This window comes from Methanoregula sp., from assembly GCA_026625165.1.
Taxonomy (GTDB): Archaea; Halobacteriota; Methanomicrobia; order Methanomicrobiales; family Methanospirillaceae; genus MVRE01.
On record CP112999.1, the window covers coordinates 2007266 to 2064041 of the forward strand.

The window sequence follows — 56776 nt, forward strand, 5'->3', positions numbered from 1 at the left end:
TTGTTCAGCTGGAGGTCGACAACCTGCTCGGGCGGCAGGGTGCGGAGCGGTTCCGGTGTCGCGGTCGTGACAACCGGGGCCGGGGCGGGGGTGGCGATCGCGGCGGTGGGGGCGGGTGTTGCAGGAGGAGTCTCCGGGGCATTTGTGCACCCGCTGCATGCCACCAGCAGCACAATCGCCAGCGCAATAGCGATCCTGACATGAAGTTTCATGTACGATGATCTCCTTTTTTGCTATAACATATTTTGTGTCCGGATCGCTCTGCGGCGCGGTTCTTTTTATAAACAAAGACTTTTTATTCATGACAACTAACAAAAAACCCCAAAAAAACGCATAAAATCCCCACCATAACAGTTAAATTAAAAAGGACATCGGTTTTAATGTTACTTATCAGGAGAGAGGGAATGTTCTGTCCGAAATGTGGGAAGGAGACTGATGCTTCCGGAAAATTCTGCCAGTGGTGTGGGACTGATATCGAGGCCATTGCACCAAAAGCCGTAATGAAGACCGAGCTCGAGGAGGACGATGAGGAAGAGTCCATAACCGGTAACTATGCCGGGCTGGGCAGGCGGTTCTTCGCGTTCATCATCGACGCGATCGTGCTCCTCATCCTTATGACTGTTGCTGCGACGTTCTTTGGCCTTGTGCAGGGAGTGAAATATTTCTACTACCTCACCGTCCAGCGGGCGCCGATCTCCGCCCTGACCGAAGCGGGCACCAGCGAAGCCGCGCTCACCCCGATCGTTGCGGCTCTGGGCGTGCTCCTCATCATCATCCCGTGGCTCTACTTTGCAGGGTTTGAGTGCTCGCGTGGCCAGGCGACACCGGGCAAGACGCTGCTGCGCATCGTAGTCACCGATATAGACGGCTCCCGGATCAGCTTTGCCCGTGCCACCCTCCGTCATTTCTTCAAATATATTTCCGCCCTGATCATATTCATCGGATTTATCATGATCGGGCTCACAAAAAAGCGCCAGGGCCTGCACGACCGGGTTGCCAGTTGCCTCGTGCTCCTTCCAGAATAAATATAAAATATTTTTTAGAATTATATCGTCTTTTTAGGATTTTCTGTTATGCCATCACGACGATGCTTTGCATGTCACAACAGCACGCGTAAAACCGGTACCGGTTTGGACATGATGCCCCAAGCCCGCTTGAGATCGGCCTGTTACCCCGGCATCAGGACAATTATCCAAAAGGGCCGGGTATTTTCCCGGAAATGCCGGGTTCCTTGTCATTATCGAAAAACCGGATCGGTTATTCATTTCCGGGAGGTAAGAGATCTTAATAAAAAGGGAGAGGATTAAAGACAGACACATACATCGCATATGCACTGACCATTACAGCATCGTTGTGCAGCACCGCACATATGCCCGCACGATCCGCAGTTGCTGCTGGAAGTCTGGGTATCCACGCATACTCCGCTGCACCACGACTTGCCTGACACTACACACAGCGTTGCCGGATTTAACGTAACAGGAGTGTGGATAACCAGGCTCGAAATACACTGGCCATTCTCACAATGCTGAAGAGAACCGCATGAATTTCCGCACGATCCGCAGTTGCTGCTGGAAGTCTGGGTATCCACACATGCTCCGCCACAGTTGGTCTGGCCGGAGCTGCATGCAACCGTGCAGGTACTACCGGAACAGACCTGTCCTGCCGGACAGGAATGGCTGCACGATCCGCAGTTCGAAGGATCAGACTGGGTAGATACACAGATGCCATTGCAGTTTGTCTGGCCGGATGCGCAGGAAGGAGTCCCTGCTGCGCACTGGCCGTTCTGGCAAAGCATTCCGGCGGCACAGGTGATACCGCAGGAACCGCAGTTGTTCGTGTCCATATACAGGTTCCTGCAATATCCGTTGCAGTACGTGAGGCCGCTAACACAACTTTGGGCACACTGCCCGTTCACGCATGACTGACCTGAGGGGCAGGTGACGCTGCAGGCCCCACAATTGGTCGTGTCCGTATACAGGTTCCTGCAATACCCGTTACAGTACGAAAGGCCGCCGACACAGCCCTGTGCGCACTGGCCGTTCTGGCAGACCTGACCGGATGGGCAGGATATCCCACACGACCCACAGTTGCTGCTGTCAGTGTAGAGATCCCTGCAGAACCCCCCGCAGCTGGTCTGGCCGCCCTTACAGGTGCACTGGCCGTTGATGCAGGACTGTCCGGACGGACAGGTGACACCGCACGTACCGCAGTTCCCGATATCGATTCCAAGGTCCCGGCAGAACCCCCCGCAATTTGTCAGGCCTGCGCGGCAGGACCCGCCCTGAGGGGTGGGAGTGTCCATGGATGGAGCCGTGACATAGGGGGTTGGCGTATCTGTTGTTACCTTTGATGACGATGACTGAGGGAGTTGCGGGAACATGCAACCCGATACAATGACACACGCCAGTACGATACCGGAAAAAACGGCAAATGAATTGCCCTGCAAAAATCTCATGAGGCGGTATAGAGTGTAAATAATATTTATTGTTTTTTAAATAGTTTGCCCCTGATCTTTGAACATCTCACAATGAGAAATTGAGAGATAGAGTCTCCTGGTACGACACTGCTGCCAATGAAAAATGAGGGGAAAATGTACCGGGTTATCTGTACCGGATCTTCATTGCCAGCAGGACGATGATCAGCGCGAACGTGATCACGTTTGCGGCAATGATGGGGAGTGAGTCGACCCAGATCCCATAAAGCGTCCAGAGTAAGATTCCAGCGGCAAAGAGCAGGAGCATTACAAGCGAGATGTCCCGCGTCTCTTTGAGCCGCCATGCCCGGAAAACCTGCGGGATAAACGAGACCGTTGTCAGTGTGCCTGCGATATATCCGATGATAATTGTTGTATCCATAGTTCGTCTCCTATTCTTGTCCCTGCCGGGCGATAAAATCGCGGCGGCCGGCATGGTGCTTCCAGGATTGGTACTTTTTAAAAAAAATTGCATATCTCCGCAGATAACTGCGGTATTGCGCGGGGAGTGAAAGTGGGAAAATTGAGAATTCAGAATTTCACATGCGGCGCTTCTGCTTCCCGCATGTTGTCCGCCATCGTCCAGAAGTATGCCTCGCCGTGGGCGACCCGGAACATCGCAACCTTCGCGTCCTTTGGGGCGGTTTTCAACAGGTCAGCAACCCAAGGCCGGTCCATTGAGAGCCGTTCTTCAAGCGCCTTATCGTCAAGGAACTCCACCTTCCCGGCAACCCGCATCATCATTCCTGCACCCTGTGCACCGGGCGCGTAAAAGCAGAGCTCAACCTTCGGGTTCTTTTTCAGCTGGCGGTACACGCTTTTAGGAGTGCCGGTATGGTAATAAAACCCGGTCTTGTCGGCAAACCACATGGCAAACGCCCGGACCCGGGGCTGGTCGCCATCCGCAGTCGCGATGTACGTTACAGGGTTTTTTCTGGCAAATTTGACGCATTCGGAAAAATCCATAACTCACCACTCAGGAAATCGGAAAACATCCGTAAAAAGGTTCGCGACAAGGTGTGCAGACAAAAGGTGCACTTTTTAAAAATCACGTTCTTCCTGTGGCTTTGAAAAAGGTATAACAGAACGTGCCGTCCGGCTCGCAGGTCCGGTACAGATCGGCAATTCCCCGGTTCCAGTCTGCTTCCGTCATCATTCCGTGAGACAACGCTGCGTCCCGCACGCCCTCAACCATCGCGGTGAACGTCAGTTTTGTGAACCCTTCCACAAGTGAGGGACGGGACGCGTCGACGTAGACCATGCGGGGCGAGACGCTCACATCCGAATAGCCGGCCCGGATCAGGAGCGGGTAAAGCTCCTGCCCGATCAGGGCATTTCCCCCCGCGTCCTTCTGGAGGGCAACGAGGCAGTCGATCGCTTTCCTCGCGTACTGGCTGTCGGGATGGAAGTACGCCGAGCCATGGTCACCTTCAATAACCGTGATGGTCCCGCCGGGTTTCAGAACCGTTTTCAGGCTCACAAGCGCGCCGGCCGGATCCTGCAGGTGTTCAAGGACAAAACATACGAAGACATGGTCGAAACTTTCGGGTGCGAAGGGGAGGTTGAAGATGTCGGCCTTCTGAAAGGTAACATTCCGGTGCCCGGCCTTCCTCACCCGCGCCTCTGCCTCCACAAGTGATAACTCCGAGCAGTCGATGCAGGTGAAATATGCATCCGGGCTCTGCTGTGCGAGCGTTACGGTCTGGGCGCCGACACCGCAGCCGGCCTCAAGCACCCGGCTCCCGGCAGGGTACCGGGTATCATGGTGGAGAAGATCGGTGAGCGTCTGTGCCTGGTCGAGAAGCCTTTCTGCCTCGCGGGGGGAGTACCCGTGGACATAGTCGTTTGCCTTTTTCATTGTGTATTTCCTGTATGCGTTAGTACAATGATTTTTTTACAGGCAAAAAAATTCCGTGGATGTCCAGGGTTATCCCCAGCCTTTCAGTTCATACGAATTGAACGGATCTACACCATCCTGGCAGGTATACGGAAATTCGTACCTGACGGGCACTGGAACTCCCGGTGCAATCCAGAAGGTAATCGGCGTACCGTCTTTGAAACTGCCCACACACTTCCGGGTATCCGGATAGGTGCCAGCCGGAACGGTCACGGGTTCAGTGCCCGAACAGGTAAGCGTGATATTCATTTCGCCAAATGGCATGATACCCAAAAAACCCCCCGGACGGTCTTCCCGGTTGTTCTGGTATGCCGGAATATCGATTGAGGGTTTTGCTGTCCCCTTTATCGTACTGGTCTCCGTTCCCCCAAGGAATCTGTCCGAGAACGGATCATAATATCTGTCATCGACGATAATCCACCCGTTCTTCGTTACCGTGACGATATCACCGGCCAGTTCTGGGTAATCCGTCATCATAATGGTTTTATAACGAACAGCCGGGGCCGCTTTATAAACCCCGATGGAGCGCTCCATCCTGATAGTATACACCCACGAGGACCGGGGATTTGGCGGCATGGTCACGGAATTATTTTCATGATATTCCACCCAGCGGTACTCCCCGTTAAAAACCCTGACGGGACGCTCTGTCATTTTAACATGTACGGTGGTATCCGGTTGCAGGGCAGCAGTTACTGTGACGGTTTCGGTTGTCGTTATTGCGGGTGCTGCGATTTGTTGGGTCGTAGATCCTGACGGTACGGAATCGGAACATCCGGCAAAGAATATCATAAGTAAAAGTGTTAGTATCGCAATACTGCCTATAGTCGAAAACTTCATTGTTCTTCACCCATCAGATGTAAAAAGAAGTATCCGTGTTTTGTGCTGTCACCGAGGTGCATGCCCGGGCGCATTCCGGCCGGTTCGTGCCTTTTCAATCGCCCGACAGAGAGATTCCGGTTCATCGGTTCCGATCCGGAACGCCTTTCCGGAAAGCAGCCGGACTTCCACCGCCCCGTACCCGGATACATTGTAGAGCGGGCCTGTCGGTGTCCAGCGGATGCCCCAGCCATAGTACCAGGGATTGGTGACCGCGATGGCCGAGGCGATATCTGCAACCGGCCAGTTCTTCCTGATAAGCCCGACCGGCCCGAACCGGATCCGGAGGGTGTCATCACAGACCGATACGTTGAGCGTGGAGCAGATCGCGAGCACGAAGACCATGATGATGATGACGAGCAGCGCGATCCAGACAAATCCGTACAGGAACATCATCGCGAGGATAAAGAGGATTGCAGAGCTCACCGAAGCGATGATGAGAACTCCCCGCTGGGTATGCTCGTACCACCAGTCCCAGGGCTTCCCGGACCGGTCGGCTCCCGATGGCCCGGGGCTTTTTGCCACCGGATTTGCAGCGCCGAAACTGAGCCCTGCGCTGTCGCCGCTCTTTGCTTTCATAACGCGCCCGTTCGGGCACCAGCCGAGATACTGCCGGATAACGTCGGCGATGAACATTAAGAAGCCTCCCTCGCTGCGGTAAATGAATCAGTCTCCTTGTCAAACATCACAGTGTAACCCGTCTTTTGCTCCCACAGCAGGATCAGCAGGAGAACGTACCAGGGGATAAACGCAAATCCTGTGGCGAATGCAGGGAATGCCGGCGCCCCTGCGAACGATATGGGGACGAGGATCGCCGAAAGGAGAAGAACGGCGCCCAGCGGGATAGCGCCGGCGATAAGGAACGTAAGGATGTACTCTTTTGGCCCGGTCTTTATTATCGCACCTTTTTGAAGCATCCCGAGACTCTTCCACAGCCACCGCCCGAAGAAGACAAAAATACCAAATCCGGAAATTGTCCCAAGGCACAACATCAGCCTCGTTAGATCTGCGGCCAGAAAAACCGCAATGAGCGGCAGGGAGACCATGGTGAAAAAAACAGCCCAGATAAAGACCTGGTTCCTGTACCGCTGCATCGATCCGGTTTGTGCCGGAATCCCTGCCCCCTGCGCCTTATAGCCATCTGCTACAGTATCATGAAGCACCGGAAGTTGTCTCACCGTAACCTGTGCCTGAGGGCACCAGCCCAGCCACCCGTGGATAATTTCAGTAAATCGTGACAGTGTCATACGCATTTCGTCTCCTGTTCTCCTTTGGGCATCCCGGGCATCCGGCCGGTTTTTCCATATGTGTAAAGATTCACAGTAGCGATGCCCGCCACTGTTGAGATGATAAACGCCAGACCACACAGTGCGAGCATGAACAGGACTGCTGCTGCGATCCATGCAGCACCCAGGTACCAGAAGAGCAGCATATCGGGTGAGATAATCTCATAGACAATCCGGAAGAGCAGGGCCGTGAGTGAAACCGCAAATAAAACTATGCAGAAAATGAGGAAGCAGGAAATCACTTCACACCAGACATTTTTCATAAGGGTTACCGATCCTGTAACTGCCTCAGGCAGGCGTTTGTTCTCCAGCACCACCAGCGGGACGACAAACAGGGTCAGGACGAACAGGAGACCGTTGATCCCAGATATGACGATTGCCGAGGTGACCGCTGACAGCATGGCATACGTGCCACCGATCGGGCCTGTGCTGTAGACTTCCGGAAGAAGGAGGAAGTTAAAGGGGAACAGGTCAAGAACCGTGTACAGGATAAACTGCATGTTCCCGTAATAATGGAAAGGGACAAAAAGTGCTGTCCCGCAGAGTGCCAGGGTCACCGCCCAGTCTGCAAGGGGCCGCAAATACCCCTTTACCCGTGATAACCTGTCACGGAAGGAAACGGGCCTGCCGGTCTCTTCCGGCAAGAGACTCAGAACGAGGCCGGCCAGCAGGACAATAAGGCAAAATACCGTAAACAGCTCGACAGCAAACGTAAGGACAACCCAGCGCGGAAAGTCAATCGAATTGTACGGATAGGTCCCAAGAAGATGGAGTCCGTACCTGGCAATGAATATGAAAGCCATCACAAGACCGGTCAGGAGCGAGAACCAGAGCAGTTGGTTATTCCTGATAAGAGTTTTTATACTTCCTGTCGCCAGTGTGATCCCCCGGCCGATCCGTCCTGAATCGCCAGCCCCGCCATCCGGTTCCAGAGGATGTACGGTAACCGGCGGAGTTGAGAGAACCATCGATGCGGTGCGCAAGGCCGGCACATTCGGGCACCAGCCCAGATGTCGTTTAATGGTTTTAACGACGTACATGATCAGGACTCCTTTACTAATGAGAGCATCAGACCATCTGATTGCAGATGGCATTTTGTCTGTGATTCCCAGAGCCAGATAATGAGAAGAAGCCACCAGAACAGAATGAATATTAACCCCCCGGTAATCGAGTTTAACATCGTCATATCGGTACCGGGAATTGCCCCCATAAAGACGAACATCGGGACCATGGCCATCAAGAGGGTAATTGCAATGGTGGTTTTATCATACAGTGTCACGAGAAACACCGCCCCGTTCTGACGCACTTCATTCATAGTCTTCCAGAACCGGATCGCATGAAATACTGACAGTAACGATCCTGCTACAATACCGATGAAGAACATCGAAACGTCAATACCGCCTATGAACACAGATAACAGGACTCCCACTACTGAAAAGTAAAGCGCCAACAAAATGATCTGGTTCCGGAACAGGCCGAGCCAGTGAATTGCACGGTCTTTGAAAGATCCGCTTTTTGATGGGACGACTGCTTCATCATCCAGCCGGACTTCTGCGTTCTGTACCCGTTCATGTGCATCCGGACACCAGCCCATCCATTCATGAATAACTTCAGAAATGCGTATCGTCATACCATCGCCTTTACTTTCGCAAACAGTTCTTCAGCCATTTTTGTCGGGTCTGCAGTCTTCTCGATCCTGATGCCGAGCTCGGTTGCATAGTCCCAGAGCAGCTCGATGCATTCTGTATACCGCTGGCATGTGCCGCAGTCGCCGTCATGCTCGTACCAGACCTGCATCCCGTGTTTTTCAGATACGAAAATGATTGCAGGCGTTGCAAACGGGATAGAGCGCCCGAGCAGGATCCCCCTCTCCGCGTTGATCGTATCGACAGCGATCTGGTTTGCCTGCGCCATCTCACGGAGCGCCGATCCGATCTTCTCGTCCATGACAAGAAGGGCTTTTGACACCGCCTGCCGGGAAATCCCGAGCCGGTTTGCGATGGTAATATTGGGCACTCCGCTCCTGCGCATTGCCCAGAACCCGAACTGTTTGTCGTTTTTTGGCAGGAACATGTGTCAACATTAGAATGTTGACAATATAAATAGTTTCCGTGGAATTAAAAAAATCATTCCGGTCCTGCCGTAAAATCGGGAGCAGAACAGATGTCCGCAGGCGAATTACCAGCATGAGACTGCAGGTATAGGCCGGTGCTGCCCCTGTCAGGTTTATCAGGACAGATGGCAACAATTCAGGTGATCAACTATGCCGGGAACATCGATCCGTCCGGTAACCCAGGCGGACCGGGATGCTGCTATTGGGATCTTCAACCATTATGTTACTACCGGTTTTGCTGCATACCCGGACCGGCCCGTATCGCCGGGATTCTTTGACGTGCTCCGTGAGGGCGCTTATTCGTTCCTCGTTATCGAACGCGACGGGGAGATTATCGGGATCGGGCTCGTAAAGCCGTTCCTGCCGTTTTTTACCTTCTCCCGTACCGCAACCGTCTCCACCTTCATTGCCCCTGCGTACCGGCACATGGGATACGGGACAATCCTGCTTGCCGCGATGACTCGTGCAGCGAGAAAGAAGGGGATCGTAATGCTGCTTGCAAACATATCATCCCGGAACCCCGAGAGCCTTGCATTTCACAAAAAGCACGGCTTTACCGAATGCGGGCGTCTCCACAATGTCGGCATCAAGTTCAATGAAAGGTTTGACGTGGTGTGGATGGAAAAGGATCTTGAGCGGGCTCCGGCAGCATCCCGCTGATGATGCCCCCGACAGAGCGGCCGATCTTTTGCATCATTACGGGCACGACAGGTCTGCAGTCTATCCTCTTTTTCGGCTATTTCTGTGTCTGATTATTTGGCACACTGATCCGGATTGTACGAAAATTATCCATCTGACATCCGGTAGACGAAACAACGGAAGCTATCTACGAAGTACCTTCGACAGGAATTACAACCCGTTTGAATTTCGGAGGATAATAGATGTATCCTTTCTCGCGGAACCACTGCGGCGCCCCCGAGACTATGTGTAATTCCGCCGTGCGTGAACAAATAGAGATCCGGAGATCTGTCAGATATAAATGAAAAAAGGATATCCACGTCAAGAATCACTGCACCAAGGACAGCGAACGGGATCAGCGCGGGCAGCCCGAGTGCAGACAATATGATGACAGCGATCAGGGCGTGGGAGAGCGCGTCCACACCGGACTGTTGTGTGGTAATTCCCTTAAAGGTTGACGGCAGGGGATCGCGGTGTTCCCCTGCGATGATTTATGCCGGATGTCACGCAGGCCGGATGAGGGTCGGAAATGAAATTGTGAGAACAGCCGGACTCAGAGAGGTTTCCGGCAGGAGACCCAATAGAAAATAATGAATTTATTCCTGTCGTTATCATTATAATATTACAGTCCAATAGCAGTCTACCAGCGGGTGCAGCGGTGCCGGCACCCTGATCCAGTATAGGATTGGCTTTCAATGAAAACAGCAGAATATCTCTTTATTCTGGCATTTTTAATCCTCCTTGCCAGTGTACCTCCAGCGGCAGCAGATGACTCTACTGTTGTCATCACCGGTTACAAAGTGACACCGGCCGTGATGATGCCGGGTGATACCGGCACCATTGAAATAACCATTATGAATACGGCTTCGGGTGCAAGCATTACCGAGAAGACCGGGGTTAGTGAGGATAATCCGGTCCTGACCAAAACAACAGACATCAATGTCTACGTTGAAACAATCCGTCTCGAAGGCAGGGGTGTTGATGTTCTCAGCGATACCTTCAATCGGGTGGGGGATCTCGGGCCTGGCCAGTCCTTCCCGATTACGTTCCTGATCCGGGCCCCGGCGCAGGCTGGTATCTATTTCCCGGAAGTCCGGATCGATACCAAAGGGGGGCGTAGCACCCGGTACCCGGTACCGGTCAATGTGAATACCCAGATCGCCGTAGCCAAACTCGCCGTTCTCGGCACGGCCATGACAATACCCGATGCGGTGAGGCCCGGAGAGCAGGCAGCAGTCCGGCTCGATCTTGTCAACAGCGGGGAAAGCGCTGCCGAGCGCATCATCGCTCGTATAGGGAATGCCAGTACATCCGTCACACCGAAGGATGCCGGGATGTACTATATCAGCAGCATCGCAGCAGGCCGGAGCGAGCCTATTGATATTACACTGATAACGGACCGTAAGGCAGCAACCGGCATTGCCACAGTACCGGTTACTATCCAGTACTATACCATCGACGGCATCCGGCACACAGAATATGCCACCATCAACCTCCTGATTCAGGGGCAGGCAGAGATCGGTATCGCTTCGATCGAGACCAGCCCGGAACGGATCGTATCCGGTCAACCGTTCAACCTGATCATCCGTGTCGAGAACGCCGGCACGGGCGATGCAAAATCAGTGAACGCCCGCATCGATCTCCCCTTCTCCGGCACGCGGGAGGCATTTCTGGGAAAAATCAAACCGGGCAATGACGCACCCGCCCTGTTCCGGCTCAGCGGTGCTCCGTCAGGCGACCACCCGTACTCCGTGACCATTGCGTACAACGACGAGTGGGGGGACCACACGATGACGCACCCGCTGTCGCTCCCGGTTGCCCCATCTGATTATACCGGTCTTGTGATCGGGCTTGTTATCCTCGCGCTCCTTGCGGGCGGGGCATGGTTGCTGTTCTTTAGGAAAAAACCGGGCAGAAGCCATGAATGAGACGCTCACCCGGCTGCAGCTCTCCTTTTTCTTAGGCCTGCGCTCGCTCCAGCGCGGCAACATCGGCAGCCTCGTGATGACCGTCGTTATCATCGGGATGGTCTTCACCAACATGATCTTCCTGCCCTCGGTCATCACCGGCGCGATCAAGAACTTTGAACAGCAGACCATCCAGTACCAGTCCGGCAATATCATCATCGAGCCCAAGAAAGACACAGAGTATATCGATGACCTTGAGAACCTCCTTGCCCGGGTGAACCGGGTGCCGGGTGTAATGCGGGCAGCGCCCCATTACGATATCGGGGGAGTCATGAAGTTCAAAGGCAACCGCCTGCCCGGCAGCATCATCGCCATCCGCCCGCATGATGAGAGCATGGTGACCGGGGTATCCAAAAAGATGGCAGAGGGCCAGTACCTTGGTGAGGGGGATACCGGCGTCATCGTCATCGGCAAGATGGTTGCAGGGCACGAGGATGAGTCCGAGGACCTCATGCCCTCGCTCGGGGGGGTTACCGCGGGGGATTCAATCGACGTTGAATATACAAACGGCGTGACCCGCACGTACCGGGTAAAAGGGATATTTGAGACCAAGTCGTTCACGGTCGACCCGCTTGTGTACATCACCTGGGAGGAGCTGGAGAGCGTCAGGGGGCAGCCCATCGACCGGGCAACGGCCGTCCTGATCCGGACTATCCCGGGGGAGGACGAGCGCGAGGTGAAGTTCTCCTTAATCGGTATGGGCATACAGGAGAAGGTCAAGACCTGGCAGGACCTGCTGGGCAAGGCATTTGCGCAGGTTGTCCAGAGCTACGCGGTCATCAACAACATCTCAACGGCCGTCAGCCTCGTCATAGCCATCGTGGTCATCTTCATCGTCATCATGATCAAAACCATAAACAACCGGCGCCAGATCGGGATCTTAAAAGCGCTAGGGATCCACAGGACCACAATCACGTTCAGCTATGTCTTCCAGGTCATCATCCTCGCTATCATGGGCATCATTTTTGGCCTCATCATCCTCTTCGCCCTCGACCAGTATTTTGCCGTGTACCCCATGGTATTTCCCGAAGGGGACATCCGCCCCGCGTTCACCATTGCCGATATCGCGTCCAACGCGGTGCTCCTGTTTGTGGCATCAGCAATCGCCGGCTTCATCCCGGCATGGCGGATAGCCCGTGAGGACATCCTCACCGCGATGAGGGCTTAACATGATCAAAATTTCTGACCTGCAGAAGATCTACCGCCTCGGGGTTGTCGAGGTGCCGGCGCTGCGGGGCGTCAGCTTCGAGATCCACCGCGGCGACTTCCTCGGACTTATGGGGCCGAGCGGGAGCGGCAAGTCAACAATGCTCCACCTGCTCGGGCTCCTCGACTATCCTACAGCCGGCACAATCGAGATCGATGGTGTCGATGTTTCAGAGCTCGATGATGACGAGCGGACGGATTACCGGCTCCGGAAGATGGGGTATATTTTCCAGGACTATGCACTGGTGGCCGAGCTGACCGTGCTCGAGAACGTGATGCTCACCGCAATGGCGCAGGGAAAGACGGAAAGGGAGTGCCGTGATGCGACCGGGAGCGTTCTCTCAGTAGTTGGCCTCTCCCACCGCCTCGACCACCTGCCAAAAGAGCTCTCGGGCGGCGAGCAGCAGCGGGTGGCGATTGCACGGAGCATGGTAAACCGCCCCATCATCCTCTTTGCCGACGAGCCCTGTGCAAACCTTGACACGGAAAACTCGCGGGCGGTGCTGGACCAGTTCCATACAATCAATGAAGAGCTCGGCCAGACCATCGTCATGGTCTCGCACGAAGAGTGGCACAAGCAGTACTTCCACCGGATCGTGTATTTAAAAGACGGACGGATCGAGCGTGAAGAAGAGCGCAGGGAGCACGGGACCGCTGGAAACATGCAATACGTATAAAATAAAGGCCAGGGCCGAGATTCGAACCCGGGTCGGGGGATCCACAGTCCCCTAGGATAACCAACTACCCCACCCTGGCAGATTTCCCTTTTACATTGGAAGTTGTCATTCTTTAAGGTATCCTAAAAAGTTCCTGCTCCCATACGACGCAGGATTTGCCGGATCCGGAGTATTGTTCCCATGATGCGACGACATGAATATCCGGTGATTATTAATAGTCTCTTGACTCCATTACCTATCAGGTTGACATGGACGGTTTGTCCGTAATATCATAACATCCCAGGACTGCACCTTTTCTTGTGCGGCGATCCGTAAATTTTGCGCCGGCGATGCGTGTCCCTGTGATGGACCGGTGGTGAATGTGGCGCATAATCCAAAAATCCGTACACCCATCGTCTGCGTGATGGGGCACGTCGATCACGGGAAGACATCGCTCCTGGACCGGATCCGCGGCTCGTCTGTAGTCTCCTCCGAGGCGGGTGCAATCACCCAGCATATTGGCGCAACCGTCGTCCCCATCGATGCAATCCGTACCATGAGCGGCACGATGGGCAGGGCGCCGATCAACATACCCGGCCTTTTGTTCATCGACACTCCGGGCCACCACGCGTTCACCACACTGCGGGCTCGGGGCGGCGCGCTTGCCGACATGGCAATCCTGGTCGTCGATATCACACAGGGGTTCCAGCCCCAGACGGTAGAAGCGCTCCAGATCCTGCGCAACTGCAAGACACCATTTGTGATCGCAGCGACCAAGATCGACCGGGTCCACGGGTGGCGAGTAAACGAGAACGATACGTTCGTTTCATCGTTTGCACAGCAGAACGACAGGGTCAAAGGCGATATCGAGAACAAGACCTACGAGATCGTGGGAAAACTCGCGGAGCTCGGGTTCTCCGCCGACAGGTTCGACCGGGTCGCCGACTTCCAGCGGAACCTCGCGATTGTCCCGGTGAGCGCCCATACCGGCGAGGGCATTCCTGACCTCCTCCTTGTCATGATCGGGCTCGCCCAGAGGTACATGGGGCAGGAACTCGCTCTCACGGTCGAAGGCCCCGGCGCCGGCACAGTACTTGAGGTAAAAGAGGAGCGGGGGCTCGGGATGACGCTTGACGTGATCCTCTATGACGGCACGCTTTCAATAGGGGATGAGATTGCTGTCGCAGGAAAGGACGAGGTCGTTGTCACGAAGATCCGGTCGCTCCTGCAGCCCCGCCCGATGAAGGAGATCCTCATAGAGGACAGGTTTGAGCGGGTCAGATCGGTCGCAGCGGCATCGGGAGTTAAAGTGACCGCCCCCAACCTCGAACGGGTCATTGCAGGCTCGCCGCTCTTTGTGATCCGGGGCAACCGGGATGAGATCGAAGACCGGATCAAAAAGGAGATGAGCGAGATCCATGTGAACCTCTCCGAAGAGGGGCTCGTGATCAAGGCGGACACGATTGGGGCGCTCGAAGCGCTCTGCAAGGAGCTTGAGGCAAAGGAGATCGGCGTGATGCGGGCGGAGATCGGGGGGGTAAGCCGGCATGACCTGATCGAGACCGAGACGATAAAAAATCCGTACTACCGCGCCCTGCTCTGCTTCAATACCCCGATCCTTCCCGATGCGCAGGACATGATCAAGGACCCGCTCTACACGCAGGTCAGGGTCTTTGACGGCAAGGTGATTTACCAGCTCATCGACCAGTACATCGCATGGCGGGACGAGCAGAAACGGCTGCACGAGCAGAAACGTTTCGAGCACGTCATCATGCCGGCAAAGATCCGGTTGCTCCCCGACTGCGTTTTCCGGCAGAGCAACCCTGCGGTGGTCGGAGTCCGGGTGCTCGGCGGAAAACTGCGCGGCGATGTCGATCTGGTAAAACTGGACGGCAAAAAAGTAGGTCACCTTAAGACCATGCAGATGAGGAGCGAGACCATCCGCGAAGCCGATGCCGGGCAGGAAGTCGCAATCTCGATCGATGGGGCAACGGTGGGAAGGCAGGTAAGTGTCGGAGATGATCTGTTTGTAGACATTCCCGAGCGTCACGTAAAAGTGCTCGAGCGTGAGATTGCAAAAACGCTCAACCCTGCTGCACAGGAAGTGCTTGCCGAGTTCGCGGCAATGAGGCGCAGGGCAGAACCTTTCTGGGGTAAATAAAGCATTTTTTTGGCTCTGTGGAAATCATCTTCATAACATTCTTGGGGGTGTTTGCCGTTCCCTGCAGGGAAGGGCAAACTGAAGATGATGTCCCGATGGACATCTTCGAGTTACATTGCCCCCGCCACTGCGGCACTTAAAAAAAGGTCTGACGACCATTTTTACGAGTCCGCCATCCTTTAAGGATAGCAGACATCCCCCCTTGCGATATCCACCTAAAACCGGTTCGTCATGGATCTCTGGTAATGAGTAGCGATCAGGGATTTCTACAGATCCTCTTCCTGCCGACGCGAGGATTTAATAGAGTGTCCAGCGTATAAAGTGGGTACTTCTCATGAGTAAGCGGCAGCGCCGGTAACGAAGAGATGAAAAAACCCAATAAATCAGGATATCGATTTACAGGAGTCAGCATATGGTGGAATTCAAGGTCGTTGTTGCAGACCCAAAAACAGGACGCGCCTATAATGTCGACGCAGGCAGCGGCGTGGCGGGCGCGCTCGTTGGCAAAAAGATCGGGGACGAAGTGGACGCAGGTCCGCTCGGGCTCTCCGGCTACAAGGTAAAGATAACCGGCGGATCAGACCGGACCGGAACTCCGGCGAACAAGAGCCTTCCCGGGGCAGGGAGAAAGAGGCTCCTTGTCGCTGATGGTACCACAGGTTACCACCCCAAGATGGAGGGGCAGCGCAGGAGGAAAATGCTGCGCGCAAAGGAGATCACCCCGGACTTTGTCCAGGTGAACACCCTTGTCACTTCGTACGGTGACAAGACGCTTGAGGAGATGTTTCCGGCAAAACCCGCCGGCGAAAAAACCGCGGATGCCGCCAAAGCTCCAGCAAGAAAACCGGCCTCAAAGAAATCCAAATAAAAAAATTCACCGATTCTTTTTTACGCTACTTTTAATGCTTTAAGTTTGCCCTCAATAGGAATATTGTGCTGTTTTGCGATAACCGCGAGCTTAGCTCTTAACATCAGGTCGTTGTCAAAATCTCTTGCTGATGAGCCGATTTTCTTTAACGAATATCTCGGTTTTCTGCCAATTATAATTCCTTGAGATAACTCAAGGAGGGTATGAATATTACACTTCCGGGGGGGACAGATATTTTAATATCATCACGCATCTATGCACAGCGTACAGAATCTGGTTATCTTTGATACATACGGGGATGGATGATATGTTAAATCATGAAATGTGCCGGATATCAAAGCTGTTCCGCAATGTTCCATTTCTGCTGCTGATGTGTGTTTTTATTGCTTTCCTGCTGCCCTGCGTCTCTGCTGCAATGCAGCTTTCAGAGGGGGAGAACGACCTCGGGCTGATTGCCTATACCGAAGCACCAAAGACGTGGACGATATCTCTAGATAACTTCCAGAAAGTCGAGGTGGGAGTATACAATTCAGCACGGGCGGAACCAAGCAGGTACGGCGGGTGGATGGGATATCTCAAGGTTAACGGGGAGAAGGTCTGGGAGCATACCGGGGACAGCAATATCAAAGACTACCTCATGGGAACCACGGTCAAGGAATCGGCATACCGGAACCAGTACTACGACCTGACTTCAAAGTTTCACAAGGGCCAGAACACGATCACCTACTATCACTATACAGGTGACGGAAAACACGGGCTGAAAGTCAGGCTGACAAAGGGGACTGCTGCCACACCAGTACAGACACTGACTACCTTATCGACGCCAACGAAGACACCGACACCTGCACCAACTACAGAAAAGCCCTACTGTACGGGTAGCACATGCGGAGTGATCAAATCCGTCCAGTTCAACGGGGTTGAGATCAAAGGACCCCTGACCGACCAGCAGAAGGATATTGTTGACAGGGTCAACCACTGGCTCAGTGAAGTCGATCCGGTATATGGTTCAAGACGTGTGGATGAGATATTTACTCTCAACATCGTATCCGACAATAAGCCACCATTATGGAGCGAATCAAGAGATGAGATGCAGATCCCACTAGATGCAACAGATTTTGATATCGCCCACGAGGTCGGACACTATGTGACCTACGGGATAATGATGGCAAACAATGGAGATCCTAAATATGTGCCTCTCTGGTTCAGGGACGGGCTCGCAGAGCAGATTGCCTTGCAGGTTGGAGCATCCGGCTGGCCTCGGCGGGACTGGTTTTTTACTGAGCTTGAGAGAAAAACAACCAAAGATGAGATAAGAGCTTCTGCAATAAAAGCATTTGAAGACGCACGGGAAGCGACAGATTCCCTTGATCCGGCTATGGGATATGGCTCGACTGAAACGTTCGTTGAATTTCTTTACAACCGGTACGGCAAGGATGACATTATTATCGCCATGGTGGACTCATCGAACAATGATTACCGGAAACGCGAAGATCTGGATGTAGTCCTCGAACGCAGGACCGGAAAAAGATTTTCTGAACTTGAAGAAGACTGGCTTTCATACCTTGACCAGAAATATAAAATCTACCCCGCTGTCACACCCGCTCCAGTGAACATCCCCTCTGCCGGAGATCCTATAAGCAATTTCTTCAGAGGACTTTTCCGGTGGCTCGGTGGAGGATAACGGGACTTTAGAGATTTCAATCCCAGCCGGACGGTAAAACAGGACGTACTTATCCAAAGCTCACTTTTTTTTCAGGCTCTGCTGAAGCGCTTCAAGCTTGTCCTCAAAGGGGACATTGTGCCTTTTTGCGATGATCGCCAGCGCCGCTTCAGGCAGCAGGTTGCCGTCAAACCCGTCTTTGATGAGCAGGTTCATCTCCGCGACAACTTCGGTCTCCTCTTTTTTTGTTGCCTGTGCAATGCGCCGGATCAGGTCCTGCGACGGGTCTTTTTTTTCAAAAATGACCGAGGTCGGTTTGAACCCGACCGGGATCGTAACGGCGGATATGTCAAAGCCGGGGGAAAAGACGCCTTTGTCCTGCACCAGCAACCCCTCTTCCTCGGCATTTTTTAACAAAAGGTTTGCCTGCTCGGTACTCATCCATTTGCGATCAAGCGCAAAGTAGTAGACCAGCTCGTTCTTTCGCATCGCCGTCTTCCGCGTGTGCCGGAATGGCGCTGCAATAGTAGTTTTAAGGGGCACGGCTATTTACCAAGAAGCAGGTTTTTCATATCCAGCGCATCGAGCCCGCCGGGTGCTCCTTCCTTGGCAATATCGATATCGGTATGCCTGACCCGGTCGGTGAGCCTGACAAAGAACACATCGTTTGCGATCGGCACCTTGCCGCCGCCCCGCAGTGCAAGCGCAAGCACCGAGATGCGCATGTCCTGCGATTCGGTGACGGTCCCCGGTCGTACGATATCCGGAGTGATATCGCCAAATGTTGCACGATCGACTGCCACTTCGACTTTAATCTTGACCTTGACGAGCTCTTTTGCCGGGGATGTCTTTGTGGTTTCCGAGCCGTCAAGGGATACGATATGCCTGATCGCCTCTAAAAAAGGGATGCCCATCGTAAACGAGAGGTCGATTTTCTGGGGGAACCGGTAATAGATCCTTCGCATAGCTATTCTGTATGAAATACAAGAGAAAAAAGGTACTGGTTGATGGAGATATCAACAGGATTTATTCCATCAGTATCGCGTTGATGACGCCGTCCTGACCGGGCCGGCTGACAATGCGGGCTCGCCCGATCTCGGTCTGGATGATTGCGCCTTTGGTGAGGAGGTTGCGCCGTACGTAGTTCGGGTTTGCGCTGTTCTTCTCAACATTCGTGATCTTTGCCTTTTTAGTATCGCCATTTGCCGCATTCGTCACGTTGGCGTACTGTGCACGCAGGGCACGCACCTTCTCGTTTGCGCCGGTTGTGCGTTCGATCTTCCTCTTGTCCTCACCGATATGGGTGTCCGTGGGAGCGAGGCCGATCTCGGTCCTCCGCTTCCCCTTCGCCGGACGTATACGGCCGCCGGTCACCTTCCGGATTGATTCTCCTTGCCATTGCATGAATAAACCCCGTTATATCATTGTATCTTTTAAAAACCCTTCTTATTGCCAAGGGCAGAAGAGTGGGTTTTTTTAAAGAGCGTGCTCTATATATTCCCTTTCCAGTTATTTAACAGCTGCGTTCATGAGGAGAGAATCTCGTCCAGCAGTCCGACGATGCCGTCCCCGGTCTTCAGGTTCGTGCGGAACACCTTCATGGACGGGTTGTACCGGTGGATATCCGCCTCCATGCGGTCAAGGTTTGCGCCCACGGCCTCTGCGAGGTCGACTTTGTTGATGACTCCGATCGTGCAGTCCCGAAACATCATCGGGTGCTTGTTCACGACATCGTCGCCTTCCGTCGAACTGACAATGACAATCCGTTTTTCCGCGCCCAGTTTGAAATCGGTGGGGCAGACCATGTTGCCCACGTTTTCGATGAAGAGCACATCGATCTCATCGAGCGGGAGGTGGTCGATGGCGTGTTCGACCAGATGTGCGTCAAGGTGGCATTCCTTGCCGGTGTTTGCATTATAGGCAGGGATGCCAAGCAATTTGATCCGCCTGAAATCGTCGTCCCCGTACACGTCACCGGCTATCGCCCCTGCCCGCTTCCCTTTCCTGACAAGCAGCGGGACGAGCCGTTCGATGAGTGCAGTCTTGCCCGAACCGATCGCGCCCAGAAGGTCAAACGCCCGCACCCCATGAGCCATGAGGTGCTCCGCGTTGTGGACCGCGATCCGGTTGTTGACGTCGTAGACATCCTTCTCGATCCTGACGTCAATATGGTGCATGCACTAAAGGTTGGAGCGTGCAGTGTTTATACCTTAACACACAAACCATCCTGCAATGGCAGATGAGTGTGTCCTGTACCCCTGTTATTTCAACGGCGCGCTGAAACGGAGCGAGGGGCGGAGGGTGCCCCTCAAGGCAGGGGTAAAAGCACCATCGCTTGCCGAGCTTGAGCGGGTATTGAAACGCTCGGGCCTCAGGTTCCGTGCCGAGGACAACCACCACCCGGCCCACTGGGAGCGCCATGAGGGGCGCCTTGTCGTTGAATGGAATAAGGGGAAGGGAGCGCTTATTAAAAAAGTGGCGCAGCAGATGGGAGGAAAACGATGAAAAAAATGTTCGACCTGCACACGCACACGATCCACTCAGACGGGGAGATGCTTCCGATCGAACTCATACGGCGTATGGCGGTGCTAGGGTACACCACCGTAGCCATCGCCGACCATGTCGACACCTCAAATGTCACTACTATTCTTGGGTCACTGGCGCTGGTGAAAGACTCGGCGCAGCTGTTCGGAGTGAACCTCCTGTGCGGGGTCGAGATCACCCATGTACCCCCGGAACAGATTGCCGGCCTTGCAAAACAGGCAAAAGACGCGGGAGGGGACATCGTGATTGTGCACGGCGAGACTCCTGTAGAACCAGTTGCTCCCGGCACAAACCGTGCTGCATGCACCTGCAGGTATGTCGACGTCCTCGCCCACCCGGGTATGATTAACATTGAGGATGCCATCCATGCTGCCAAAAATAATATCGCACTCGAGGTCACTTCGAGGAGTGGGCACAACCGGACCAACGGGTATGTCGTTCAGGTAGCCCGCGAAACCGGGTGTCAGGTTGTTGTGGATTCAGATGCCCACGGCCCGCACGACCTGCTGGACGAACGCGCGAGATTCCTTGTTGCGAAGGGTGCCGGGCTGACCGAAGCGGAATGCCGAGACGTATTATCTTTAAATATCGAGCAGTTCCTCTCTTCCTGAAATTATTATTTATACTTTCACAAAACTTTTAAATACTGAACAGGCATTGATATATAGATTGCTAATTTAATCTGGCACATCTGTATCTTTCAGAGGTTGTTGTGTGAAAGTTGTTGGTCGAGCGATGAGCACCCCCGGCAGCCGGATGCTCGTTATCCAGTGTGAACCCGCCCAACTCCCCGGACTGTACAGCGAAGTTATTGACCGGAAGATGCAGCCGGTCGGTAAAATCGTTGATATCTTCGGCAACATAAAAAAGCCCTACGCAACCGTCATCTGCCGCGGGCGGTGCGACATCAAACCTGAAGAGAAAGTGTTCGCAAAGGCAGCAACCGATCCAAAAGGGTACCGTCCTGTGTTAAGGAAGCGATAACAGCGTGGTGAATGTAAATGCAGGAAATTGAAAAACTCAAAGTTCTCCAGAATGAGCGGGAAGCCCTCAAGTCCCGCACGAAAATAAAAGAGCAGGAGAAGAAGGCAGAGAACCATACCGAGACCGTCTGCCCCGAGTGCGGGGGCCGGCAGCTTGTCCATGACTATGAGCGTGCAGAACTGGTCTGCCAGGGCTGCGGGCTTGTGATCGACGACGACTTCATTGACCGCGGCCCCGAATGGCGTGCGTTTGACCATGACCAGCGCATGAAGAGATCAAGGGTCGGCGCACCGATGACCTTTACGATCCATGACAAGGGGCTCTCGACCATGATCGACTGGCGCAACCGTGACAGTTACGGCAGGGCAATCTCAAGCAAGAACCGTGCCCAGCTCTACCGCCTGCGCAAGTGGCAGCGCCGTATCCGGGTCAGCAACGCGACCGAGCGCAACCTCGCGTTCGCACTCTCGGAACTCGACCGGATGGCATCGGCTCTCGGCCTCCCCCGCAATGTCCGCGAGACCGCAGCTGTCGTCTACCGTGATGCAGTGGACAAGAACCTGATCCGGGGAAGGAGTATTGAGGGAGTCGCCGCTGCAGCACTCTACGCAGCGTGCCGGCAGTGCAGCGTCCCCCGGACTCTTGATGAGATCGCGGAAGTGTCGCGTGTCTCAAGGAAAGAGATTGGACGGACATACCGGTTCATCTCCCGCGAACTGGGTTTAAAACTCCTCCCGACCTCGCCAATCGACTATGTGCCCCGGTTCTGCTCCGGGCTCACACTCAAAGGAGAGGTGCAGTCCCGCGCGGTGGAGATCCTGCGTCAGGCAGGCGAGCGCGAGCTCACCAGCGGCAGGGGGCCAACCGGTGTCGCGGCTGCGGCAATCTACATCTCATCGATCCTTGGCGGGGAACGCCGCACCCAGCGTGAAGTCGCCGAAGTCGCCGGTGTGACCGAGGTCACCATCAGGAACAGGTACAAGGAACTGGCAGAAAAGCTGGATATCGAGATCATCCTCTGATCTTTTTTTCCCATAAATTTTTGCGGCAGGCTGTGGTATCACAACAACTATATTTCATCCGCAGCAACTTTGTATGCCAGACCGTCCGGGCTCGTAGATCAGGGGTAGATCGTTACGTTCGCAACGTAAAGGCCGCGGGTTCAAATCCCGCCGGGTCCATCTTTTTTATAAGCGAGATAGATCTTACTTTTTACCTGTTCATGGTTACCAATGGAACTATACCTTCCTCTCACCAGCCCTTTAACCGGTAAATGAACTGCGCGGGCAATCAGGTATCGATGGTATTAAAACAATCATGTACACAAATTTTACTCCCTGCAACCGGTGACACATGAAAACACAGGTAGAGCGTGCAAGAGGGGGAACGATCACATCCCTGTGCAGATCCGTGGCAAATGCCGAGGGGTTACATCCCGAACTCATCGCCTCCCGCATCTCCACCGGAAGCATCGTGATCATGAGCCGGGGTAAATGCTGTGTCGGCATTGGCGAGGGGCTACGCACCAAGGTGAACGTCAACATCGGCACATCGTCCCAGAGGCACGACCCCATGGAAGAAGCGATGAAAGCGGAGATTGCCCAAAGGTATGGGGCGGATACCGTCAGTGATCTCTCGATGGGCCCGGAAATCCGGAGTACCAGGAACCTCATTTTTAACCACACGTCTCTCCCGATCACAACGGTCCCGATCTACCAGACCGCTTCTGAAACCGGCATCAGGGACATGACAGGGGAAGACATCATCCGGACCATCCATGAACAGGCAAAGGAGGGGGTCAGCTCGTTTGTCCTCCACTGCGTCAGCAGACCTGTGCTCAATGCATATAAAAAAAATAAAAGGATCCTCGGGATAGTCTCAAAAGGCGGCTCGATCACCAGCGCCTATATGCTGCTCAACCGCTGCGAGAACCCGTTTATTGAACATTTCAGGACCGTCCTTTCCATCCTGAAAAAGTATGATATTGTCCTCTCCCTGGGCAATACCATGCGGAGCGGCGGCATCCACGATGCACGGGATAAAGCCCAGCTTGCAGAGATCCGCGAAAATATCAGGCTTGCCCGTCTTGCACACGATGCAGGCGTCCAGGTGATCATCGAGGGGGTAGGCGGACACGTACGAACGGATAAGATCGCGCAATATGTGAAATACCATAAACGGCTGGCAAACTTCCCGCTCTTTGTTGCCGGCCCGCTGCCGACGGACGTGGCGATGGGGTATGACCATATTGCCGGATGTGCCGGTGCAAGCATTGCAAGCGGTGCGGGGGCGGACTACCTCTGTTATATCACACCCGCCGAACACCTCAGCCTCCCAACGCCGGAGCAGGTGCGGGAGGGGCTGATCGCGTTCAGGATTGCCGCACATATCGGGGACAGCGTAAAATACGGGCTTTCCCCTGCTGATGCATCGGTTTCAAAGAACCGTGCAGACATGGACTGGGAGGGGCAGTTCTGCAATGCGCTCGATCCGGACAAGGCGCGGTTGATGGCGCCCCGCTCCGGCCCGTGCTCGATGTGCGGTGATTTTTGTGCCATCAAAATCATGCGGGAACTGGCACTGTGAGATATACCTGGTTGAATGAGAAAGTGATCAGGAACACCGTTTTTACTTCTTCTGCTGCATTGACGCGACTTCGCTCTCAAGCGTCGACTTCAGCCTGTCCACAGCTTCGTTGAGGTCGCTGGTTGTAGTAATCATGAACGAGTTATCGCTCTTTGGGTCGTGGTAGTTGACGATATACTCGATCTGCCCGTCCTTTCCTTTCTTGGGTTCGATGATCAGCTTTGCCATAATGATGCACAAAAGGTTCTGTCTTTATCCCTCATGTTTCTTTTTAAACAAGACGCCGATCAGCAACAACTATATGGAATCCGCAGAAAAATAGTATGCCACATCTGTTGGGGCTCGTAGATCAGGGGTAGATCGTCACGTTTGCAACGTGAAGGCCACGGGTTCGAATCCCGTCGAGTCCATCTTTTGTTTTCCCTTTTTTTAGATTGGAATTTAAAAAAATGATTATTTAGGTCTGGCCACTTCAACTGCATCAATGGTGATGAGCGGCATCTGCGCTCCGCTCTGAGGCAATACAACTGCAGTATTGGAATTTTTCGCTGGAGATACTACTAATGTGTGGACACCATCCGGCAGTCCGGCAGCAATCGGGACAGTTTTTATCGCTGCATTGTTAGAATACATGTCGATCGACGGAAGTGTTTTCCCATCGAGAGTGACTTCAGCAGTTCCTCCAAACGGAGCTGCGAGATATACAAGAGCAATACCTGTCCCATTAAAAGTCAGGGTCATTTTAATGTTGTTGTATCCATAGGAACCGTAACCGGTCAATGTCCATGTGCCCCCGCTGGCCTGATTATTTTGTTCATTTTTCCAGCCGGGACTGTATACGATCATTGGGTCGGATTCTTCAACACGGATGGTTTCTATCTGGGATACCGGGCTTGTTGTTGTTACCTGAACAAGAGGCGATCCACCGCTGGACTGAGGATTTGATGCAGTGTTTGAACACCCGCACAGAAAAACTCCGCATACCACTATAGCAATTGCACATATTGACAGCGGGATGATGGCAATTCGTTTCATAGATAATAATAAAATTAATGAATAGTAATAATGATTTTGTTTTGAAAGACAGGGAAAATTATTTTCTCTTCTTTTGCATCATTGCACCGAAGTAAACGAGCGCAACAGATACGACACTAATTATGTATACCGGCTCAATTCCCGATTTCTGGGTAGTGGTGACGACAGGAACGGTTGCTTCCGATTTTACATCATCGATTAAAACAACGTAATCCCCTGTTCCGATATCCTGCTGAGATGAGTATGAGTAGTCATCCTCAATACCGATACTCATCCACATCAGTTTGTCAAGATCCATTTTGCCGTTGAGGTCTTGTTTTTCCCATGTCATTGGTTGGAACTTTGAAAACGGGATATTGGAATATTCCCATCCGGCCTTATCCAGTTCGCGGGCAACCGCCCAATAGCCGATGCTGGGTTCGAGTGATTCGAAGAGGTATACTCTCAGATGGCCGGTTTTTACCATCGGGTTATATGACCAGAATCCGATGCCATTCTGATTCGTGAGATCGAATTGTTTCAGATCTCGCCCGATTCCACCCCAGTCCGGTCTTTCAATATTGTTGAACTGGCAGGTTATTTTGATAGAGCTGGAACCGGATTTCACGTTTATGGTATCGAGAGCATTTGTACAGACATCTCCCGGCCCGGCAAATGGGAGCCACGCAGTTGTATCTTCCATGGGATCGGACAGGGGCTTGGAAGATTTTTGAGTCGGAGTTGGCGGGGGTGAGGTAAATTTCAGTGTATTAAGACTGCTTTCGAAAATTGACTGATATTTATCATAACTGGCTGTGGGAGTTGTCAATGTAAAAACATACCAATGATCTTGATCTATTAAAAAAGAGATTTTTTGACGAACTTTTACACTTTTGAATACTGTGTCATAAACAAGAACTCGTGCATCCCGATCTCCTACTTTTGTCCTTTCTTCAGATACCAATTGAAAATTATATTCCGATCCTAGCCTCGTGAGCTCTAATTTTGTTGCTGATACCACATCATCTATTCCAAAACCCATTGTATTATTGACATTAACATTTATGGAACTTGCAGAATTTGTGTCTTTGAATGCGATTATTACTCCTTTTTGACTGTTATCTACAATCCATCCCGCCGGGGGATCAAATGAGAAGCCATATTGAGAATTTGTGTAAGCACTTGTCACAGTGACAAGCAGCACTAAGGCAATTGATAATCCAATACAATACATCACTGTGTTCCGGGAATATCCCGAATGCGATTGCGTTCTGAAAACAACCACCATATCCAGGTCACATACCTTTATTGAAGGGGAATTGCTCGTAAAATATTTAAAGAATGTTTTTTAATCAAAACAATTCTATCAATTATAATATGTCCCGCACCTCCGAATTCCTTCGGACTCTATGTTATATCGATGGCGGAATTCTCCTGTTCACAACAGTATTACGATTAAACCAAGGGGACATTAACGCGTTATTTATTCTTATCCCCGCGCTTCTCTCATTCGCTGCAGGCAGATATTATACTACACATAAGGATTATGTTTCATTCTGGTCCCTCCTCATATCGGGAGGCTTGGGTTATGTAATGCTCATTAATCAGAATCCTTACTATCCTGACCCAGTCGGGACAGTATTAATGAAATTCCTCCTGCTCGCGTTCCCGCAAACAGTGATCCTGATCCTTACAATAAAAATCAAGGGTTTTGTCCTGTATCCAAAGGATGAGCCTGCTATACAAAACAAAGCTACCTTTTCCCCAGATAAAGGTGTAAAACCGTTATCCTCAACCGGCCATCACGACGTCTTCATCAGCCATGCACAGGCAGACAAACCTGTAGCAGATGCCGTATGTGCCCGGCTTGAAGCTGCCAACATCCGCTGCTGGATTGCACCCCGTGACGTTCCACCCGGCAAGGATTTCCCGGAAGCCATCATTGAGGGCATAGAAGGGAGCCGGGTGATGGTTCTCATCTTCTCGTCCCATTCCAATAACTCAAAACATGTCATCCGCGAACTTACGAGTGCAGTCAACAAGGGGCTCGTCATCGTCCCGTTCCGGATTGAGGATATCATTCCTTCAAAGTCCATGGAGTACCTCATCAACATTCCTCACTGGCTTGACGCACTGACTCCCCCGCTGGAACAACATCTCGAAACTCTTACGGATCGGATTGTACACATTTTACAGGATATTCCATTGCCTGAGAAATAGAGAAGATCATTTTTTCTGATGCAGAATCGGGAGCCTCTGCATAGCCACAAATTTTTTTATCTATATTCAGACTTAAAATTAAATACGGCATAACCAGAAAATATTATTTAAATTGTGATGGTACTGATCGTATGAAAGCGAAGTCATTTGTGATATTCGTATTAATAATCCTGACAATTACGGCTCTGTAGAAAACCTGATCTAAAACAGAGTTGTACCGACGACCGAAAGAGCTAAGGTACGGTGTCTCCTTACCTTGTTATGCAATCAACCTGTAAGGAGACGATATAGTGTCAGCAAACCGGTATATCAGGTTTGTTGAAATATCATCCGGATTGATCAAAGATTCAAGAATTCCTCTTTTCTCTTCCAAGTTCTCAAGAAAAACCTATACCCAACACCAGTTACTCATTCTCCTTCTCCTGAAAGAATATCTGTCTGAAGATTACCGGGACACGATCGAACTAACTGAGATCATGGATTCTCTCAGAGAGAAGATTCACCTCGATGAAGTACCTCATTTCACGACTATCCAGAAGTTCTGTCAACGGATCCGATCATTCACTTTCACCCGGTTACTTAACCGGCTCATGAAAATGTTCTACGACTGGGGCGAGAGGATCCCTTGTACTGCTATCGATTCATCCGGGTTCACCAGCTCCTATGCCAGCCATTATTATTCGTGGAGAACCGGTAAGACCAGAAAACGGTTCCTGAAAACCTCGATCTCCGTTGATACTGATCGTCAGATTATCACCGGTCTGAAGATCTCCCAGCACCCGGTCCATGATATCCCTCACGCTGAAAAACTCCTGAAACAAACTCACAGAACCAGACAATCCGACCTCTATGTCATGGACAAAGGATACGACTCTGAAGAGATCCATGAATTGATCCGGGACTCCCTCAACTCCTGTTCCCTTATCCCGGTCAGAAACAGAAAACGGAAACGAATCTCCGGGTATTACCGAAGACGAATCGCTCAGTCATTCGATGAAGATAAGTATCATCAGAGAAATAAGGTCGAAACGGTATTCTCCGTCCTGAAAAGAAAGTTCGGAGAAGCCCTCAAGGCTCGAAAATACAGACTCCAGATCAAGGAGATCAAAATTAAAGTGATCCTCTATAACCTCTCAAGAATGATGTTAACAATTTCAGTTCTTATTCGTATTGAGGAATTCTACAGAGCCACAATTACAACAATCGGTTGCGTGCAGAACACTTCAAATCCTGCCAAGGTAACAACCGGTATTCAGGCATCCCCGACAGCAGTTTCTTCTGCCGGCACCCCGGAAATATCGCCCGCTCCCGGAACGACCGCCGCTGGTACAAAAACCAGTATTGTCACACCTCCCGTACTCACCAAGGTCATTAAAGACAGTGACCTGCTATTCTCATTAAAAGTACCTGAAAATTATTATGGGGCGACGAGAAGGTTATCGAACAGGGAGGGTTACTCGGGAATGATCTTTGCATCCGATATCGTAGATAAGAGTAACAGGAATCCGCAGTCAATTGAGAACTCTACCGACGATGGGTTGTATATACTAACCTATGGTATCGCGAGGAACCAGGACCAGGATCTACGCAACTGGATCCGCGAACACTGGGTAAAGCCTGTCGAAACATCAGTTGTGATAAACGGGATCAAGTACACCAGGTTTGAGACAGGTTCGGGCATTAAGAGCGTTGCATACATTGGTTCAAAAACCAGTGCCAATGAAAAAGCATACGCGGTTGCCATTATCTATAATGTTGATCCGTCAGCAACCAAGCTCGGGATCGAAGGTCATGACGCAATGGTGAATTCGTTCCGATGGCTCACGATTAAAGAGGCCGGAACCACAACAGGTGAAGAGACGCAAAAAATATAAGCGCGGTTTAGCCCTTTCATCCTCGCTCGACGCCCTCACTCCCCCGCTGGAGCAGCACCTGGACAGCCTTACGGTCCGGATCACCCACATCCTCTCGGGTACCCCAGTGATGAAGTGATAAAGAGTGTCACACGTCATGCCGGCACAATCCACCCCACGATGAGTTCTTCTCATCCTCGCGATTTGAGGGATTATAAATCCCACCGGGTCCATCCTTGTTTTTATCATAATTCCTGAGAACGAGCCTCCATGCAGTTGATCCCTGCATACGGTATTTAATGAAAAACGTGAATATTATCGTTTAACAGAAACCAGATTGGACAGAAGGTGTGGAGATGCTTTTACAGAACGATGACAAACTGGCACAGGTCCTGAACTCGCTGCCGGTACTGATATTTTTTACAGATCCTGACGGTGTATTTCTCTGGAAAAATAAGATATTTTATAAATTTTTCACGGGCTTGAAAATATCCGGAGGAGTAAATTCCATTGGTGATCTTTTTCCGGAAGATAAAGAGGAGTTCTCCCGCGATATTCACAAAGTCGCCTCAACCGGTGAGCCGAAGTACGGGATCATCCGCCGGATCGACACCGCAAAAGCCGGTGCAAAAACCCTGAAGTTCAGTATCCTCCCCTTCAATGGCAGCGGAAAGAGAAAATTTGAAATCCTTGTATTTGGGACAGACATCACCGAACAGGCCGAGATGGAACAATTGAAAAAGGATGCTTATGACCAGATCGAGAGAAATATCGAACAGTTCGCAATATTGGGAGACCACCTTCGCAACCCTGTCACTGGAATTGTCGGGTTCTGCGATCTGCTTGACGACAAAACCATCGCCCAGAAGATCATTGGACAGGCTAAAGAGATCGACCGCATCATCACGCAGATAGATCAGGGCTGGATCGAATCGGAAAAAGTCAGGACTGTTATTAAAAAATACTATGATGTCGGCGTAAGCGGGACGCATGAACTCGTTGCCCGTGCGATTCATGAAGAATATATCTCTCAGCAGAAGAAGTTGGGGATGACCCCGGAAACAAACCCCTCGATGCGCCCCTGGAACGAGCTGTCCCGCCACCTGCAGGATGCAAACCTCAAGCAGGCTGACGATGCGTGGAAGAAGCTGCAGATGATCCAATGTGCTATCGGTTTTGCCATAAAACCGGACGAGCCGTTGTTCAGGTTCCTCCCCCAGGAGATCGAGATGCTGGCTGAACATGAACACCAGCGCTGGATGGATGAAAAGGTAAAAATGGGGTGGAAATACGGGCCCGAGACCAATGATAAGGCAAGAATTCATAATTGTATAGTGCCGTGGGAGGTTCTGCCGGACCATGAGAGGGAAAAAGACCGGGATGCGGTCCAGGCCCTGCCGCAAATCCTTGCGAAGGTACGGTTGAAAATTATCCGGTTCGAAGAAAAAGAACCGCAAGACTATATGTGATTTTTGTCATTCGTGGACAGGTAAATCCTTGAATCGTATGTTCGGATTATAGGGAAAGGCTAATAATACAAAGACCACCAGAAAACAATGGATAGATAATTCGGAATAAAATATTGGGATGCTCAGGATATGCCACCTCCAGATGAATTTTCCCGGCCCAATGTAAACCATCACGATGTCTTCATCAGCTATGCCCAGCTTGATAAACCGATCGCCGATGCCGTATGTGCAAAACTGGAATCCCGCCATATCCGGTGCTGGATTGCACCACGGGATGTGCCTCCGGGGAAAAATTTCCCGGAAGCAATCATCGATGCGATTGAAGAGAGTAAAGTTGTCACGCTGATCTTTTCATCGCACGCCAACAATTCTCCTCATGTACTCAGGGAAGTCACCAAAGCCGTGAACAAAGGCTGCATCATCGTCCCGTTCCGGGTTGAAGATGTCGTGCCGTCCAAATCGATGGAATACCTGATCAGTGTCCCGCACTGGCTGGATGCAATTACACCTCCACTCGAGAAGCATATTGATGAACTGGCTGGTAACGTTGAACGAATTCTTTTGTCGTCAAAGGAACCTGCAGTCTGCGCGTCCTGTAAAACACCCCTCTCGTCCAATGCCCTTTTCTGCGAGAACTGCGGGAAACCTGTAACTGCAATTGTGCCCCAGGCTGCAACGCCGCCACCGCCACCAGTTGCAGAGCCATTGCCTGAAAAACCCGTGGATAAGCCGGCCAAGGTAGCGGAGGGGGAGGCACCCCCATTACCGGTTTCACCTAAGGCACATCCGGGGCGCAACCGGAAGCTGCTCATCGGTGCCGGCATCATTGTTGCCGTGCTTGTTGCCCTGGTCTTTGCGTTTATCATAAATCCTGCTACACTGCTCCAACCTATCGGAATTTCGATCAACGGGGGTGCAGCTTCACCCGTTACTGCAACGCCGACTCCCGTGAACTACCGGAGCGGGAACGCACCGATCAATACCGTGATTCTGACAACGGTACCGACACAGGTGCTTCCCGAAGGAAACTCGCTGACCATTGTCGCAGAAAAAAACCCCGTTGATGCAGAAGTGGTTGTCAAGTTCGAAGGGGGTCGCGGGCAGGGGCTTGTGCTGGACAACCAGGTGATCCTGACGAGATCCGATGGGACCGTCACACAAGGGAAACTGGACTTTAGCCGGAAACCGTCAGAAGTCACCCTGCAGGGAACCCGCGGGACGGACCGCTTGCAGGTGATCGTGACCATGCGTTCCGGTGCAACCTATGCAATCGTAGACCAGTTGCTGCCATACCGGGTAAGGGGATAAAAAAGGAATTTTTTAAAATTTTATTTTTCATTGGGTTCCGGCCATCAGTTGATCCAGTCAAGTATCTGGTTTGCCGGCTCATGCACCCTTTTTTGGCCAATTTTCTCCTTGACACGTTTTACCGCCTCAATTGCGGGTGATGGCCTGGGTTGCTCATACCGCCCGTAATCCATATAGTCATTTGCCATGGAATCATCGACAGCAATCTCCTGCATAAGCAGGGTGACCGGATCTTCCTGCGGGACTGGATCCGGTGTGTCCGGGATTCGGATCAGGTTGTGTATCTTTACCGGTTCCGGCGTCATTGACGGTTCCTGGAGAGTTATTGACGGGGGAGCGATGTTGATGAGGGGGGGCGGTGCTGCAGAAGGGACCTCCGGAGCCGGTGAAGATGTGCCTGAACGCTGGATTAAAAAGTTCACGAAGTCTTCGACCTCGCGCCGTTGTTCGGGTGAAAGCCGGTCCAGTTTGCTCTCGAGCGATTCCATATGTCCTTTTTGTCCTCCTTGTAGTGATCAATATCTCGTTTTTGGTATTAAGGAAAACCGGTCGGGAGCAGGAGCATCAGGCCCATGTGTGCTGGTACCCCCGCTTCTCCAGCACCTGCCCGTCGCAGAGCACGCGGCAGTCTGAGGTCACCTCGCCGATAACAGTATACCCGACCCCGGCAACAGGGTGCTTTCCTCTGGGGCAGGTGAATATCAGTTCGTAGTCGCCGCCACCATGGAGCGCGAGCTCCCGTGCCTGTGCTTCCGGTATTCCGGCAGGGAGCGGCAACTCTGCCGATTCGATCCGAAATCCGCAGTTGTTGGCATCGGCAAGGTCGTACAACGAGAGCGCAATCCCATCGCTCACATCCATCATCGCTGACACACCCGCACACCCGAGTGCCTGCCCTTCGGCGACACGGGGCTGCGGTTCAAACAGGGCTTTCCTGTGTTGCGGGTACCCCTCAAGAAATGCCTGCGCCTGCCCGCAGGTGCCGGTAACACATACGAGGTCTCCGGTTTTAGCACCAGTGCGCCGTACAAGGTGTTCGTTTCCGACAAAGCCCAGCCCCGTGCTGACAATGGTGAGTTCGCAGTGCCGGTCGATGTCTCCGCCGATGATCTCAGCCCCGTATTTTGTACAGCAGTCCTGCGCACCCTGCATGACGCCGGCAAGCTGCTCCCACCGGTCAAGCCCGACAGCAAGAAGCACGTAGCGGGGGGCTGCCCCCATGCCCGCGATATCCGACAGGGTGACAGCGGCGCTCATCCACCCGATCTGCCAGTCGGTCATTCCGCCAACAAAATCGGTCGTGGCATGGAGCATGTCTGTTGTCACCACCATCACCTGGTCGCCAAACGGCAGTATCGCACAATCGTCGAGGCAGCGGTCCCGCCCTACAATCCCCATCACGGTTTTCAACAGCGTCCGGTCATCCACCCTTGCGCACCTCCTTACCCCGTTCGCTCTTGTACTCCTTGAAGATGTGCTCGACCATTGCTGATTTCTTCGCCCGTTCACGCAGCTCCTGTTCCTCACGCCACCGGTCGAGCGCGGCATCGAGTGCCTCTTTTGGCACGCGGCCGATCTTTCCTTTCACCTGTGCGTGGGTCTCCGTACCGGAGAGGAGCGGGACTCCGGACTCCCTGAATGAGGGGAGCATCTGCGGGTCGCATGCCGCAAGAGAGGGGGCGGATACAATGACTGCAGTAACCCCGGCATCAGCAAGGTCCTTGACCACGCTCCTGCCCCACCCGTCGGTGCGGGTGACATAGATCACATCCCCTTCTTCAATCCCTGCCTCCCCGGCGAGCTGGAAGAGCCCGTCTTTTGTCAGCGCATCCAGCACCTTGACAGGGACGGCTTCTCCTTCCAGGGTAATTTCCTCTGACTCTTTTTTTCGCCCGAGCCTTTTTTTAAGGGATCTGTTGTGCCGTTCCTCTTTCCTGAGGCGTTTTTTGAGGCTCTGGATAATTGTATCCCGCTGGACAATACCGGTATCCCTTGCAAGCTCTGTGTCCCGGGCGGTGTGGACACGGCGCAACCTTGACTGGAGGCGCTGGATCTCGTAATTGCGTTCCTTGATCTCTTCCTGCAGCTCGGCAACATAAGTGCGAAGTCGTTTTACCATCCCGTCAAGCACCCGCACCCTTTCGTCATGTTTCCCATCGACTGTAACCACGGGTCCGGTAGCAGATACGGGCGCTTCCACTTTGACCTTGAGGTCCCCGAGCACCTGCTCCAGCGCCTGCCCGCGGATCACCCGCGCCCGCACCTCGTCAAGGTCATGACCGGGCGGCACCCGCTTTGCAAGGTTCTGGAACTTGTTTCGGTACTGCCGGTACGCGTCGAGCGCAGCCGAGAGCGCGTCACGCTCATGGTCGTTTGCGTACTGGAATGCAGAGGTCAGGTCTATCTTTGATTCCACGCTCATATCCTGCCGGGGGGAATGCGCGATTGCGGAGAACGCCCGCCGGATCTTTTCCACCGAAAACGGCATCTCCTGTACATCCGAGGCAATGATCAACGGTTTTCCAACCTTGTATAGCGATTCAACCACATCGGACATGTTCATCTGCCGGGAGCTGGCAAGATGGAGCAGGTTGCCGTCAAGGTCAATTGCAGCAACAGCGGTGGTCGTACCAGGGTCAATCCCCACGATAAGGTACCGGGGCTTCCCGGTGAGCGGGCGGAACCTTATCCTGTCTAGCCGTTTGCCGCTGATCCGAACCTGAACATCGGCGCCGCGGTACGTGGACACGGGGATCTGGTCCCGCACGGAAAATACCCGGAATGCGACACGGCTGCACCCGCCGAACGCCCGGGTCTCCTTCTTCTCGTACCTCAAGCCGGATGCGATCAGGATCTGTTCGATCTCCCGGCCTTTGCGCTGCACTCCGCCATGGATCTTCCTAACATACCGGTTCTGGCTCCATCCGCCCTTGCCCGGGGAGCGGTGCCGGCTTACCACGACCTCGGTCTCGTTCTCAAATGCTATAACCTCGGCACCGGCTCCAAGGGATGCGACCTGGGCCGAGGTCCGTGCCTCCGCGAAGGGATCAAACCGGTCGAAGCTGATGTTGTAACGGGCTGCAACTTTTCCGAGCGTCTCCTTGCGTTCGCCGCCTGTTACCTGAACAAGGCGTGTCTGCGGGGGGAGGTGCTGGAGAAAAAAGAAGAGTTCGTGCTGGTCAGCTGCAATCTCCTGCAGGCTGTCCACAGCAAGGATATCGGGCTGTTCAGCCGAGAGCAGGCGGAAGAGCCGGAACATCGAGACTTCGCTTTCGCTCGCTATCAGCTGCCCCTCCATGCGGACAAGGGCGTACATGGGGCGGCGGGACTTTGACCGTACTGAGCCTTTGATGATGTCGATTCCAAAGACCTTCAACCGGTCACGCATTCTAACGTGTCCTCCGGGCTGGATGCGACCTTGTATTTTCTTTTGAAATATGCCAGGATGTTCCCGATATCCCTCTGCAACACCTGCTGCGCATTCGGGTGGCCGGATTCCACCCACTGGGGCCAGTCGATGATGATGCACCGCCCATCCTCGACCATGATATTGAACTCTGAGAGGTCTGCATGGATGATCCCCGCCCTGTAGGCCGAGCGGACGTTAGTTAAGATCTCGTCAAGCATCTTTTTGGGGTCATCGAGCCGGCACCGGTTCAGGTTGGGCCCGGCAACAAGCGACATAACCACCGCATGCCTGTTCCTGTCCACAGGCACGGGCACGCTCACTTTCGGGTGCAGGGCACAAAGGGCCGCATACTCCCGTTCAGCAGACCGGCTGGACGCGAAGATCCACGGGAAGTGCCCGCCGTCCGGCATGTACTCGCGGTTGGTCCGGGCTGACGCAAACGACCGCTGCCCGACCCGGTGGAACTTGATTGCAACCGGGCAGAGCCCGATCGCCTCGTGCACAACCGACTCCTTCCCCTCGCCGATCAGGGAACCGAGCGCCGAGATCGTCCCTTTCTTGGTGAGCGCGTGCAGGGCAAGCGTGTCATATCCCCCGGATACGAGCGCGTACCCGTCATACGGTACCGGGTTGAAACGTACCATCCCCCAGCCGATAAGCCGCCGGAGCCGGTAGTCCGTCTCCGATTCCGACAGACCGATCGAGGTTTTGATCTGCTCCAGAGGCACCCACGAGTACCGCTTCATCCAGCGTTCGATGATGGAAAGGATGCGAAGTTCGTACTTGTGCAGGGAGCGGATATGCTCGGCGGAAACGGGCATGTCAACACATTGGTTATGTGGCGGACTATAAAATGCTCTTTGAGGTTTGCATTTGTACCGTTGAACACAAATTTAAACATCTTTAATCATCCAGTTTTTATCGGACAAACGATGCGGTGCGACAAATGCAGGCGCGGGGCGATCATACTACAGCGGTATTCGGGGTTGCACCTCTGTGAAGACCATTTTATCGCCGACTTTGAGGCAAAGGCAAAACGCGCCATCCGCACCCACCACTGGATGAAGAGCGGCGACCATATCGCGGTGGCGCTCTCCGGGGGAAAAGACAGCAGCTCCCTGCTCTATTTTTTAAAAAAACTGACCGCACAGCGCCGTGATATCACCCTGTCGGCGATCACGGTTGATGAAGGCATCGGGGGATACCGTGACCCTTCCCGGGCAGTACACATCGCCGGATCGCTGGGAACCGACTGCATGACCGCGACATTCCGGGACGAGTACGGTGTCACGGTCGACGAGATCGTGGCAAAAAAGGGTGACGCCTGCTCCTGCTCGTACTGCGGAGTGCTCAGGCGCTCGCTGATTAACCGGATCGCACGGGAGCAAGGCGTGACAAAACTCGCGCTGGGGTTCAACCTCGATGATGAGGCACAGTCGGTGCTCATGAACGTGCTGCGGGGGGACATCGGCCGGCTGCTCCGCCCGCAGCGGGAAGTCGCGGGCATGGTGCCGCGGATCCGCCCGTTCATATACATTCCGGAACGCGAGGTCGCGCTCTACGCCCACCTGCACGTGAAGGGATTTGAACGGGGGCGCTGCCCCTATGCCCACAACGCCCTGCGTGCGGATGTGCGGGCGATGCTCAACGACTATGCGTTCCGGCACCCGTCCACGAAATATTCACTGGTGAACGGCGGCGAACGCCTTGCTGAAGCCAGGGTAGCGGTGAGCGAAGAGATCCGGACCTGTGAACAGTGCGGAGAGCCCTGCGGCATCACGTGCCGGAGCTGCCAGATCATAAGGGAGGTACTCGGTAGTGCCACATAAACGGGGCGCACTCTGGAGACTGCTCCGCGGCTCGCCCGGAGCCCAGATCGGCCTCTATTTCCTCGCGTTCGCGATGCTGATCGGGTTGTACACATCCATATTCCATTCCCTGTACCCGGTGCTTGAGAACAAACCGATCAACTGGATAACAGCCCTGCTCTTTGTTGTGGAATCCATGACAACTGTCGGGTACGGGGATCTGTTGCCATTCACCAACGACCTCACTGCCCTGCTTGCCATCCAGATTATGATCTCGGGAGTCATCATGATCTTCATCGTCGTCCCGCTCCTCCTTGCCCCGTTCCTCACAACGTTACTGGCACCTACCCCGCCCCGCAGGACACCCCATGCCCTCAAAGGGCACATCGTGGTCATCGGGTATGATGAACTCACCCGCTCGCTCATTGAGAGCCTGACAATTTCGGATCATGACATCGTCATCATTGAGCAGGACAAGACAGAAGCACTCGGGATCGCTGCCCAGTTCCGCAGACGGGCCTTCGTCATCTGGGGCGATTACACGGATATGGCGACATGGTCGGCGGCGCATATCGCCAATGCAGCGTTTATTGTCATCTGCAAGGATGAACGGGATACGGCAAACATCGTCCTTGGCATACGCGAGATGGCCCGCGGGAAGATTGTTGCCGTCGTCGACAAGCTCTCATTTGACCGGTACCTCCGGTACGCGGGTGCGGAGTATGTGCTCTCCCCCAAACACGCAACCGGCAGGATACTTGCCCGGCATGCCGTTCTCAACCCAAGCGGCGACACCGCACCCGAGATCCCCGGACTCGAACGGTTGAGTATCAACCTTGCCGACCACCGGGAGCGCGAACTCCTGCTGATCAACATACCAGTAGTCACCGGGTGCAGGGCGGCAGGAAAGACCATCGCGGAACTGGAACTTTTTGAACGCTTTGGCGTCCTCGTCCTCTTTCTCTGGAAAAGCGGGACATTCAAACCTTTACCGGATGGTTCGGACATCATTGACAACACCACCTCGCTCTTCCTTTTCGGCAGGGCAGACGGGATCGCTGCAGCGATCATGGGGGAATTTGACAGCGACTGGCGCACGGAGGCACTCGCTGTCATCGCGGGTTTTGGCGATGTGGGGGCTGCCGCATACCAGGAACTCAGGTCTGCCGGGATCTCGTGCATGGTTGTCGACGCCAAAGGGCATGGCGTCGACCAGGTTCTCGGGAATGCCGAAGATGAAGAGGTGCTAAAACAGGCAAAGATTGCGGAAGCACAGTTCTGTATTGTTGCTGTCAACGATGATGATGTGAACATCTTTACCACCCTCATGGCACGCAACCTGAACCCGACGATACGAATTCTTGCAAGGGCCAACGAGCAGGTATCGGTCGATAAACTGTACCGTGCCGGTGCAGATTATGTTGCCATTCTGCCAACCATCGGGGGGCAGATCATCGGGCGTATACTTCTCTCTGATACCGTGACCATCCTGCTCGACCTGCCCAACGGTGAAAAAGTAGTGATGAAGCACGTGATGACTCCCTCACTGCCAACCGTGGGATGGGTGAAACACAAAAGCGGGGTCAGGATTATCGGGATCGAATCGGCAGACCGCTCGGTTGTCGCACCACAGGACGGCGAACCGCTCCGTGAAGGTGATGCGGTGATCGCGATCGGAGAGACTGAACAGCTGAAGCGGCTGATACACTTTGTGAAAGGAGAGTGAATGATGGGAGAAGATCTTGGATGCAAAATGGGGCAGGTCGAACAGATGATCAGGTACGCGTACTGGACGAGCGGGTGCACCGGAATCGTCGTCGGGGTGAGCGGCGGAGTGGACTCTGCAGTCGCTGCTGCGTTCTGCTGCCGCGCGATCGGTCCCGAACGCGTGCTGGGGCTCTCCCTGCCCGCATCCGTGAGTGCCCCGCAGGATGTAAAGGACGCTTTGGAACTATGTGCACAGCTTGGCATGAAGCATCGCACCATCAGTATCGAACCAATGCTCGGTTCGTTCCGGGCGATGCCGGGGTTTGTGCAATCCCCGTATCTCCTTGGCAACCTGATGGCACGCATACGGATGACTGTGCTCTACTACCATGCGAACGCTGACCACCGGCTCGTCTGTGGCACTTCCAACCGGAGCGAGTACATGCTCGGGTACTGCACCAAGTTCGGAGACAATGCAGCAGACATCCAGCCCCTCCTCCACCTCTATAAAACCGACGTGTACGTGATCGCACGGGAACTGGGGATTCCGGAGAGGATAATAAAAAAGGTGCCTTCGGCGGGACTCTGGGCGGGGCAGAGCGATGAAGGCGAGATCGGGCTCTCGTATCCCGAGATCGATACAGCACTGAAAAATCTTGAACAGAACAATGGGGCGGCATCAAACCCTGCCGAAGAAAAAGTGCTTGCGCTGGTGAAGAAAAGCGGGCACAAACGCCTCGGGGCACTTAGCCTTTCAGCAACACCGACAGGATCCCGACAAACTTTTCCGGATGGTTGAGGAACGCGAGCGCGTCCTCGTTGCCAATCAGGCTGTAAATGGGCCCTTTGCAGAACCGGTGCTTTCCGCGCCCGCTTGCGGCATCCAGTTCCCGGATCGGCGGGACTTTTTGGTAATGCGGGTTCTTTATGAGTTCCCCGGTGGTCATTTCGTAATACGCAGCACCATGCAGTGTCTCGTACTCCCCGTAATCGCTCTCAAACGCTGTTGAGACAATATTTGCCATAGAGAGCGTACTATCGGGTGACGGGTTGATCGAGACATGTCCATAACCCGGCGGGACAATAACAATATCGCCGGCTTCTGCGGCAATGCGTACGACGTCATCGAGAGTGCGGGACTGGACAAGGTAGTGCACTGTTCCTTCCAGCACCTCGTAGATCTCTGGGTACCCGACACCATGGGCATTGGAGGGATGGTAATGACCTTTAGTCTTCACGCACTCACCGCAGAGGTCATGCGGGGGGATGACGGTGAGGTCATATCGCAAGTGGTGGGCGTGCAGCCATTGCCAGTCCGCATCGGACCGGGCAAGGTCGCGGTACATAAAATAGAGGGGCAGCTCGCACGCACATTCAGGTTCGGCAAGGACGGAGCGCATTTCCCTGATCGTCCGCACCGATGGTTCAGGAAGCTCCCCTTCCCACCCCAGCATCACTTTTTCTTTCGCATTACAAGTACATAATACCCAGCGCCTATGATCCCTGCAATGATGATGAGCAGGATCAATGGATTTGAGAGCGGGCTGGCTGTGCCGGAACCTGCGATGACTTCTACTTTGACCTTGAGCGTGTCCGAGACTTGGCTGTTGGAGAGCGTGTCGCGGTACCTCACCTCGCTGTCCAGCGAATATTCCTTTGGTATCGCCGCATCGTTCACGCTGATGCCATACCGGGCTGTCGCGGCCTCACCGGGTTCCAGGTTCCCGAGGTATGCGGTGTCATCGTTGCTTGAGAAGGGGTCAACGGCCGTGATCCGTGCCTGTGCATTATAGACCGTGGTATCACCGGCGTTCCGGTAGTCCACGAGGATCACTCCCTTTGAACCGGCAGTCACCTGCGGCGGTGCCGACGCCACGAGGAACTTTGTCTTGGCGCCGACGGGAATCCCGAGGGTATACGGGAATGATGTGATTACCGCTCCCTCCTTGTTTTCATAGGTTACTGCCACGTCAACCGGGTAGGTCTGCTTCTCCGCATTGCCGGAGACCGCGACCTTGTACCGGCAGGTGATGACCTCTCCTTTCGGGAAATCGCCGATAAAAACACTGGTATCTGTAGGGATGATCGGGCTTGCCCCGTTGCGGGTAATCTTCACCGTTGCCTTTTTCCCGTCCTCTGAACCGGTATTTTTTATCCTGATGTTCAGGTACCCTTCCATCCCTACGTTCAGGTTCTCGGGCGTTGCTTCCAGTACATCGATATCCACGCGTGGTTTGATCTTTACAACAAGCGGGATGGTCTTGGTCACCGATTTGTACATGAACAGGATGTTCTCGCTTGCTTCCTGCTCGGACGATGCGAGGTATTTATACTGGATGGTGAGCGGAAGCTCGTACTGGCCTTCTGTTGCATTATTCAGAATTTTTGCGTTGACCTTCACGGTAACCGTACCGGTACCGTTGATGTCGCCCACCCTCTGCGGATCGGTTTTGATGATGATGGGGGCGTTTCCTGATGAAAGACCGATGGTCACGAGTTTTGCGGTATTGGGCAGGTCGTCGCGCTCAATGGTACCGGAATTTACGAATTTGAAGGTGTTGAGGCCGTTGTTCTGCACGATGATGCTGATAGTCGCATCCTGCCCGGGTGAGAACTCGTTGGTGCCGGTGATTGCCGCCGACAGGTCCGGGCTTGAGCCGATATACTTTGTTGCGGCGATGACTGGGTCGGTGCAACATACGAGCAGTAACATGAGGGCAATTGCAGGGCGGGCGTACATGAATGAACTCTTTGATATTGTCGTTTGACTTTGTTACTTGTTGTTGTTGTTATAACAACATTTAATATTGCAGGATATAAAGGAATGTTTCATGGTCGAGCCCGCAGATGAGACCGTACGGATTGCCAATTTTTTAAAATCCCTTGGTTTGACAAAATATGAAGCCCTTGTCTACATTGCGCTCCTGCGGATGAACGATGCAACAGCAACAGGGATCCACGAGATCTCTGGCGTACCGCGCGCATCAGTGTATCCGGTCCTTGACCAGCTCAAGGAAAAGGCACTGGTATCGGTATCGCAGTCTTCCCCAAAAAGGTTTGCCGCGCTGCCACCGGAGGAGGGGATCCGCAACCTGCTCTCCCGCATCGAGCAGGATGCAGCACATGCAAAAACAGCACTGGAGACAATCCACCGGGAGCGCCTGAACACCGAACGGGCGGAGCAGGAGCTGATCTGGAACGTGTACGGGATCTCCGCCGTCCAGAAAAAACTTGTCGAGCTCCTCTCCCATGCACGGCACCGGGTACGGCTCATGGCTCACCCCCGGATCCTGTCTGAGGATGTAAAAAAGGTTCTTTTCCAGAAAGCCCGGCAGGCCACCATCGAGATTGTCACCCATGAATGGGACGGAGGGATTGTCAGCGGCATGACGGTATATGAGAAAAAATTACCAGAGATCCCAAAAGAGTTTGACCGGGCAAAGGACCTGATGGCGGGTGGAATCTTTATCATCGACGATCACATGGTCATGGTCGTGATGGGCTCCGGGGACGAGGATGCGGTTGCCCTTTATTCCGGATCGGTCGGATTTTTACGATTTTTTATCAGGTATTACAATTTCATCATCGAATGGGCAAAAAACACGGGCAGATAAAAACGCCGGATTGTTTTTAGTAATCCCGGATCTCGGTCATTTCTGAAACATCCATCAGCCCTTTCATGGCATTTGACTGCACCCAGCGCCCGCCTTCCTTGATCGCGGCGATCGGGTTGGTGCCGCCAACCGCGGCGATTGCAATGAACTGGGGGCTCACCGGGACCCCGAGCAGCGAGACGTTTGGCACCCCCACTTCCAGCACTCCGATAAAACTGCTGTCGGAGAGCTGGTCAAGGACTTCACCCACACGGGACTCAGCCTCCATGTGGAATTCCCGGATGTTTGCAAGGATGTTGCCGCTGCCCCGGCGCATAACATTTGTCACCGATGTGAGCCGCTGGTAATTGAGCACCTGCAGGGGATCAATTGTCGTATATTCGTACAGGATCATGTGGGTGAAGCGGATGGGCGTCCGGTTCTCGATCTCCACGACGCCCCCGCCGATCGGGTTGACCGGGATACCGTGCCGGATCAACAGCCCGTCAAACGTGACGCTGCAGACGGTGCAGATCGCAGTCTGTCCCTTAGGGACAACAAAATCGTCCACCCGCGCACCCGATTTGTAAAATTTCACCAGCCCGCTTGCAGCGACACGCGTCGTGTAAGCGTCTTTTAAGATCCCGATAGCAAATTCGAGATCTTCGTTTTTCACAAGCGAGAGGTTATAGACCAGCCTGCCCTCGTGGGTATCAGGGCGGTAGGTCACCTGCATGGCAAAATCGTCGATGCTGTGGTTTATGAATTTGAGCTGAGCGGTTTCCTGCAAAACCATTGTATTAATTCTCCGACACGACAATAGAAAAATTGTTCTATAAGACCATGGAAATTTATGTATGATGGAAGACGATATGCGGGAAAAAGCCAGGAATGCGATGCGTCTCATTCTTGAAGCGGCACGGTTCGAGGTGGATGAGGTGGATGAACCGCTGGATCTCTCAGCAGTCCGTGAAGGCACCTGCCTTCTGGTACTCTGTTCCAATGAAAAAGGCGTCATCGCCCAGTTTGACAAGACCAACTACAGCCTTATGGTCAACGACCATGAGATGACCTGCAAGAAACTGCTGTTCACCCTCGAGAAAGAGATCTCAACCGAAAACTGTGTCCAGTGGGGCGTGGACGAATTCGTCCGGTATGCCGGCGAGGCGGTGCTTGCCGATATCCTTGACCGCGAACTTGCGCTGGACCTCTCCGCTACCCTCGCGAAGAAACCCGCGGTCACCGCTGCCGGAGGGGTGGCGGCAACAGCTCCGCAGGCACCGTCCGGTATCACGATCCCCCATTTCCCGGTCAAGGTCAACGAGCAGGCGGCGATCCGCACGGCCGGTATTCAGGGGACGGCAAAGCTCAGGTTCATGCCGTACTTCCTCTTCCACTACACAAGCACCGGGGAGCAGGTGTACAAGGACCGCCGCATCCCGTTTGATGCCGACGGCTGGGGCGCAATAAACGCGATCAACGGCATCAAGATCGAGCTGGACGGAAAACAGGTAGTTGAGGACGAGATCCCCGCGGGCGCCGAAGTCTCCGACCCGCATATCGCAAAAGAGGAGGCCGCGGAGCGGATCGTGAGCGAACTCATCGAACGCCTCACCCAGAAAGTCCGCATCAAGCAGGAGAAAGGGGATGCGATCTTCTACGAGGAGAAGATCCTCAAACCCGACCGGAAGAATATCAAGGTTGACGCAAAGCAGGTCTTTATCCCGGTCTGGCAGATCCGGGGCAAGAAGATTGTCGAAGTAAATGCCTTCACCGGTGAGCTCCTGTCAGAGCCAATGGACGAGGGCGTCGAGGTATTCTGAGAGCGGAGAGGCAAACGGAGATTTTTTTTAAATTTTTTTATGATAATAATTCTTGGCGGGGGCCCTGCAGGGAGGATCGCATCGATCCGGCTTGCAAATGCAGGGAGGGATGTGACCCTTGTCGAATGCGGCGGGATTGGCGGGCAGTGCCTCCATTATGGCTGCATGCCCGTCTGCGCTCTCAATGATGCCGCCCGGTTCATCCGGCAGGCGCGCCTGTTCCGGCAGATGGGGATCTCGGGGGAACCCCCTGCGATCAGTTTCCCGGCACTGCTCAAAGAGATGCAGGCAATCCAGCAGAAGATCGCCGGTATTCTCGACCACGAGACCCGGAGCGCCGGCGTTGGGATTACATACGGAAAGCATGGCAGGCTCTTGGGCAGGCAGGCATTCATTGGCGACGAACCGGTAGAGAGCGATGCCGTAATTGTTGCAACCGGCTCCCGTCCGAATGTGCCGAAGGTGGAGGGGGTCGGCCTCAGCGGCATCTTTACCCCGCATACTCTCCCCCTCGCCAAAAACCTTCCACGACGCCTTGTTATTGTTGGGGGAGGTGTGATGGCTGCAGAATACTCGTATATATTCAGTGCGTTTGGAAGCAAGGTCACCCTGATCAGCCGGAGCGGCTTTCTCAAATCCATCGATAAGCACCTGCGCCCGCTTGCCATCAGGGAACTTGATGACGTTACGATCATGGAAAACACGCCCCTCCTCTCTTTTGAAGGGTGCTCGCAGGTCACCGGAGCCAGGGTCGGGAGTGACAGCGGCGAGATGACGGTGCCTGCCGATGCGGTGCTGATCGCTGCGGGACTCGTGCCCCGTTCCGAGGCGATCGAGGGGGTGAGGAAAGGCACGGCAGGTGAGGTGATCGTAGACGATCATATGCGGACGAGCGTGCCGGGCGTGTATGCAGCCGGTGATGTGACCGGGCCGCCCTACCTCACGCCGATCGCACGCCATGAAGGGATTGTTGCCGCGGACAATATCCTTGGCATCGACCGGAAAATGGATAAGCGGTTCGTCCCGCAATCGATCAGCCTCGACCACGAGCTGGCGTTCTGCACAACGGGCAGCACGACGGCGATCTCAATGGCGATGCCGGGGCTCGCCGGGCCCGGAACGTTCTGGCATGTCCCTTCCGGTACCACGGGGCTTGCCAAAGTGATGGTCGAGCCGGACACCGGCGCTATCAGCGGGATCTGTGCCGCAGGCCCGGGCGGCGGGCTGATCGCAGGGTATCTCGCGTTTCTCATGCGCGAGGGTTACACGGCCCATGATTTTGAGGAATTTATCGAGGTGCACCCATCAACCGACAGTGTGTACGGGCTCCTGAAGTACGCATCGGAACAGCTCAGGCGCCGCTGGTCGTAGGTGGATACCCTTATTATACAAAATGGCGGGGCACTTCCCGATGCTGATGGTATTATTACCGTTGGAATTAAAAAAATTACGATACAAAATCCGCAGGTGATACCCCTGCCCCCTGTGATACCAGGAGCCCCCATGACCGATTCCGAGGACCAGATATCATTTGACCAGACCCGGCTTGACAAGGTGCGGGCACTGCATGAACAGGGTGTCGCGGTCTACCCGCATTCCTTTGACCGCAAGGACACGGTGCAGGAGATCAAGGCCCGTTTTGCAGGTGCCACCCATGAGAAGAGTGCCGAACGGGTGACCACTGCCGGACGACTGTATATCATCCGCAACCATGGCAAGACGCTCTTTGCCGACCTCGGGGATGAGAGCGGGAAGATCCAGCTCTATATCCGCAAAAACGACATAGGGGAGGATAAGTTCAGTTTCTTCAACCAGTACGTGGAACGAGGTGACTTCATCGGCGTGTCCGGGCATGTGTTCCGGACAAAACTCGGTGAGATCACGATCTGGGTGGACAATATAACGCTCCTGTGCAAAGCGGTCTGCCCACTGCCCGAGAAGTTCCACGGGTTAAAAGACATCGAGAAGCGGTACCGGCAGCGGTACGTCGACCTGATTGTCAACGAGGAAAGCCGACAGACGTTCCGGATCCGGAGCAGGGTAATCGCCCTGATCCGCCGCTACCTTGATGAACGGGGATTTCTGGAATTCGAGACCCCTATCCTGCAGCCGGTCTACGGTGGTGCAAACGCCCGCCCGTTCACTTCCTACCATAATTTCCTTGACCAGAAGCTCTTCCTCCGGATCGCACCCGAGCTGTACCTGAAACGGCTGGTTGTCGGGGGATTTGAGAAAGTGTTCGAGGTCGCCCGCAACTTCCGCAACGAGGACATCGATACCAACCACAACCCTGAGTTCTCGATGGTGGAGATTTACTGGGCATACCGGGACTTCCGGGACATGATGAAACTTACCGAGAATTTCATCACGAGCCTCGTCTGGGAGATTTGCGGCAGTCTCGACATCATGTTTGGCGAGACGAAGATCAGCTTTGTAGCGCCGTGGAAGAAGCTGTCGATGTCTGATGCGGTCAAAGAATATGCTGGCATCGATATCTTTTCAAAGAGTACAGACGAGCTCCGCACGCTCGCACAGCAGCACAACCTTGACGAGTGGGAGAGCCCGCAGAGCCAGCGGGAGTTCCTCGTGCTCTTCTTTGAAGGGATGGTGGAGGAGAAGCTTGTCCAGCCCACCTTCATCTACGACTTCCCGATAGAGAACTCGCCGCTTGCCAAAAAACACCGCGAGAAAGAAGGGTTTACCGAGCGCTTCGAGCTCTTCATCTACGGAATGGAGATCGCAAACGGCTTCTCCGAGCTCAACGACCCGGTCGACCAGAAGGCCCGGTTTGACGCGCAGGACGAGAAGCGCCGGCATGGCGACCTTGAGGCGCAGATGATCGATTATGATTTCATCAACGCATTAGGTTATGGCATGCCCCCTACGGGTGGCGTCGGGGTCGGCATCGATCGTCTGGTGATGCTCCTGACGAATAATAACTCGATTAAAGAGGTCATCCTGTTCCCGCAGATGAAAAAGGTGCAGGCAGAGGGGCAGCCTGACGAGAAAAGTCCTGATGTGAATAACCCCTCATAATCCTTTCACAGCTCTCACAATGCGGATGAGGTAGTCCGTATAATAAAAGATCCCGATAATTATTGAGATAATAACTATTAAATCGAAATTTTTCCTCTTTTCAGTTAATATATCGTACAGTAAAAAGACGATGAGGCCGGTGATAAATCCCCCAAAATGTGCAATACCATTGCTGATGGTATTGCCAGCAGGCATAAACTGGCTTTCCAAAATCCCAATGAGCACAATTAACGCTACCATGATCGTCATAAAAATATATGATATGTAATAACGCCAGACAGCACCGGCAAATGCTTCCTTATGATCAAATTGTTCCAGTTTACCGCTCAGGAACCATGTTACAAAAATCATGAGAGCATAAGCAAGAAAGGCCGCATTGATACCGGAAAATCCCTGCCCGCTGGTATCTGATCCAAAAAAATGCCACAGCCCAAGGGTCAGAAATGAGCAGATTACAGGTACAAGAAGGAGCGAAACTCCGGCAATAAGGAAGAACCTTTTTCTGTTGTTCTCGAAGGCGAAGATTGCGAGTATCGTAATGTAATAAAATACCATATTGCCGATCATATGGGGAAACAATTGTGAATGGGTATATTCGTTCAGAACAAGAGTATGCAGATTCAGCAGATTCGACGTGTGGAATATCAGGGTTTTCTCTTTGATGTCCTGTGGCAGAGCAAAAACCAGAAGGAGGAGGAACGGTATGAACCCGAAAAAAAACACCCAAACGGGAGAACTCCAGGCCTTCAGGTTATTTTTCAATTGATCGGATTTTGAAACCTGTGGCTGTACCGGGGCCGGATCCATTATAGATTAGCGTAATCTACAGAGGAGATTAAGATATTGGATGCTTTCTTATTCGTGACAGAACTGTTATCCCAGCGTTTTTACAACATTTCTCCATGACATCCAGTGAAACTCTCGTAAAACACCATCCCCACGAGGTGTTCTCCGCATCCCGCGCCGGACACCTCGACACCCGCCTGCGCCGGTTCATCTACCGCCCGGACCGGCTTGCTGAACGGTACGTGAAACCCGGCAACCGGGTCCTCGATTTCGGCTGCGGCCCGGGGTTCTTCACCCGCGAGTTCGCAAAGCGGGTTGGTGACACCGGCACGGTGATCGCAGCGGACTTACAGGAGGAGATGCTCAAAATCCTGCGGGAGAGACTGGAGCCCGAGGGCCTCCTGCCATGTATCAGGACGCACCGGTGCGAACCGGACTCTCTTGGAATATCCCAAGACTATAACGGGACGATTGACGTGGCCTTCGCCATCTTCGTTGTTCACGAGGTGCCTGATCCTGAAAAACTGTTCCGGGAGATCATGGCGCTTGAAAAACCCGGCGGGACGTTCTTCTATTCGGAGCCGCCGTTCATCGTCTCCGGCAAAGAGTTCCGGGAGAACCTTGCGCTGGCGGAGGAGGCGGGGTTCCGGCTTGAGGGGACGAACTGGTATTTCGTGAACCGGGCAGCGGTGCTGAGGAAGGAGTGAGGCGGGGGACCCCTCTCTGAACATAACTGGGGAGGGGGGCTCCCCTAAATCAGGATCTACCATATCCCGTCGGATCCGTGTTCAGCCGGCCGGTTCCGGCTGATTCGTAGAAATAACAGACCGGTTCTTCAGAAGATAACCGGGATATAGGCTGCAAGGTAGAATGGAATAAAACATGCCAGAACACCGAGAACTACGACAACGATTGCCCTTTGTATTAAGATCTGACATGTATGCTTTATCGCGTAGACCCAGACGCAGCAGCACCAGAGCAGGAAGGCGTAGAATATGATGGCGCTGACTGTCGCGGGATTGAGCAGGATGTTAGTGTGATATTCCGGCTGGGTGATGAGAAGGGATATCACGACAAGGCTGACAAGGCTGGAAACTACCCACGGGAGCATCCCGTACCCGACATTCTGGAGCAGGGCCGGAAACGATCCGGATTGGGAGAATAGCCGGGAGATCAGGTACAAGATCACGGCTAGAAGGATCCAGCCGAGAGACGGCCACAGGACGTAACACCTGATAAGGTACCATGCATACCCCAGGACGGGGAAATGCATCCAGTTGATCGAACTGTCAAATACCATCGTGTATACGATACTGAAACATAAGGGGATGATCGTGCCCAGCAGGGAGATGGCGCATCCTCCTGCAACGATGATCACCGGCGGGATCAGGTTGACCTTCTCCAGTGCGATGTTTTTGAAAAAAGTATCCGGATAAAAGAGGAGATCTTTGAACCCGGATTTCATATTAGAAAGTAGAGGGGGGAGATAATATATCAGAAGGGTTATAGGGAGATTCTCCCACCTCAAAATTTCTGGGAGGGGGTACTCCCCCACCTTCGTACACAAGTGGGGGGAGCTGGTATGAGCAACACCGACCCAATGGAGGGGGCTGAGGGGGTACCTCGATCTAAGCGGGTGGGGGATACCTTATGGCATATGAGTGGGGGTACCCACCCATTTTCCACAAGAAGAGACGGTTGCTGCGATGAAGTCTCCGTCGAAGACCAAAAACCGGAACAGGGTGGGGGTACCCCCTCATGTGCCCAAAGGTGGGGTGTGGGTCATCGTACTCAAGACCCCTCACGCGATTGCGAAAGGGGTCTCGGGCCCAGTGTGTGGGGGGTATACCCCAGGTCCCCAAGTGGGGGGTGCCACCCTGTTGTCGTCGGGAGGTTTCCGGGAATTGGGCTGGTGTGGGGAAAAACGAGGGGGGTAAATGGTTTTGGAGGTGGGGGTAGGGGGGAGGCCTGTTGTCGCCATGCCTGATCATTTTGGAATTTTTTACACACAATGAGATCATGAAAGATTCTTCCTCCACTCATCCCATTTTAGCTAAATTAAATACGCCCATAACAACTCTGGATTGTATTTATGGGCTTGGAAAATTCCCCGTTTTCCTATTTTGAAATTTATTCAGCCAAGCCCATACCCTATGAAAGCCTACACTAGTATGTCAAAGGGCGCCCCGAGACAATCGGAAGAGGTTCATCAGAACCTCGACGAGGAGAAGGGAGGCGTAAGCCGACCTTCGAATTGTAGAGAAACAAAAAAAGGAGAAATGAAAAACATGGCAGATTTCACGCAAAATTCAAACGTGAAAAGTGCGGTTCGCAACCTTGCGAGCCCAATAACCGACGTGGCTGCATTAGATGCAATCATCCAGTCGGTCATCCTGAACAATCCGTTCGGGTGTGTATCGTATATGAGCTCGGGCGTCAACCACCCGCCCGTAGAAAAGTCAAGAGAGTCCTACACGGCCAAGTTCGTGTACCAAGACGAGAACGCAAAGCGGATCGGTGTCGGGTCGGAGACCTACAACACCATCGCCGGCTTCAACAACGGGATTGCCGCAGTGCTCGCCAACAGTGCCAATATCACGGCACACGGCGGGACCCTGACCCATAACGCGGAAGCGGACACGTACTCGGTGACGCTGAGGTGCCACGACCCCACAGGAGAGATGTACTTCGTGACATTCTCCCGCAACCGGGTGACGATCTCGTCATTCACGGACGAATCGATCCAGACCGTGATCGAGACATGGGCCGACGGCGTATCGGCACTCGCATAAGGTGAGTTGCATGGACACAAGTTACGGAGTGACGAGTGTGCAAAAGAACAACGTTCTTCGATTAAAAGGAGACCAGAAGAAGTAACCGGCGGGGGATTCATCCCCTGTCACCTCTCTTCTTCCCTGGTATCAGATATTAGTTCCCTCTCCTATCCCGATCCCGGTGGAAATACCTAAAAAAGATAATCCGGCAGATTCACAGACAGACCGGCCGGTAGCTCTCACCTGTGGTACGGCTCGCCCCGCATGATCCGGAACGCACGATAGACCTGTTCCAGCAAAATCAGCCGGACCATCGGATGCGTAAATGTCATGGGAGAAAGCGACATCAGAATATCGCAGCGGTCCATCACAGCAGGGGAGAGCCCAAGGTCCCCTCCTATAATGAACGTGATACGGCTCTGACCGCCGACCTCGCGTTTTTTCAAAAATCCCGCCAGATCTTCACTCGAAAACTGCTGCCCGTTTACCGCAAGGGCAACGGTGCTGCTCCCGTCTGTAATTGCAGAGAGGACGTTCTCGCCCTCACGGGCAAGGACCTGCTGCTTCTGTGCAGGTGATAGATCATCCGGCCGCTTTTCATCGGCAATCTCAATGACCCGTATCTTCACGTACGGCTGCAGGCGTTTAATGTACTCAGCGATGCCTGTATTAAGATAGGGCTCTTTGATCTTTCCGACTGCGACAATACTGATCTGCATGCGCAAATGATCTCCTGATTTTGGGGATTATACACGATGCCGTACTATTGGGCGCCCATGGCGGAAAAAAAGATTACTTAAGGACTACTTTTTTTTCGTTTGTTTCGTCTTTCTGAGATGACAGGACATCCACCATAACATCCTTCATCATTTTTTTCATGAATTCACGCCCTTCTTCGGTTGCCATGTACTCCTTGAACAGTTCTTTGAACTGTCCCATGTCGAGGTGATTGTCCACAAAGCTTAATAAAGCTTGTGTGATGCAATCGGAGACCGTTGAAAACTTCTTTTCCTCATAGACGAGTTTATTAACTTTTTCATAGATATTGGGCGGCATTTTGTAAGAAATTCCCACCCGTTCACCCCGGTTCAACGGTCCCTTTCCATTCATTCCTTAAAAGTTGAGCGAGGATAGTATAAAAAAATTCTCGATATTTCTTAAGTAATACTAAAAAGGAAACATTTCTATAGGTATTACATAAAGAATACAATTATATCGGGGCGGACGTTCCCGGTCAGGAGTGTTGGATGATCGACCTTTACCAGTATTTTATCAGCATCCGGTATTACTTTATCCTTGAATCGTTGGTGTTCCTCTCATTACTCGTTGTCACCATGTTGAAATTTGGGAAGAACCTGCAGGGTAAGGACCGTGCCGAATCATGGTCAAGCCCGGAACCCGCCTCAAAATTATATGGCTTTTCCGCATTCCTCATCTGGGGAACCGGTGCCGGTATGGTTCTGAATTCAGAAAAATTCCTTGTAATCATCGGTATCTGCCTGATCGTTGCCGCCCTCCAGCTCGCGTTCCATGTTGACCTCATAACCATGGCTGCATGGTGGCACTCAAAGACCGGGAAAACGATGATGGGACTCGGCTCAAAAGCCGACAAGACAAAACACAAACTGTATCTCCTGAATGCAAAACAGAGAGGTAAACTCTGTTTGGAAAAAGCAAAAAACCGAGGATATATCTGGCGAAACCGGATCATGGAACTCCAGTAAAATTTCTCTTTTCATCCTTTTTAACAAAAAAAAGATGCCTTAAATATTACCAAAGTCAATTTCTTAGGAAGTGGTCCATCCTGTCCATCAGGGAGTTTTCGGCATAGTCCCCGATGACTTTGTTCTGATTCCCGGCAGCAGGCAGGGCTACCGGGACCACGTTAATGCGGCGTAAACCAGTCTGTAACTGGTTTTTACAAAGGTCAATTCAACTACGGATGGTTATGGATGATATTGAACCTGGCAAATTTCCTGTATCGCTCCTCTGCAAACGGTCCCGGGATCCGCGCAGCCCTCTGGGTGCAGGGGTGTCCCATCCACTGCAAGGGCTGTTATAACGAGGAGTTCTGGTCGTTTGAACCGAAGATGGCGGTAGAAGTTGGTGCACTGGCAGAACAGATCACAAGGATCGAAGGGATCGAAGGAGTGACCTTCAGCGGCGGGGAGCCATTTTCACAGGCAGAAGCACTTGCACAGCTCGGGCAGGTTCTAATCAAAAAGGACTTAAATATCATTACATTTACCGGCTACCCGTACGACCACCTTATAACCGGAAATGATCCGGCATGGAAGGAATTGCTTGATGTAACCGACCTCCTTATTGCCGGGCCATATATCGCAGAGAACCGTTGCGACTCTGCGCTGTTTGGGTCTTCGAATCAGTCTCTAATCTTTTTGACCTCCCGGTTCAAAGGCCACCCGGATCTTGGCCGTGCTGCAACACAGAAGACGGAATTCATCATCGGACCGGACGGGACCGTCATAACAACAGGCTTTCCGGACAATGAGACCTTAACGGAGATCTGGTCCTAGATCCAGCGGAGGTGAGGTGACATGTCGCATTTCAGCCGTTTAAAAACCCAGTTCAAGAGCAGGGAGGTTCTGACTGAATGCCTCCAGGAGATGGGGTATGAGATTGAGACCAACAGGACGATTAAGGGATACGCAGGACACGAATTTGTGGACTTCTCAATAAAGACAAAGAATGGTTATGGGATTGGCTTCCGGTTAAACGACCAGGGCACCTATGACATCATAGCCGACTGGTGGGGGGTCAGAGGGACAAAGCAGGAGAACCTAATTGACGGGCTGCAGGAACGCATAAACAGGATCCAGCGTGAATATGCCATCAGGATGGTGATGGAGCAGACCCGGCAAAACGGTTTTGAGATGATCGAGAGGGCTGACGAGAAAGACGGGTCAGTCCGGATTGTCGTACGCAGGTGGGCGTGATTCGGAATGCCACAACACGAACCTGATTTCAAAAAAAGGATCGAGATCTACCTGCGGGCAAGGATCACCCTCATCATTATTGTAACTCCTGAAGAGGAGCGTGTCATAGGGATGGTCAAGGAAGTATGCGACCAGTGGACCCCGCCACGCCAGTGCCTCTCATGGGATGTTGTCGAGGGTTTTTGCGCAGTCTCCGGGGCAAAGACCTTCAACAGTTCGTCAAGGGACCTGCTCCTTGCACTTGATGATATGAACAAGACAGACGAGAATGCTGTCATCATGTTAAAGGACTTCCATGACTTCTGGAACAACCCCCCGATCAGGCGCAAGATCCGGAACCTTGCCCAGAAGTTCCGGTACAGCCGGCGTTCCATCATCATTACCACACCGGTCTTAAAGATTCCGGACGAGATCCGCGACGAGGCTGTTGTTATTCATCTCCCTCCTCCGTCAGCTGATGAACTTGAAAAGGAACTTGAAAAACTGGTTCAGACAAGCGGGATAAAGATGTCGCTGACCTCGTTGGGACGGGAGAAGCTGATCCAAGCATCCCTTGGGATGACTCTGAACCAGGCACGGCGGGCGTTTGCAAAAGCTATTGTCACGCACGGGCAACTGGACGACAGGGATATTGAACTGATCGTTGCCGAGAAAAAAGATATCCTCTCACAGTGTGAAGCCCTGGAATTCTACAGCATTACAGAAACCCCGGATCGTGTGGGCGGGCTGCTGGTGTTAAAAGAATGGCTCCGGCTTCGCGAGCGGGCTTTTACAAGGGAGGCACGGGAATACGGGCTCCCGGCCCCAAAAGGGATCGCACTGATCGGCATACCAGGGACCGGCAAGAGCCTGACCGCAAAGATGATTGCCGGGCTCTGGAGGCTCCCGCTCCTCCGGCTCGATGTTGGGGCGCTCTTTGGGAGCCTCCTTGGTGACTCGGAAGAGCGGACCCGGAGGGCCCTGACCCTTGCCGAAACAATATCGCCGTGCATTCTGTGGGTGGACGAGATGGAAAAAGCCTTTGCAACCGGTTACGGGGATTCGGGGACAAGCCAGAGGGTATTTGCACACCTGCTCACCTGGATGCAGGACAAGACTGCCCCCTGTTTTGTGGTTGCTACGGCAAACAACATCTCTGCACTGCCCCCTGAACTGTTGAGGAAAGGGCGGTTTGATGAGATCTTCTTCCTCGACCTCCCCAACGCGGCGGAGAGGAGGGAGATCTTCACCGTGCACTTAAAGAAGAGAAAATGTCTCCAGGATGAGTTCGACCTTGACCTGCTTGCAAAAGCGTCTGAGGGGTATGTTGGTGCCGAGATCGAGCAGACCATCATCGATGCCATGTACCTTGCATTCAACCAGAACATGCGGAAGATCACGACCGATGACATCCTTGCCTGCCTTGCCCGGCAGGTCCCGCTCTCAAAGTCCAAACGGGAAACAGTCGAGGCTCTGCGTGCCTGGCTGAACGAGGGCCGTGCCATATCCGCATCCTCAATGGAGGGGATGAAAGCCCCGGTTACCTCCAATATCCAGCTTGACCCTCTCCGTTAATCCCGGCATTGAACACATATGCACGCATACCTGACAGCCCGCCAGAAGAAGATAAGGTCCTCACTCCCCCTTATTGGCGGCTTTATAAGGATGAAAGCCGCCAAGACTCTTGCCAGGGACGCCTCCCGCGGGGATACCCGGGCAGTCCGGATCCTTTCGGATGCACTCATTGCGTCAGATGACCCGGTTGTCAGAGATATTGCAGAGGGTTCTTTATCGGGTTTAGGCACTCCTGAAGCAATTGATGCATTCTGCGAATATGTCATTTCCACCAATGCTGAATCCCTCCTGAAAATTGTAAAAAAGAGAGGGTATTTTCCAAAGCATGATGAGAGGAAGGCGCTCTTCTTTTTTATCACAGGGCAGTTCCAGCAGTACGAGGACCTCGATTTTCAGGATGGCCGCCCTCTCCTCAGGAAGGCACTTGGGAGTTCCTCATTTGTGGTCCGGAAAAGGGTGCTTGAGACAGCACGCCGGGCGGGGCGCAGTTACCTGTTAAAAGATGTCTTTACCGGAAAGGAGAACCGTACAAGGATTGCAAATGTCTCATACAGTGAATGGAGATCGCTCATCGATGAATCTGTGGCTCAACAGCAATGGGATGAACTGTGGGACCTTCTGTTCATTTCGCCGCCCGGGTTGTCAGCTGAGATCGCACAGGTTCTTAATAAAGCGAAATGGATGCCAAATGATGAGGATGTGACACTCTGGTCTGATTTGAGGGTATCATGTCCCGAAAAACCGTTGCATCTCCATTTCACTGACAAGGGGTGCAGGACTCTGGACGCCCGCACCGACTGGGTAAACTGTCTTGCCATCTCCCCGGACGGGAAGATCCTTGCAGGCGGGACACGTGAGGGTTCGGTCCGCTGCTGGAGCCTGCCATACGGGAACCGGGCAGCCACACTCAAAGGACATGCGGGTATAGTCTCCTGCCTTGCCATCTCCCCGGACGGCTCCATGCTCGCAAGCGGTGGTAGCGATGGTACGGTACGCCTCTGGAACCTGCCGGGCGGATGTCCCGGGCCGGCCCTCCACCACCATGCCGCGGAAGTTTCCTGCCTTGCCATCTCCCCGGACGGCTCCATGCTCGCAAGCGGTGGCAGCGATGGTACGGTACGCCTCTGGAACCTGCCGGGCGGATGTCCTGCAAGAGAGCTGGCGGGGCATACCGGAATGATAAGGTCGCTTGTCATCTCCCCGGACGGATCCATCCTTGCAAGCGGCAGCAACGACAATACCATCTGCCTGTGGAGCCTGCCGGAGGGTAACCTTATCCAAAAGATGACAGGTCACTCCGACTGGGTCAGATCACTTGTTGTCAGCCCCGATGGGTCCATCCTTGCAAGCGGCAGCAATGACGGGACCATCCGGCTCTGGAACCTGCCGGAGGGTAACCTTATCCAAAAGATGACAGGTCACTCCGACTGGGTCAGATCACTTGTTGTCAGCCCCGATGGGTCCATCCTTGCAAGCGGCAGCAATGACGGGACCATCCGGCTCTGGAGCC

Annotated in this window: 60 protein-coding genes, 3 tRNA genes and 1 pseudogene (2 of these 64 cut by a window edge); 34 read left to right on the forward strand and 30 right to left on the reverse strand. The window is 53.3% G+C overall.

Annotated elements, in window-relative coordinates; all coding sequences use genetic code 11:
• Window positions 1-212: the 5' portion of a hypothetical protein gene (locus OS112_10530; protein ID WAC04873.1), read on the reverse strand. It extends 262 nt beyond the left edge of the window; only the first 212 of its 474 coding nucleotides appear in the window; its start codon is at window positions 210-212; its stop codon lies off the left edge, out of view.
• A gap of 192 nt (window positions 213-404) precedes the next feature.
• Here OS112_10530 and OS112_10535 point away from each other — a divergent pair, with 192 nt between their 5' ends.
• Complete coding sequence (locus OS112_10535; protein WAC04874.1) at window positions 405-1025, forward strand: RDD family protein; 621 nt, start codon at window positions 405-407, stop codon at window positions 1023-1025.
• Window positions 1026-1303: 278 nt separating this feature from the next.
• Here the strand turns inward: OS112_10535 and OS112_10540 are convergent, their stop codons facing one another.
• The 10 genes from OS112_10540 to OS112_10585 all read right to left on the reverse strand — a co-directional run bounded on the left by OS112_10540 (window position 1304) and on the right by OS112_10585 (window position 8605).
• Window positions 1304-2455, reverse strand: coding sequence for a hypothetical protein (locus OS112_10540; protein ID WAC04875.1), 1152 nt, complete (start codon window positions 2453-2455; stop codon window positions 1304-1306).
• Window positions 2456-2600: 145 nt separating this feature from the next.
• Window positions 2601-2855 carry a SemiSWEET transporter gene (locus OS112_10545; GenBank protein WAC04876.1) on the reverse strand — a complete coding sequence of 85 codons (255 nt, stop codon included), beginning with the start codon at window positions 2853-2855 and terminating at the stop codon, window positions 2601-2603.
• Window positions 2856-3004: 149 nt separating this feature from the next.
• Complete coding sequence (locus tag OS112_10550) at window positions 3005-3439, reverse strand: pyridoxamine 5'-phosphate oxidase family protein (GenBank protein WAC04877.1); 435 nt, start codon at window positions 3437-3439, stop codon at window positions 3005-3007.
• 82 nt (window positions 3440-3521) lie between these two features.
• Window positions 3522-4331, reverse strand: coding sequence for a methyltransferase domain-containing protein (locus OS112_10555; protein ID WAC04878.1), 810 nt, complete (start codon window positions 4329-4331; stop codon window positions 3522-3524).
• Window positions 4332-4400: 69 nt separating this feature from the next.
• Complete coding sequence (locus OS112_10560; protein ID WAC04879.1) at window positions 4401-5021, reverse strand: hypothetical protein; 621 nt, start codon at window positions 5019-5021, stop codon at window positions 4401-4403.
• Window positions 5022-5255: 234 nt separating this feature from the next.
• On the reverse strand, window positions 5256-5882 hold the full coding sequence (locus tag OS112_10565; protein WAC04880.1) for a hypothetical protein: 627 nt from the start codon (window positions 5880-5882) through the stop codon (window positions 5256-5258).
• Window positions 5882-6493, reverse strand: coding sequence for a DUF1673 family protein (locus OS112_10570; GenBank protein ID WAC04881.1), 612 nt, complete (start codon window positions 6491-6493; stop codon window positions 5882-5884). Before OS112_10570 ends, OS112_10565 begins: the two co-directional genes overlap by 1 nt.
• Window positions 6490-7572, reverse strand: a complete 1083-nt coding sequence (locus OS112_10575) for a DUF6159 family protein (protein WAC04882.1) — start codon at window positions 7570-7572, stop codon at window positions 6490-6492. Before OS112_10575 ends, OS112_10570 begins: the two co-directional genes overlap by 4 nt.
• 2 nt (window positions 7573-7574) lie before the next feature.
• Complete coding sequence (locus OS112_10580) at window positions 7575-8162, reverse strand: DUF1673 family protein (protein WAC04883.1); 588 nt, start codon at window positions 8160-8162, stop codon at window positions 7575-7577.
• Window positions 8159-8605 (reverse strand): hypothetical protein, encoded by a 447-nt coding sequence (locus OS112_10585; protein ID WAC04884.1) that lies wholly within the window; start codon window positions 8603-8605, stop codon window positions 8159-8161. Before OS112_10585 ends, OS112_10580 begins: the two co-directional genes overlap by 4 nt.
• Before the next feature lie 190 nt (window positions 8606-8795).
• Between OS112_10585 and OS112_10590 the strand changes: the two genes are divergently transcribed.
• From OS112_10590 to OS112_10605, 4 genes are all read left to right on the forward strand, one after another.
• Complete coding sequence (locus OS112_10590) at window positions 8796-9305, forward strand: GNAT family N-acetyltransferase (protein ID WAC04885.1); 510 nt, start codon at window positions 8796-8798, stop codon at window positions 9303-9305.
• A gap of 713 nt (window positions 9306-10018) precedes the next feature.
• On the forward strand, window positions 10019-11251 hold the full coding sequence (locus OS112_10595; GenBank protein WAC04886.1) for an S-layer protein: 1233 nt from the start codon (window positions 10019-10021) through the stop codon (window positions 11249-11251).
• On the forward strand, window positions 11244-12458 hold the full coding sequence (locus tag OS112_10600; GenBank protein WAC04887.1) for an FtsX-like permease family protein: 1215 nt from the start codon (window positions 11244-11246) through the stop codon (window positions 12456-12458). The genes OS112_10595 and OS112_10600 overlap by 8 nt, the downstream gene beginning before the upstream one ends.
• A gap of 1 nt (window position 12459) precedes the next feature.
• Entirely contained in the window at window positions 12460-13173 is a 714-nt protein-coding gene (locus OS112_10605) for an ABC transporter ATP-binding protein (GenBank protein WAC04888.1), read from the forward strand.
• A 6-nt stretch (window positions 13174-13179) separates the two neighbouring features.
• On the opposite strand, the gene OS112_10610 is transcribed toward OS112_10605, so the two are convergent.
• Window positions 13180-13252, reverse strand: a tRNA-His gene (locus OS112_10610).
• Window positions 13253-13534: 282 nt separating this feature from the next.
• Between OS112_10610 and infB the strand changes: the two genes are divergently transcribed.
• The 3 genes from infB (at window position 13535) to OS112_10625 (ending at window position 17862) form a co-directional block, all read left to right on the forward strand.
• Window positions 13535-15313 (forward strand): translation initiation factor IF-2, encoded by a 1779-nt coding sequence (infB, locus tag OS112_10615; GenBank protein ID WAC04889.1) that lies wholly within the window; start codon window positions 13535-13537, stop codon window positions 15311-15313.
• A gap of 412 nt (window positions 15314-15725) precedes the next feature.
• Window positions 15726-16181, forward strand: a complete 456-nt coding sequence (locus OS112_10620; GenBank protein WAC04890.1) for a 30S ribosomal protein S6e — start codon at window positions 15726-15728, stop codon at window positions 16179-16181.
• A gap of 307 nt (window positions 16182-16488) precedes the next feature.
• Window positions 16489-17862 (forward strand): hypothetical protein, encoded by a 1374-nt coding sequence (locus OS112_10625; protein ID WAC04891.1) that lies wholly within the window; start codon window positions 16489-16491, stop codon window positions 17860-17862.
• 60 nt (window positions 17863-17922) lie between these two features.
• Here the strand turns inward: OS112_10625 and OS112_10630 are convergent, their stop codons facing one another.
• From OS112_10630 to hypB, 4 genes are all read right to left on the reverse strand, one after another.
• On the reverse strand, window positions 17923-18384 hold the full coding sequence (locus OS112_10630; protein ID WAC04892.1) for a DUF2240 family protein: 462 nt from the start codon (window positions 18382-18384) through the stop codon (window positions 17923-17925).
• Between the two features lie 2 nt (window positions 18385-18386).
• Window positions 18387-18806: a hypothetical protein gene (locus OS112_10635; protein ID WAC04893.1), complete on the reverse strand. Its 420-nt coding sequence runs from the start codon at window positions 18804-18806 to the stop codon at window positions 18387-18389.
• A gap of 61 nt (window positions 18807-18867) precedes the next feature.
• Window positions 18868-19245: a 30S ribosomal protein S8e gene (locus tag OS112_10640; GenBank protein ID WAC04894.1), complete on the reverse strand. Its 378-nt coding sequence runs from the start codon at window positions 19243-19245 to the stop codon at window positions 18868-18870.
• A 122-nt stretch (window positions 19246-19367) separates the two neighbouring features.
• Window positions 19368-20018, reverse strand: a complete 651-nt coding sequence (gene hypB / locus OS112_10645; GenBank protein ID WAC04895.1) for a hydrogenase nickel incorporation protein HypB — start codon at window positions 20016-20018, stop codon at window positions 19368-19370.
• 55 nt (window positions 20019-20073) lie between these two features.
• On the opposite strand from hypB, the gene OS112_10650 reads away from it, so the two are divergent.
• From OS112_10650 to thiC, 6 genes are all read left to right on the forward strand, one after another.
• The gene (locus OS112_10650) at window positions 20074-20346 is read left to right on the forward strand and encodes a signal recognition particle protein Srp19 (GenBank protein WAC04896.1); all 273 of its coding nucleotides are present in this window, start codon (window positions 20074-20076) and stop codon (window positions 20344-20346) included.
• Window positions 20343-20996 (forward strand): histidinol phosphate phosphatase domain-containing protein, encoded by a 654-nt coding sequence (locus tag OS112_10655; protein ID WAC04897.1) that lies wholly within the window; start codon window positions 20343-20345, stop codon window positions 20994-20996. Before OS112_10650 ends, OS112_10655 begins: the two co-directional genes overlap by 4 nt.
• Window positions 20997-21099: 103 nt before the next feature.
• Entirely contained in the window at window positions 21100-21369 is a 270-nt protein-coding gene (locus OS112_10660) for a Gar1/Naf1 family protein (protein WAC04898.1), read from the forward strand.
• A 17-nt stretch (window positions 21370-21386) separates the two neighbouring features.
• Entirely contained in the window at window positions 21387-22391 is a 1005-nt protein-coding gene (locus OS112_10665; GenBank protein ID WAC04899.1) for a transcription initiation factor IIB, read from the forward strand.
• 87 nt (window positions 22392-22478) lie between these two features.
• A tRNA-Ala gene (locus OS112_10670) sits at window positions 22479-22550 on the forward strand.
• Window positions 22551-22722: 172 nt separating this feature from the next.
• Window positions 22723-23955, forward strand: coding sequence for a phosphomethylpyrimidine synthase ThiC (gene thiC / locus OS112_10675; protein WAC04900.1), 1233 nt, complete (start codon window positions 22723-22725; stop codon window positions 23953-23955).
• A 42-nt stretch (window positions 23956-23997) separates the two neighbouring features.
• Here the strand turns inward: thiC and OS112_10680 are convergent, their stop codons facing one another.
• Window positions 23998-24183 (reverse strand): hypothetical protein, encoded by a 186-nt coding sequence (locus tag OS112_10680; GenBank protein WAC04901.1) that lies wholly within the window; start codon window positions 24181-24183, stop codon window positions 23998-24000.
• Between the two features lie 110 nt (window positions 24184-24293).
• On the opposite strand from OS112_10680, the gene OS112_10685 reads away from it, so the two are divergent.
• A tRNA-Ala gene (locus OS112_10685) sits at window positions 24294-24365 on the forward strand.
• Window positions 24366-24408: 43 nt separating this feature from the next.
• Here OS112_10685 and OS112_10690 read toward each other — a convergent pair.
• Both OS112_10690 and OS112_10695 read right to left on the reverse strand, forming a co-directional pair.
• The gene (locus tag OS112_10690; protein WAC04902.1) at window positions 24409-24990 is read right to left on the reverse strand and encodes a hypothetical protein; all 582 of its coding nucleotides are present in this window, start codon (window positions 24988-24990) and stop codon (window positions 24409-24411) included.
• 58 nt (window positions 24991-25048) lie between these two features.
• Window positions 25049-26203, reverse strand: a complete 1155-nt coding sequence (locus OS112_10695) for a PsbP-related protein (protein ID WAC04903.1) — start codon at window positions 26201-26203, stop codon at window positions 25049-25051.
• A 410-nt stretch (window positions 26204-26613) separates the two neighbouring features.
• On the opposite strand from OS112_10695, the gene OS112_10700 reads away from it, so the two are divergent.
• The 5 genes and pseudogenes from OS112_10700 to OS112_10720 all read left to right on the forward strand — a co-directional run bounded on the left by OS112_10700 (window position 26614) and on the right by OS112_10720 (window position 31819).
• On the forward strand, window positions 26614-27189 hold the full coding sequence (locus OS112_10700) for a toll/interleukin-1 receptor domain-containing protein (protein ID WAC04904.1): 576 nt from the start codon (window positions 26614-26616) through the stop codon (window positions 27187-27189).
• Window positions 27190-27479: 290 nt separating this feature from the next.
• Window positions 27480-28361, forward strand: a pseudogene (locus OS112_10705) (IS5 family transposase).
• 679 nt (window positions 28362-29040) lie between these two features.
• A complete protein-coding gene (locus OS112_10710; GenBank protein WAC04905.1) occupies window positions 29041-29181 on the forward strand; it encodes a hypothetical protein in 141 nt (46 codons plus the stop codon).
• A 217-nt stretch (window positions 29182-29398) separates the two neighbouring features.
• Window positions 29399-30511, forward strand: a complete 1113-nt coding sequence (locus OS112_10715) for a RyR domain-containing protein (protein WAC04906.1) — start codon at window positions 29399-29401, stop codon at window positions 30509-30511.
• A gap of 129 nt (window positions 30512-30640) precedes the next feature.
• On the forward strand, window positions 30641-31819 hold the full coding sequence (locus OS112_10720) for a TIR domain-containing protein (protein WAC04907.1): 1179 nt from the start codon (window positions 30641-30643) through the stop codon (window positions 31817-31819).
• 44 nt (window positions 31820-31863) lie between these two features.
• Here OS112_10720 and OS112_10725 read toward each other — a convergent pair whose 3' ends face one another.
• From OS112_10725 to OS112_10740, 4 genes are all read right to left on the reverse strand, one after another.
• A complete protein-coding gene (locus tag OS112_10725) occupies window positions 31864-32307 on the reverse strand; it encodes a hypothetical protein (GenBank protein ID WAC04908.1) in 444 nt (147 codons plus the stop codon).
• A gap of 76 nt (window positions 32308-32383) precedes the next feature.
• A complete protein-coding gene (thiL, locus tag OS112_10730; protein ID WAC04909.1) occupies window positions 32384-33247 on the reverse strand; it encodes a thiamine-phosphate kinase in 864 nt (287 codons plus the stop codon).
• Window positions 33240-35207: a DUF460 domain-containing protein gene (locus tag OS112_10735; GenBank protein ID WAC04910.1), complete on the reverse strand. Its 1968-nt coding sequence runs from the start codon at window positions 35205-35207 to the stop codon at window positions 33240-33242. Before OS112_10735 ends, thiL begins: the two co-directional genes overlap by 8 nt.
• Window positions 35192-36049, reverse strand: a complete 858-nt coding sequence (locus OS112_10740) for a serine/threonine protein phosphatase (GenBank protein WAC04911.1) — start codon at window positions 36047-36049, stop codon at window positions 35192-35194. Before OS112_10740 ends, OS112_10735 begins: the two co-directional genes overlap by 16 nt.
• A 111-nt stretch (window positions 36050-36160) precedes the next feature.
• Here OS112_10740 and OS112_10745 point away from each other — a divergent pair, with 111 nt between their 5' ends.
• From OS112_10745 to OS112_10755, 3 genes are read left to right on the forward strand one after another with little or no spacing between them, the layout of a single operon-like run.
• On the forward strand, window positions 36161-37057 hold the full coding sequence (locus OS112_10745) for a TIGR00269 family protein (protein ID WAC04912.1): 897 nt from the start codon (window positions 36161-36163) through the stop codon (window positions 37055-37057).
• Window positions 37047-38762, forward strand: coding sequence for an NAD-binding protein (locus OS112_10750; GenBank protein WAC04913.1), 1716 nt, complete (start codon window positions 37047-37049; stop codon window positions 38760-38762). The genes OS112_10745 and OS112_10750 overlap by 11 nt, the downstream gene beginning before the upstream one ends.
• Before the next feature lie 3 nt (window positions 38763-38765).
• Window positions 38766-39542 (forward strand): NAD+ synthase, encoded by a 777-nt coding sequence (locus tag OS112_10755; protein ID WAC06176.1) that lies wholly within the window; start codon window positions 38766-38768, stop codon window positions 39540-39542.
• Here OS112_10755 and OS112_10760 read toward each other — a convergent pair.
• Both OS112_10760 and OS112_10765 read right to left on the reverse strand, forming a co-directional pair.
• Window positions 39490-40197 (reverse strand): glucose-6-phosphate isomerase, encoded by a 708-nt coding sequence (locus OS112_10760; GenBank protein ID WAC04914.1) that lies wholly within the window; start codon window positions 40195-40197, stop codon window positions 39490-39492. The two genes, OS112_10755 and OS112_10760, sit on opposite strands and share 53 nt — an antisense overlap.
• On the reverse strand, window positions 40197-41483 hold the full coding sequence (locus OS112_10765; protein ID WAC04915.1) for an S-layer protein: 1287 nt from the start codon (window positions 41481-41483) through the stop codon (window positions 40197-40199). Before OS112_10765 ends, OS112_10760 begins: the two co-directional genes overlap by 1 nt.
• A gap of 91 nt (window positions 41484-41574) precedes the next feature.
• Here OS112_10765 and OS112_10770 point away from each other — a divergent pair, with 91 nt between their 5' ends.
• Entirely contained in the window at window positions 41575-42357 is a 783-nt protein-coding gene (locus tag OS112_10770; GenBank protein ID WAC04916.1) for a TrmB family transcriptional regulator, read from the forward strand.
• A gap of 16 nt (window positions 42358-42373) precedes the next feature.
• On the opposite strand, the gene OS112_10775 is transcribed toward OS112_10770, so the two are convergent.
• On the reverse strand, window positions 42374-43132 hold the full coding sequence (locus tag OS112_10775) for a DUF128 domain-containing protein (GenBank protein ID WAC04917.1): 759 nt from the start codon (window positions 43130-43132) through the stop codon (window positions 42374-42376).
• A gap of 61 nt (window positions 43133-43193) precedes the next feature.
• On the opposite strand from OS112_10775, the gene OS112_10780 reads away from it, so the two are divergent.
• From OS112_10780 to lysS, 3 genes are all read left to right on the forward strand, one after another.
• Complete coding sequence (locus OS112_10780; protein ID WAC04918.1) at window positions 43194-44159, forward strand: hypothetical protein; 966 nt, start codon at window positions 43194-43196, stop codon at window positions 44157-44159.
• Between the two features lie 39 nt (window positions 44160-44198).
• Entirely contained in the window at window positions 44199-45530 is a 1332-nt protein-coding gene (locus OS112_10785) for an NAD(P)/FAD-dependent oxidoreductase (protein WAC04919.1), read from the forward strand.
• Between the two features lie 132 nt (window positions 45531-45662).
• On the forward strand, window positions 45663-47195 hold the full coding sequence (gene lysS, locus OS112_10790; GenBank protein WAC04920.1) for a lysine--tRNA ligase: 1533 nt from the start codon (window positions 45663-45665) through the stop codon (window positions 47193-47195).
• On the opposite strand, the gene OS112_10795 is transcribed toward lysS, so the two are convergent.
• Window positions 47190-48002 (reverse strand): hypothetical protein, encoded by an 813-nt coding sequence (locus OS112_10795; GenBank protein ID WAC04921.1) that lies wholly within the window; start codon window positions 48000-48002, stop codon window positions 47190-47192. The genes lysS and OS112_10795 overlap by 6 nt on opposite strands.
• A gap of 95 nt (window positions 48003-48097) precedes the next feature.
• Between OS112_10795 and OS112_10800 the strand changes: the two genes are divergently transcribed.
• A complete protein-coding gene (locus tag OS112_10800; protein ID WAC04922.1) occupies window positions 48098-48688 on the forward strand; it encodes a methyltransferase domain-containing protein in 591 nt (196 codons plus the stop codon).
• A 128-nt stretch (window positions 48689-48816) separates the two neighbouring features.
• On the opposite strand, the gene OS112_10805 is transcribed toward OS112_10800, so the two are convergent.
• Window positions 48817-49446 (reverse strand): YIP1 family protein, encoded by a 630-nt coding sequence (locus tag OS112_10805; GenBank protein WAC04923.1) that lies wholly within the window; start codon window positions 49444-49446, stop codon window positions 48817-48819.
• Between the two features lie 823 nt (window positions 49447-50269).
• Between OS112_10805 and OS112_10810 the strand changes: the two genes are divergently transcribed.
• On the forward strand, window positions 50270-50773 hold the full coding sequence (locus tag OS112_10810; GenBank protein ID WAC04924.1) for a hypothetical protein: 504 nt from the start codon (window positions 50270-50272) through the stop codon (window positions 50771-50773).
• 221 nt (window positions 50774-50994) lie between these two features.
• Here the strand turns inward: OS112_10810 and rlmH are convergent, their stop codons facing one another.
• On the reverse strand, window positions 50995-51474 hold the full coding sequence (gene rlmH / locus OS112_10815) for a 23S rRNA (pseudouridine(1915)-N(3))-methyltransferase RlmH (protein WAC04925.1): 480 nt from the start codon (window positions 51472-51474) through the stop codon (window positions 50995-50997).
• 73 nt (window positions 51475-51547) lie between these two features.
• Window positions 51548-51865: a hypothetical protein gene (locus tag OS112_10820; protein WAC04926.1), complete on the reverse strand. Its 318-nt coding sequence runs from the start codon at window positions 51863-51865 to the stop codon at window positions 51548-51550.
• 137 nt (window positions 51866-52002) lie between these two features.
• Here OS112_10820 and OS112_10825 point away from each other — a divergent pair, with 137 nt between their 5' ends.
• The 5 genes from OS112_10825 to OS112_10845 form a co-directional block, all read left to right on the forward strand.
• On the forward strand, window positions 52003-52479 hold the full coding sequence (locus OS112_10825; protein WAC04927.1) for a hypothetical protein: 477 nt from the start codon (window positions 52003-52005) through the stop codon (window positions 52477-52479).
• A gap of 228 nt (window positions 52480-52707) precedes the next feature.
• Window positions 52708-53292, forward strand: a complete 585-nt coding sequence (locus tag OS112_10830; protein ID WAC04928.1) for a 4Fe-4S single cluster domain-containing protein — start codon at window positions 52708-52710, stop codon at window positions 53290-53292.
• Between the two features lie 21 nt (window positions 53293-53313).
• Complete coding sequence (locus OS112_10835; protein ID WAC04929.1) at window positions 53314-53712, forward strand: DUF1257 domain-containing protein; 399 nt, start codon at window positions 53314-53316, stop codon at window positions 53710-53712.
• Between the two features lie 6 nt (window positions 53713-53718).
• Window positions 53719-55266, forward strand: coding sequence for an AAA family ATPase (locus tag OS112_10840; GenBank protein WAC04930.1), 1548 nt, complete (start codon window positions 53719-53721; stop codon window positions 55264-55266).
• A gap of 18 nt (window positions 55267-55284) precedes the next feature.
• A protein-coding gene (locus OS112_10845; protein WAC04931.1) for a hypothetical protein crosses the window boundary here: on the forward strand, window positions 55285-56776 show its 5' portion. It continues 1340 nt past the right edge of the window; only the first 1492 of its 2832 coding nucleotides appear in the window; the start codon lies at window positions 55285-55287; its stop codon lies off the right edge, out of view.

Excerpts from the sequence above, each read along its gene's own strand:
- OS112_10820 (WAC04926.1), bottom strand. The coding sequence starts at position 51,865 with ATGAATGGAAAGGGACCGTTGAACCGGGGTGAACGGGTGGGAATTTCT.
- OS112_10755 (WAC06176.1), top strand. The coding sequence starts at position 38,766 with ATGGGAGAAGATCTTGGATGCAAAATGGGGCAGGTCGAACAGATGATC.
- OS112_10785 (WAC04919.1), top strand. The coding sequence starts at position 44,199 with ATGATAATAATTCTTGGCGGGGGCCCTGCAGGGAGGATCGCATCGATC.
- OS112_10740 (WAC04911.1), bottom strand. The coding sequence starts at position 36,049 with ATGCCCGTTTCCGCCGAGCATATCCGCTCCCTGCACAAGTACGAACTT.
- OS112_10635 (WAC04893.1), bottom strand. The coding sequence starts at position 18,806 with ATGCGAAGGATCTATTACCGGTTCCCCCAGAAAATCGACCTCTCGTTT.
- OS112_10780 (WAC04918.1), top strand. The coding sequence starts at position 43,194 with ATGATGGAAGACGATATGCGGGAAAAAGCCAGGAATGCGATGCGTCTC.
- OS112_10695 (WAC04903.1), bottom strand. The coding sequence starts at position 26,203 with ATGTATTGTATTGGATTATCAATTGCCTTAGTGCTGCTTGTCACTGTG.
- thiC (WAC04900.1), top strand. The coding sequence starts at position 22,723 with ATGAAAACACAGGTAGAGCGTGCAAGAGGGGGAACGATCACATCCCTG.
- OS112_10595 (WAC04886.1), top strand. The coding sequence starts at position 10,019 with ATGAAAACAGCAGAATATCTCTTTATTCTGGCATTTTTAATCCTCCTT.
- OS112_10590 (WAC04885.1), top strand. The coding sequence starts at position 8,796 with ATGCCGGGAACATCGATCCGTCCGGTAACCCAGGCGGACCGGGATGCT.
- OS112_10775 (WAC04917.1), bottom strand. The coding sequence starts at position 43,132 with ATGGTTTTGCAGGAAACCGCTCAGCTCAAATTCATAAACCACAGCATC.
- OS112_10840 (WAC04930.1), top strand. The coding sequence starts at position 53,719 with ATGCCACAACACGAACCTGATTTCAAAAAAAGGATCGAGATCTACCTG.
- OS112_10545 (WAC04876.1), bottom strand. The coding sequence starts at position 2,855 with ATGGATACAACAATTATCATCGGATATATCGCAGGCACACTGACAACG.
- OS112_10715 (WAC04906.1), top strand. The coding sequence starts at position 29,399 with ATGCTTTTACAGAACGATGACAAACTGGCACAGGTCCTGAACTCGCTG.
- OS112_10765 (WAC04915.1), bottom strand. The coding sequence starts at position 41,483 with ATGTACGCCCGCCCTGCAATTGCCCTCATGTTACTGCTCGTATGTTGC.
- OS112_10830 (WAC04928.1), top strand. The coding sequence starts at position 52,708 with ATGATATTGAACCTGGCAAATTTCCTGTATCGCTCCTCTGCAAACGGT.
- OS112_10620 (WAC04890.1), top strand. The coding sequence starts at position 15,726 with ATGGTGGAATTCAAGGTCGTTGTTGCAGACCCAAAAACAGGACGCGCC.
- OS112_10650 (WAC04896.1), top strand. The coding sequence starts at position 20,074 with ATGGCAGATGAGTGTGTCCTGTACCCCTGTTATTTCAACGGCGCGCTG.
- OS112_10655 (WAC04897.1), top strand. The coding sequence starts at position 20,343 with ATGAAAAAAATGTTCGACCTGCACACGCACACGATCCACTCAGACGGG.
- OS112_10825 (WAC04927.1), top strand. The coding sequence starts at position 52,003 with ATGATCGACCTTTACCAGTATTTTATCAGCATCCGGTATTACTTTATC.
- OS112_10805 (WAC04923.1), bottom strand. The coding sequence starts at position 49,446 with ATGAAATCCGGGTTCAAAGATCTCCTCTTTTATCCGGATACTTTTTTC.
- OS112_10605 (WAC04888.1), top strand. The coding sequence starts at position 12,460 with ATGATCAAAATTTCTGACCTGCAGAAGATCTACCGCCTCGGGGTTGTC.
- OS112_10565 (WAC04880.1), bottom strand. The coding sequence starts at position 5,882 with ATGTTCATCGCCGACGTTATCCGGCAGTATCTCGGCTGGTGCCCGAAC.
- OS112_10735 (WAC04910.1), bottom strand. The coding sequence starts at position 35,207 with ATGCGTGACCGGTTGAAGGTCTTTGGAATCGACATCATCAAAGGCTCA.
- OS112_10600 (WAC04887.1), top strand. The coding sequence starts at position 11,244 with ATGAATGAGACGCTCACCCGGCTGCAGCTCTCCTTTTTCTTAGGCCTG.
- OS112_10585 (WAC04884.1), bottom strand. The coding sequence starts at position 8,605 with ATGTTCCTGCCAAAAAACGACAAACAGTTCGGGTTCTGGGCAATGCGC.
- rlmH (WAC04925.1), bottom strand. The coding sequence starts at position 51,474 with ATGCAGATCAGTATTGTCGCAGTCGGAAAGATCAAAGAGCCCTATCTT.
- OS112_10770 (WAC04916.1), top strand. The coding sequence starts at position 41,575 with ATGGTCGAGCCCGCAGATGAGACCGTACGGATTGCCAATTTTTTAAAA.
- OS112_10550 (WAC04877.1), bottom strand. The coding sequence starts at position 3,439 with ATGGATTTTTCCGAATGCGTCAAATTTGCCAGAAAAAACCCTGTAACG.
- OS112_10795 (WAC04921.1), bottom strand. The coding sequence starts at position 48,002 with ATGGATCCGGCCCCGGTACAGCCACAGGTTTCAAAATCCGATCAATTG.
- OS112_10680 (WAC04901.1), bottom strand. The coding sequence starts at position 24,183 with ATGGCAAAGCTGATCATCGAACCCAAGAAAGGAAAGGACGGGCAGATC.
- OS112_10810 (WAC04924.1), top strand. The coding sequence starts at position 50,270 with ATGGCAGATTTCACGCAAAATTCAAACGTGAAAAGTGCGGTTCGCAAC.
- OS112_10745 (WAC04912.1), top strand. The coding sequence starts at position 36,161 with ATGCGGTGCGACAAATGCAGGCGCGGGGCGATCATACTACAGCGGTAT.
- OS112_10690 (WAC04902.1), bottom strand. The coding sequence starts at position 24,990 with ATGAAACGAATTGCCATCATCCCGCTGTCAATATGTGCAATTGCTATA.
- OS112_10625 (WAC04891.1), top strand. The coding sequence starts at position 16,489 with ATGTTAAATCATGAAATGTGCCGGATATCAAAGCTGTTCCGCAATGTT.
- hypB (WAC04895.1), bottom strand. The coding sequence starts at position 20,018 with ATGCACCATATTGACGTCAGGATCGAGAAGGATGTCTACGACGTCAAC.
- OS112_10665 (WAC04899.1), top strand. The coding sequence starts at position 21,387 with ATGCAGGAAATTGAAAAACTCAAAGTTCTCCAGAATGAGCGGGAAGCC.
- OS112_10720 (WAC04907.1), top strand. The coding sequence starts at position 30,641 with ATGCCACCTCCAGATGAATTTTCCCGGCCCAATGTAAACCATCACGAT.
- OS112_10540 (WAC04875.1), bottom strand. The coding sequence starts at position 2,455 with ATGAGATTTTTGCAGGGCAATTCATTTGCCGTTTTTTCCGGTATCGTA.
- OS112_10725 (WAC04908.1), bottom strand. The coding sequence starts at position 32,307 with ATGGAATCGCTCGAGAGCAAACTGGACCGGCTTTCACCCGAACAACGG.
- lysS (WAC04920.1), top strand. The coding sequence starts at position 45,663 with ATGACCGATTCCGAGGACCAGATATCATTTGACCAGACCCGGCTTGAC.
- OS112_10700 (WAC04904.1), top strand. The coding sequence starts at position 26,614 with ATGAAATTCCTCCTGCTCGCGTTCCCGCAAACAGTGATCCTGATCCTT.
- OS112_10835 (WAC04929.1), top strand. The coding sequence starts at position 53,314 with ATGTCGCATTTCAGCCGTTTAAAAACCCAGTTCAAGAGCAGGGAGGTT.
- OS112_10800 (WAC04922.1), top strand. The coding sequence starts at position 48,098 with ATGACATCCAGTGAAACTCTCGTAAAACACCATCCCCACGAGGTGTTC.
- OS112_10575 (WAC04882.1), bottom strand. The coding sequence starts at position 7,572 with ATGTACGTCGTTAAAACCATTAAACGACATCTGGGCTGGTGCCCGAAT.
- OS112_10535 (WAC04874.1), top strand. The coding sequence starts at position 405 with ATGTTCTGTCCGAAATGTGGGAAGGAGACTGATGCTTCCGGAAAATTC.
- OS112_10555 (WAC04878.1), bottom strand. The coding sequence starts at position 4,331 with ATGAAAAAGGCAAACGACTATGTCCACGGGTACTCCCCCCGCGAGGCA.
- OS112_10560 (WAC04879.1), bottom strand. The coding sequence starts at position 5,021 with ATGACAGAGCGTCCCGTCAGGGTTTTTAACGGGGAGTACCGCTGGGTG.
- OS112_10570 (WAC04881.1), bottom strand. The coding sequence starts at position 6,493 with ATGACACTGTCACGATTTACTGAAATTATCCACGGGTGGCTGGGCTGG.
- OS112_10580 (WAC04883.1), bottom strand. The coding sequence starts at position 8,162 with ATGACGATACGCATTTCTGAAGTTATTCATGAATGGATGGGCTGGTGT.
- OS112_10640 (WAC04894.1), bottom strand. The coding sequence starts at position 19,245 with ATGCAATGGCAAGGAGAATCAATCCGGAAGGTGACCGGCGGCCGTATA.
- OS112_10760 (WAC04914.1), bottom strand. The coding sequence starts at position 40,197 with ATGCTGGGGTGGGAAGGGGAGCTTCCTGAACCATCGGTGCGGACGATC.